Here is a 55542-nt window from a genome sequence, read left to right as displayed (position 1 = left end):
TCGGTGCACCCGTATCCGCTTCGGAGGCATTGCCCGACGCACCGCTGTCCGGCTGGTCAGGTTCACCCGCGGCACGCGCGCGACGCTCGGAGGCGACACCTGCGGCACCGGCGGCGAAGCGGGCGATCAGCCCGGCAAGTGCGGCGCTCGGACCGGTATGTGCACCAGAACCCCGGGCACCGGGCGCGGCGGAATCCGCATCGGAGGCCTCGGTCGACAAAGGATCATCGGGTGCGGCCTGGCCCTCGGAAGTATCGGCGCGCCCGGCGTGGGCACCGGAGAAATCGCCGTGGCCGAACGAATCATGAAGCCAAGCTTGGTATTCCGGCGACTCCGGATCGAGATCCGGCGGCAGCACGGGTTCGACGGGGACACCGGCGAGAGCCTCGCGCAGCACGGTCACAATGGCGGTGCCGTGGTCGGCAATGGCCGCGACCACATCATGGTGCTCACCGCGAACCACCGCCGCGGCAGCGCACACCGGGCACCAGGCGCAGCTGGACCACTGGGTCCGGCCGTCGGCGGCGGTGCGGCGCAATACCGGTTCGACACGCTCGAGCACCGCTTCGGCCAGCAACCGCAACTCCTCGGCGAATTCGCTGAAGTTATCGTCCGGATGGCCGGCGCGCGGATGATCGTGCGGGGCGGTCATTTCGGCCAGACCTGCGGGTCGGGCCGGAATCGGATCACCAATTGGTCGCCGTCGAGTTCGGCGGCATCGACCGTGCACCGCCGCAATACCGGCGCCAGTCGCAATCGGCGCCTGACCCCGTCCGCTCCCACGATCAAATCGTCCTCCACTCGTCCCAGCTGCAGGGTCGACGGATCGACCACGGGTAGATGCATACGCATGGCGAACACCGAATGCACGCCCGCGCCCGCCTCGAGCCGCACCACAGGTCCGGCTGAGACGGCCGGCACACCATCCACATCTGAGCCAAGCATAGGGACAGGACCCGATCCGACCCAGTTACCACTCGCATCGACCGCATAGGACAGTGCCGTCAGCGAGCCCAGCCCCACCGGTTCGGCTCCGGCGTGCGCCACTACCTGCACCTGGACGCCGCCCATGCGCTCGCGAAGATCGGCCACCACATCCGTTTGCTCACCACGGCGGTTGAGATACCACTGCACGGCGGGATGAATCGGACCACCGTAGTCGGGCGGCGGAACCTCGGGCAGGACCTTGTTCACGAGCACCGCGTCGAGGCGCAGGCCGAGCAGCGCCGCCGCCGAACGGACCCGGGCGGATTCGGCCACCGCAACCTGCTCCGGCGCGGTGACCAGGCGCGCACCGGTGCGGGCGCGATCGGCGATGAGGTCGCGGGCGGCGGTGACCGAGGCAACGATCTGCTCGACCGTCACCGCGAGCACCGCGCGGCGCAGGTCGCCGCCCACCACGGTCAGGGTGCGGGAATGCGCGGGCCAGACCCGCTCGAGATAACCGAGCAAGGTGTCCGGGGCAGTGAGGATGCGGAGCATATCGGCCGACGGCGGGCAGTCGAGAATGATCACGTCCCACCGCGCGGTCTTGGCGAATTCGGTGATCTCCAGCAGGGCCAGCAGTTCCTGGACGCCGGGCAGACCCGTCAGCTCGGAAGGATCGAGTGCGCCGAGATCGACTCCGTGATCGTGACCGGCGCCGGACACCATGAGCAGCACCGTGCGGAACCGATCTTCCAGCAGCGCAAGGGAATCCACCTCGATCACATCGAGGCCGGGCTGCACCGCCGCCACCCCGGGCACCGTGCCGGGCTGATGCTGGAATCTGAATCCCAGTGCGTCACCGAGAGAATGCGCCTGATCGAGTGAAGCCAGCAGCACCCGCTGCCCGGACCGCGCGTAGGCCAGCGCGGTCGCGCACGCCAGCGTCGTCTTGCCTACCCCACCCTTGCCGACGAACAGTTCCACACGGGTGGGTCGTTCGGACCTGCTCGCGGTCAGCCTTCGACCCGTTTCTTGAGTTCTTTCAAGGCGGTGTCGGTGATGACCTTCTCCGCCTTGCGTTTGAACATGCCGATCATCGGGATGTTCAGGTCGACCGTCAACTCGTACACCACTTCGGTGGTGCCGTCGGGCTGCGCGATCAGCTCGTAGGTGCCGTCCTGCGCCTTCTGCAATTCACCGCTGGCCAGGGTCCAGCTGACGGCGCGGCCGTCGGGACGCCAGGTATAGGACAGGGTGTAGGTGTCCTTGACAACGCCGGCGTCGAGCACGAAGCGTGCGGTGCGGGCCCGGCCGTCGGGGAACTTGTCGAGAACCTCGACCGAGCGGGCCGCGGCGACCCATTCCGGATACGACTCCAGGTCGGCGATGATGGCCATCACGCGATCCGAGGGGGCGTCGATCACGATCGACCGTTGAGTTCGATCGGCCATGGGTGACAACGCTTCCTTTCGAAGGGCTGAATACGTCTACTGCGGAGCGAACGATGGCTACTGCGCGGCGGCAGGCGCGACCCCGGCCTTGCGACCGGCTTCCAAACGGGCCTTGACCTCGAAGGCCATCTTCTTTCCGGCGACCCGGTGGGTGCGATTGACGGCCAGCAGATCACGCGCGGACAGGCCTTCGATGCGGCGGGGTTCGGCGTGCATGAAGTAGTGCAGGATCACGCCGTCCAGCATGGGCTCCAGCCAGACCTCCATGGTGCCGGTCGCCGCGCCGCTGACCGTCCAGCGAATCCCCTTGTCGCCCCGGTCTTCCCGCACCTGCAATTGCAGATCCGGCCACCAGCGGCGCCAGCGGGCACGATCTGCCAGCACCTCGCCCACGGCCACGCCGGGCGCGGCGACAAAGGTCTGGTCGGCAACCTGGATACTGCTCACGCGCTGAGCCTAACCCAGAGGATGCGCACGTTCGCTTTCGGCGGGGAGTACCGGACGCCTCGGCATTGCGGTAACTCAGTTCAGACCGGCGGCGGGCCTCGAATGCACTGGTGGATCCAGCAATTCGCGCAGGCGCGCGCCCATTCGATCCCAGCGCCACTGCTGCTGCACCCAGGCGCGGCCGGCCGCGCCCATCCGGGCGGCGGCATCGGGATCGGAGAGGATCTCGACAATGGCGTCGGCAATGGAGTCGGTGGAGCGGCCGTCGACCACGCGGCCGGTCTCGCCCTCGCGCACGGTCTCCGGCGCACCGCCCGAATTGCCCGCCACCACCGGAACGCCGGTGGCCGAGGCCTCCAGGAACACAATGCCGAGGCCCTCCACATCCAGACCGAGCCCGCGGGTGCGGCACGGCATGGCGAAGACATCGGCAATGGTGTGGTGCGCGGCCAGTTCCGCGGCCGGGACGCGGCCGGTGAACACCACATCGTCCGAGACCCCCAGGCCTTCGGCCAGGGCGTGCAGCTTCTCCTCATACGGGCCGCCACCCGCGATGACCAGCACCGCACCGTCGACCCGGTCGCGAATGTTCTTCATGGCCACGATGAGTGCGTCCTGCCCCTTGCGGGGAACCAGCCGCGACAGGCACAGAATGGTGGGGCGCTCTCCCAGGCCGTAGCGGGCGCGCAATTGCGCGCGGGCTGCCGGATCGGGCTTGAACACCTCGGAGTCGACCGCGGGCGGCAGATATTCGAGCGCGGCCCGCGGCCCGAACGCCGCGGAGAACCGGCGGCGCGTGTACTTGCTGACATAGGTGATGACATCGGTGTTCTCACCGATGGCCCGTAGCGCCTGCCGCGCACCGGGCAGCATGGACCAGCCGACCTCGTGCCCGTGCGTGGAAGCCACAATGCGCTCGGCGCCCGCCCGGCGGAGCACCGGTGACATGAGCGCCAGCGGCGCCGCCGCCCCGAACCACACCCGATCGCACTGTTCATCGCGCATGAGCTTGGACGCGCGGCGGGCCACCAGCGGGGTGGGCAGCATCAGAGTGGTGGGATGACGCACCACCTGAAAAGGCTGTTCCGCATCGAACTTCCAGTGACTGTCGCCCTTCCAGCGCGGGGCGTAGACGACCAGTTCATCGGGGGGCAGCTGCATGGCCAGCGAATGCACGTAGGACTGGATACCTCCCGGTCGTGGCGGGAAATCATTGGTAACCAGCAGCGTTCGCCCCATGCCCTCAACCTACTGCACCGGTGTGCGGCGCTCCCCCCAGCCCGAAACCTCGCACCCCGTGGCGTCCGCGCGTGTTTCAGGCGCCTTCGGTGGCGCGCGTGGAGATCCAGGAGTGCCAGCGCGCGAGGAAGTCCGGGTAGGCGGTGGCGAGAGTGCCCCGGAAGATCGCGTCCACGGCGGCCGGGTCCTTCGGTCCACTCGCCAATTGCCGGTAGAGCGAGATCAATTGGGGTTCACCGTAGTGATCGGCGATGAAAGCGCAGGCGGACCAAGCCTGTTCGTAAGCGACAGCGGCATCACCATTGGCGGGCGCGAAGCTGGCATCGGAGGGCAGGTCCGCGGGGATATTGCCGGAGCGGGCGCGCGCGGTGAGCGTGGGCGCGATCTCGGCGACGGGCGTGTGCATCCCGCGGTGCGCGGAGTATTCGGCGAAACCTTCGAGCATCCACAGCGGGGAGCCGTCGACCGTCACCGCGCGGGTGGCCACATGCGTGAGTTCGTGCCGCAGCACCGAGCGCAGACCGTCTGCCCCGAGGCGGGCGGCGGCTTCGGGGCCGAAAACCACGCGCTGACCGGTAGGTGCGGTACCGGGACGGAAGACATCGGAAACCGTGGAGGCGGCAACGGAGGCCGGAACATCACCGGTGGCATGGGTGAGAGCCGCGAATTCGGCTGGGCTGGAGGCGACTACGACCACGGGGGCCTGTGACCAGTCCGAACCCCAGAACGCACTGACCGCGACCGTCGCCGCGGCGAGCTCGCCCGAGAGCACAGCCATATCGGTGCTGTGCGCCGGATGACCGAGCACCACCCCGACCTTGCCGGATCCGGTTGTCACCGGTTCGGCGACCACGTCGCCGTAGGAGTCCATGATCCGCTTCACCCCCGGCACCTGCGGGTCCGACGCCACCAGGGCATCGGCTCCCGGCACCACCGCGCGCAGCTTGGGCAGTACCGAATTCGGCAGCATGAGCAGGGCGCCACAGGCGGCGGTCAGCCCGGTCACCATGACCAGGGTGAGGCAGAACTGGAAGCGGCGCTTGGCCGACAGCCATCCGCGAACCTGTCGCAGTGCGCTCATAACCACCTCAGGGTGTGTGTCAGAACCGGCGCGCGGAATGGAATGGCGAGGATCCCATCGGCGCCACCGCTACCGGGACACCGAATGTGGAGGCGTGCAGCATCAGGCCGTTGCCCGCGTAGATGCCGACATGCGAGATATCAGAGTAGAAGAAGACGACGTCTCCCGGCTGCAGGTCCTTCTCATCGACGGGCGTGCCGTACGTGGACTGCTGCTGGCTGGTGCGCGGGACGTCCTTGCCGACCTGATGGAACGCCCACTGCACGAGTCCCGAGCAGTCGAACTGCTCAGGACCGGTGGCGCCCCATACATAAGGAAAGCCGATTCGGGTGAGCCCGGCGGCGAGCGCACTGGTGCCGCTGCCGGGAACGAGCCCGTGCAGCAAGGTATCCCGATCGAATCCGGGCGGGAACGCGGATCCGGCGAGCGCCGAACGATCACTGGCCGAGAGCTGACCCCAGGCGGCGATGACGCCTGCCATGGAACCCTGCAGCGAGGACCGTTTGGCCTCGAGATCATTGCGCACCGCATCGGCCTGCGCGCTGGCGGCCTGCGCGATGTCGGCGGCGCTGCGGGCGGCGGTTTCGGCGACCTTGGCCGCGTCACTGACCTTCTGGAATTGGCCCAGTTGATCATTCGTGCGCGCGCCGACCAGATCCACGATGGACATCTGGTCCAGGAGTTGCTGAGGCGAGCTGCTGACCAGCATTGCGGTCAGCCGGTTGGTGCGGCTGCCGAGCAGAGCCGAACTGGCGGCGCGGTCGATCACCGGCTGATAGCCCTGGATCTCGATACGCGCGGCGTTCAGTGCGCCGGCGGCGACATCAGCCTTGGCATCGGCGTCACCGGCGGCCGCGATCTTGGCGTCGAGATCGGACTGCGCGTTGAGCGCCTGCTGATTGAGCTGTTCGGATTGCCGCGACAGGTCGATCAGTCGCTGCACTGCTTCCCCGGCTGTCGCCGGTGCAGCGACCGGATCGGCCGTCGCGGGTCCGATGCCGCAGGTACAGACCAGGAGTGCGCCCGCTGTGAGAGTTGCACCCACCAGTTGCTTTGTTCTGAGAATCGTCGTGCTCTGATTCCGCTGCTGCGCTGCCACCGTCGGCCGTTTCCCGTTCTCTTACCCCGAGCTGGAAAGGAAGGTCTCGATAAGGTTACGAAACGGCGACCGCTCGTGTCCAGCAGGCCACGAATTCATTACGGTCGCCGTCTCGCGCGCAGGTCGGTGACCTGCGGTTGTATCGCTCAGATCCGTTTCAGATTCGTCGGGCGCCCGCGAACGGCATCGAGGAGATCGGCGCGACCTTGACCGGCTGGCCGGCGGTGGAGGCGTGCACGACATTGCCGTCGCCGACGTAGATGCCGGAGTGGCTGCCGCCGTAGAACGACACCACATCGCCGGGCTCGAGGTCGCCCTCCGAGATCGGGGCGCCGGTATTGAGCTGCTCGTAGCTGGTGCGCGGCACGTCGATTCCGGCCTGCGCGTACGACCACTGCACCAGACCGGAGCAGTCGAAGGCGTTCGGGCCGGCGGCGCCGTACACGTACGGATCGCCGAGGCGGCTCATGGCGGCGTCCACGACCTGCTGACGCGGGCTGGCCTGCGGGGCGGCGGGCACACCCGGGAGCACGATGCCGGGCATGGGCGGCAGCTGCACCGGGATGGACTCCGGAAGGCCGGGAATGCCGGCGGGGAGCTGGATCTGGTCCGGCACGTCGAAGTTGCCGATGCCGGGGATGGATACCGGCTGGGCCGAGGCGGGAGTGGCGGGCAGCAGCAGCGCACTCAGCGTGGCAGCGCCGACGGCACCGGCCGTGAGGGCCCGCTTGACGGTCTTGGTCGCCATGGTGAGGTACTTCCAATCTGCCCCGCGACGCCGCACCGGTTTGGTGGGTCGGACTCCGCGAGGTCTCAGGAAGATTACGAGCCGATAACGGTGCTTTGTAAAGTCCGGCCCAACGGCAGGTGGCTCGAAATTGTTACGCGTCACTATTTCGCTGCGACAAATGTCACAGCAATCACGAAACGATAACAGCGCTGTTTTTGTCGGGAGCGTCCCAACCGCTACCCACCGGTAGGGAGAGATCGAAAACAGCCCCCTCTTGCAGGGGCGATTCGATATAACACCAGGTCAGAAGTGCCTCACTCGACCAGGCCCTGACCGGCGGACTTGCATTCGGCCGCAAGGTGACCCTTACTGCGGCAGCATGCCCGAGGTGCCGACCCGAGATGATCTTGACCGTCGTCCGAATTGATTCGGTTTATGAATCAATGTGACCCTGACCACATTTCTGCATATTCGTGCAATTCGGGGATTTCATCTCGGGTATCTCGATCAGATATCGAGACATTCTTCCTCGAACCGCGGCGCTGCCCGGTGCGCGACACGCCGCCGATCCGCTTCGCCGCCCCGGAGCGGCTCAATCTGTCGGACCCACGCCCTACGCTGCGGATCGTGTCCGGACAGCTGGCCTTCGATGAGCTCGAAACACCGCTCTATGACACGACGTTCGTGGTGGTGGATCTGGAAACGACCGGAACCAGCCCCGAGGGCGACGCGATCACCGAGATCGGGGCGGTGAAGATTCGCGGTGGCGAGGTACTGGGCGAGTTCGCCACGCTCGTGAACCCGGGCTACGCGATTCCGCCGCAGATCGTGCAGATCACCGGGATCACCACCGCGATGGTGGTGGATGCGCCGCGCATCGAATCGGTGCTGCCCGGATTCCTGGAGTTCGCGCGCGGGACTGTGCTGGTCGCGCACAATGCCCGCTTCGATACCGGGTTCCTGCGCGCGGCGGCGGCCCGTCACGAAATCCCCTGGCCTGCCTTCCAAGTGCTGTGCACGGTGCAGCTGGCCCGGCGCGTGCTCGGACGTGATGAAGCGCCGTCGGTCCGGCTGTCGCTGCTCGCGGAACTGCTCGGGGCACAGACCCGGCCGACCCACCGCGCCCTGGACGATGCCCGCGCCACGGTGGACGTGCTGCACGCGCTCATCGCCCGGGTCGGCAATCAGGGCGTGCACAGTCTCACCGAGCTGCTCGACTATCTGCCGGAGGTGACTCGCCGCCAACGCTCCAAACGGACACTCGCCACGGATCTTCCGGCCACCCCCGGCGTGTATCTCTTCCGCGGTCCGTCGGATGAAGTCCTCTATATAGGAACCGCGGTGAATCTTCGCCGCCGTGTCCGTAACTACTTCACCGGTTCCGACACCCGTCCGCGCATGCGCGAGATGGTCCAGTTGGCCACGCGGGTCGATCATGTCGAGTGCGCGCACGGCCTGGAGGCGGGTGTGCGCGAGCTGCGCCTGCTGCTCGCGCATACCCCGCCCTACAACCGCCGGTCCAAATTCCCGCAGCGCGCCTGGTGGCTCACGCTGACCGAGGAAGCCTTCCCCCGTTTCGCCGTCTCCCGCACCCCCACCCGGGACGCGCTGGGCCCGTTCACCTCCCGCGCCGATGCGGTCGAGGTCGGCATCACCGTCGCGGAGAATTCCGGCCTGCGCACCTGCACCACCCGCATCCCGCGCACCGGCCACCACGATTGCCCGCCCGCCGTCGTCGGCGGCTGCCCCGCAACCGCCGAAAACAGACCCCTATATATAGAGGAATACGCGCAAGCCCCGCAGACGGTCCGCGCCCTCTTCTCCGGACGCAGCGACGACATCCTGCACGCGATCCAGTCGAAGATCGAAACCCACTCCGCTGCAGAACATTTCGAAGCCGCCGCCCGCCTCCGCGACCGCACCGCCACGGTGGTTCGAGCCCTCCGCCGCACCCAGCGCCTCTCCGCCCTCACCCGCATCCCAGAACTGACGGCCGCCCACCCCGACGGCGCCGGCGGCTGGCACTTCGCGGTCATCCGCCACGGCCGCCTCGCCTCCGCCGGCAACGCCCCCCGCGGCGTCTCCCCCATGCTCACCGTCGACCACCTGACCGCCGGCGCCGAGACGGTCATCCCACCCCGCCTGAATCCCCCACCCCGAACCCCCACCCGCACTCCAACTCCCGGCACCCCGCAGTCGGCCGGGCCGGACGCCGAAGCGACCACCACGCCGGCCGTCTCCGACGAGCCCGCCTATCCCCCGCTGCACGGCGCCCTCCCCGAGGAAGTCGGCCTCCTGGTCCGCTGGCTCGAACAACCCGGCACCCGCATAGTCCGCACCACCGACGGCTACCACGAACCCCGCCTCGGCGCCGGCGCCTGGCTCACCTGGCTCGAACGCGCCGAGGCCGCCGCGCTCGCGACTGCCGAAGAATGATCGCGAGATTCACCCAGTCGAGTGCGCGGGCATAGGCGATCAGGCATCGCCGGCCGGCCGACTCGAAAGCACCCGCCCACCGGCGCGCCCCATGCCTGTGCTCAACCACTGGCAGCGGCGGGATGCGCGGCCGACCCCACGGTGTCGAGCGTCGGTCGAGTGCCATGTCGCGGCGGCGGCGGAATGCCGTTGGGGTTCAGGGGCGGTGGCTGGGTGGGTGGCCGCGCCAGCGGCGGTAGGCGTGGGTGAAGGCGGCGGTGTCGGAGTAGCCGAGGTGGCGGGCTACGGATTCGACGGTGAGGCCCTCGGTGAGGAGTTCGGTGGCGAGGGCTTCGCGGACCTGGCCGACGAGGGTGCGGAAGGTGGTGTGGGAGTCGGCCAGTCGGCGGTGCAGGGTTCGTTCGGAGAGGCCCAGTTCGCGGGCGGCCGCGGCGAGGGTCGGCATGGCGGCGGGGTTGCGCAGGAGCAGGTGGCGAACCTGCGCCGCGGCGCCGGTGAAGCGACGGCGCTGATCCAGGAGTTGTTCGCACTGTTCGATGCAGAGGGCGGCGGTCTGCGGGGCGGGTGCGGGGGTCGGGCGGTCGAGTATTCCGGACGGGATGGTGAAGGCATTGCGGTGCGCCCCGAATCGGATGTCCAGGGTGACACCGAACGGAGCGACCAGGCCCCGGGCGTATTCCCCGTAGCGAGTGGATATTTCGTCGCGCACCTCCAGCCGGACGGGATGGTCCAGCGCGGCGATCATCGTCAGCGCTTCGGGTGTGAGCAGCAGGGTGGCCATGCGGAAGCCCGCCACCAGATCGCGGGTGAGCAGGAAGGCGCGCGTATCGGCGGGAACATCGCCGTTGCCGATCTCCACCAGCATGCCCGCGGCGGTCTCGACGAACAGCACGTCGAAGAAGGCGGAGGTCAGGGTGGCGAAGCGGGCCAGTATCGAGATCGCCTCGCGCACTGTGGGGCTCGACAGCAGCGCATAACCGAGAATCCCGGTGCTGGTGAGCGAATAGCGCAGCCCGGCATCGAGCCCGAGTTCGAGCGGATCACCGCCGCCGGCGAGGAGATTGCGGATGACGCGCATCTCCTGTTCGGGCAGCACCACCGCCCGCGGATCGTCGAGATCGCTTGCCCGTAGCCCGGTTCCGTCCAGGCAGGCCGTTTCGGAGAGACCGTGGGCGCAGGCGGTATCGAGTAGAAAGCGCGTCGACACCGCGGGGCGGGCTATCTGCCATCGGCTTGACCGGACCGGGTCCGTCATGTGGCGGAACCTAACAAATGCCGGTCCGGAAGTCACCTGTCCGCTCGAATCCGCCTTTCCTACTGTCGAATCGAGGACTTCGACAAGAGGGGACCAGGGTGACACCATCGACGATTCCATACGATGCGGGCCGCGCACTGCGCATCGAGACGGCCTACGGGAGGTTGCCCGCGCATGTCGTCGACCGCGTGGTCGAGGGCATGTTCCGCACCGACACCGTGATCGATACCGCGGTAGCGGATTTCGCGATCATGAACCGCGGCACGGGCTGGCGGCTGCTGGGCGACGCCCTGCGCACTCGCGACCCGAACCTGCCCGGCTGCCCGGACTCCCTGCGCGATCTCCTGACGCCCCTGCTGAATCCACCGGACTGGTTCGACCCGGACCAGGTGACCCGTGGCGCGCAGCTGTGGTGGCGATTCGCTCCCGCGGTGATCATCGGCATGAGCGGAGCGCTCATGAACGGCTACGCGTTCGGCGATCTCAACAAACCGCAGGCGATGAACTCGCGCTCGGAGACCATGGCGGCGCGGCGCTACGAGGAGACCGCCCGCTGGCTGGTGGCCGCCACCGCACCCGGGGCGCTCACACCGGGCGCCGCCGGTTTCGACGCCACCCTCCGAATCCGCTTCGTACACGCCATGGTTCGCCGCCACCTGCGCGAGTGCGGGAGGTGGCAGCGCACCGAGTGGGGTGAACCCATACACACCACCGGCATGGCGCTGACCGTCTACGGTTTCCTGCTGATGCCGCTGGCTCTGTTCGAACTGCTCGATATGCCGGTCAGCGATGACGAACGCGAGTCCATCCGCCAGCTGTGGTTCTGGATCGGATTCCTCATGGGCGTCCCCGATGATCTACTGCCCCACAGCATCGAGGGCGCGACAGACCTCAGCCGCGCCGCGACCATTGTCTTCGCTCCGCCCGACGCGGATACCGAGATCCTGACCAGGGCCCTACTCCGCGGCGGTCTCCGCGCCGAACGCATACTGCCGCGACGATTGTGGCCGATCACCGCCCCGGTGCTGCGCCCGGCCGTATCGACCCTGATCTGGGGCGGCACCGCCCGAATCGTCAGCGCCTATACCGCTCTCGAGGCCGACCCGCCCCGGAATCATCCGGCGATCTTCACCCTGCGCCAGGTGGCGAGGGTCCACGAATTGCTGCGCCGCACCGGGCGATTGGGCACCGACCAGGACATCGCCACCCGCCAGCACGGATTGCTCGAGAAAGCCCTCGACGCCATGAAAGCGGTCCCGGCCCCGGTGGATCCGCGCGATGCCGTCACCCACTGAAACGGGGAAGGCCCCGAGTCGAATTCGACTCGGGGCCTTCCCTTTCGGCAGTTGTCTCAGTGGCTGTCGTGCGCGCCGCTGTCGACGTTCTCCTGATGGCTCAGGAGAGCCTTCAGCATGTCGTGCTCTTCCTTGTGCGCGTTCTCGACATTGTCCAGCTGCTGCTGGGCCGGGTCGGCGAACAGGAAGGAGCCGGTGCCGGGCTTGCCGGCGGAGCCGAGCTTGACCATCTTCTTGGGCACCGTGGCGCCCTGGTACTCCAGCGGAATGGCGTGGCCGTGCGAATCGACCGGTCCGAGCGGCTGGTGCACCTCGATGTACTCACCGTGCGGAAGACGCTTGATGACACCGGTTTCGATGCCGTGCTCGAGCACGTCGCGGTCGCTGCGCTGCAGGCCGAGGCACAGGCGGTAGGCCGCGAAGTACGCCAGCGGCGGCGCCACCAGCAGGCCGATACGGAAGATCCACGTCGTCGCGTTCAGCGAGATATTGAACTTCAGCGCGATGATGTCGTTGACACACGCCAGGGTCAGCACCAGGTAGAAGGCGATGGACATGGCGCCGATGGCGGTACGGACCGGCACATCGCGCGGACGCTGCAGCAGGTTGTGGCGCACGGTGTCGCCGGTGAGCCGCTTCTCGATCCACGGGTACATGACCAGAACCCCGAAGACCAGGCCCATGATGAGCGCGACCCAGAACGCGGCCGGCACGGTGTGGCCCCAGAAGTAGAGCTCCCACGGCGGCATGAGGCGCGCCATGCCGTCGGTCCACATCATGTAGAAGTCAGGCTGCGAACCCGCGGAGACCTGAGACGGGTTGTACGGCCCCAGGTTCCAGATCGGGTTGATCTGGAAGATGCCCGCCATGATCGCGACGATGCCGAGGGTGAAGGCGAAGAACGCGCCCTGGTCCGCGGCGAACACCGGCACGATGCGCGCGCCGACGACATTGGTTTCCTTGCGGCCCGGTCCGGGGAACTGGGTGTGCTTCTGGTACCAGACCAGCGCGACGTGAGCCGCGATGAGCGCCAGCAGAATGCCCGGAATCAGCAGCACGTGCGCGATGTACAGGCGCGGAATGATGATGTCGCCGGGGAAGTCGCCGCCGAAGATCAGCCAGTGCATCCAGGTGCCGATGACCGGAACACCCATGGTGATGCCACCGAACGCCGCGCGCAGACCGGTTCCGGAGAGCAGATCGTCGGGCAGCGAGTAGCCGAAGAAGCCTTCGAACATGGCCAGGATGAGCAGTAGCGAGCCGATGACCCAGTTGGCCTCACGCGGCTTGCGGAAAGCGCCGGTGAAGAAGATGCGGAACAGGTGGATGATGATCGACGCCGCGAACAGCAGCGCCGCCCAGTGGTGCACCTGGCGCACGAACAGACCGCCGCGCACCTCGAAGGAGATGTTCAGCGCGGTCTCGTAGGCCCGCGACATGGAGACGCCGCGCAACGGCTGGTAAGAGCCGTTGTAGACGGTCTCGCTCATGGACGGGTCGAAGTACAGCGTCAGGTAGATACCCGACAGCAGCAGGATGATGAACGCGTAGAGCGCGATCTCACCGAGCAGGAACGACCAGTGGGTCGGGAAGACCTTGTTGATCGATCGCTTTACGAATGCGGCACCGCGGTACCGCTCGTCGAGTTCATCCACCTGGCTCATGAAGAACGCTCCCAGTAGGCCGGTCCGAGGGGCTCGATGAAGTCGTGTGCGGCGACCAGGTAGCCCTCGGAGTTGACGGTGATCGCCAGCTGCGGCAGCGCGCGGGCGGCGGGACCGAAGATCGGCTTACCCCATTCGACCGCAGAGAACTGCGACTGGTGGCAGGGGCACAGGATCTTGTTGTCCTGCTGCTCGAAAAGCGAGGTGGGGCAACCGAGGTGGGTGCAGATCTTCGAGTAGGCCCAGTAGTCGCCGTAGTTGAAGCTCTCCTGGCCCTTGCGCTTGATGGCGGACTCGGAGTCCTTGGTGCGCAGGCGAATCAGCATGACCGCGTTGCGGATTCCACGCAGCGACTGCAGCGTCTCCTCCTCGTCGCCACGCCATTCTTCCTTCCAGGGGAAGACGGTTTCCATGGCGCCGGCATCGAGATCTTCCGGCTTCACCAGCACGATGTCGTTCGGGCGGCCGGTGTCGCGACGCAGGTAGACGGTCTGGCCCGCGTAGTCCGGGGTCCAGCCCGAGACCCACAGCGGCGACTTGTCGCCCTTGGCCCACGGGTTCTTGATCATGCCGCCGGCGAAGACGAACAGCGCGCCGATGCCGAGCAGGCCCGCGCCCGCACCCGCGGTGCGGGTGATGAGCTTGCGGCGGCCGAGCGTGGAGGTCTCCACCGCGTCGGACAGCTGCGCGCCCAGGGTGCGGCGGTTGACCTCGGAGGAGCGGCCGTCGTGGCGGTCCTGGATCGAGATCTCGGCCGGGATGAACTTCTTGCGAATGAGCACCACGGCCACGCCGATGGCCAGCACCGAGATGCCCAGGGTGAGGCCGTACAGCGGGGTGGTCAGCGTGTAGGCGGCATTGCCGTCTTCGCCGCGGCCCTTGTACTGCCAGGGCCAGAAGAGGAATACGCCGATGAGCGCGGCCGCCGCGATACCGGAGATGGCGAACCACAGCGCCACCTGGCGCTCGGCGCGCTTCTCGGCGCGAGTGCCGGGGACGGGCCAGCGCGGTGCGCGGTAGGCGACGTCGACGCCGTCGAGCTTGGTACCGAGTTCGACGAGCTCGTCACGCGACATCGCGTCGAGCTGCTCGTCCGTCGGTTCCCCGGTGGGGTTGTCCCCCATGCTGTTTCGCTCCTGTTCACTCATGACTGAGTCCTTGCGGCCATGTGCCCGGGCTCTACGTGGTTACGCTTCGCTGCCGCCTCCGAGCCTGACGGGCTCATGACCGAGATCCGATCCACATCGCCGATCCCACCAGCGCCACGATGCCGACGATCCACATGACCAGACCTTCGGTCGCGGGACCGAAGCCGCCGAGGCCGTATCCGGCCTCCGACGGGGTCCGCATGCGATCGGTGATGTACCCGACGATGTCCTTCTTCTCCTCCGGCGTCAGCTGCCGGTCGGAGAACTTGGGCATATTCTGCGGGCCGGTGAGCATGGCCAGGTAGATCTGCTGGTTGCTCGCCTTGTCCAGCGGCGGGGCGAACTTACCGGAGGACAGCGCGCCGCCCTTGCCGGTGAAGTTGTGGCAGGAGGCGCAGTTCATGCGGAAGAGCTCGCCACCGCGGCCGAGATCGGCTCCGGCGGTGAGGGAGTCCTGCGCGATCTCGCCGTTCGCGTCGCGCACCACGGTCGGACCGCCGCCATTGGCCTGGATGTAGGCGCCGAGGGCATCGGTCTGGTGTGCGTCGAACTTCTCGGGCTTGCGCACGATCTGCGCTTCGTTGCGGGCCGCGGGCATACGTCCGGAGGAGACCTGGAAGTACACCGCTGCTTCGCCGACGCCGATCAGGGCGGGGCCGCGATCCTGGACACCCTGCAGATTGGCACCGTGACAGGTGACGCAGGAGGTGTCGTAGATCTGCTTGCCCTCGCGGATCAGCGCGGACTGGTCCTCGTTCGCCGTGGCGACCTGAGCCGTCGGCGTCAGGGCCGATGCCGCGAAGCCGGCTCCGACGAGGCCCATCAGAAGAACCAGACCGCCGGCGATACGCCGGCGCACGCGGCGCTGCTTACGCGTCTTGGTGGCCTCGCCCGAACCCGATGCGAGGCTCGGATCTGGCGCTGACGGGGGAGATGAACTCATCTGTGTCCCTTTGGAGTAGACGGAACCGACTTGTACAGAAGTTTCTTGCCTACGGCGGGCAGGCCCTGGGAGGTGGAGGCCCGGCCGTGGAGCTCATCCGCTCTAGCGGATGAAGTAGATCGTGGCGAAGAGGCCGATCCAGACGATGTCGACGAAGTGCCAGTAGTACGAGACAACGATCGCTGCCGTCGCCTGCGCCGGGGTGAACTTACTCAGCGAGGTACGGATCAGCAGGAAGACGAAGGCGATGAGACCGCCGATGACGTGCAGGCCGTGGAAGCCGGTCGTGATGTAGAAGACCGAGCCGTAGACGGTGCTGGAGATGGTGGTGCCCTCTTGGACCAGGTGGTAGTACTCGGTCCCCTGACCGGCGACGAACATCGCGCCCATGATCAGGGTGACGGTGTACCAGCGGCGCAGGCCGAACACGTCGCCGCGCTCAGCCGCGAAGACGCCCATCTGGCAGGTGAAGGACGAGGCGACCAGGACCGCGGTCACCGGCACGGCGAGCCCGAGGTTCAGCTCGGTCGGCTCCATCGGCCACTTACCGTGTGCCTGCGCGCGAGCGACAAAGTACATAGCGAACAGGCCGGCGAAGAACATCAACTCGCTCGACAGCCAGATGATGGTACCGACGCTGACCATGTTGGGCCGGTTCAGCGAATGCACTCGCTGGGTTATGGCCGATCCTGGGGTCCCTACTGCGGTCGTCACGCCGGTAAGTATGACTTGTCGTAGTACGACAGGAGTAGCGGGGTACGAAACTTCGTCGTACGTGTCGGAAACCGCAGGGCGAGCGACCCTCTCGACAGGGGCTCGGCGTGTCATGGAGCAGCCTAGATTGTGCAGGTAAGAGGAAGCTGAGCCCCTTTTGGAAGGCGAAATGAACGCGAAGTCACGGTGGCTGCGGCGCTTTCGGCGCGCCGGGGCAACAGAACTCGATACCGGGCGCGGCGACCTGGTGGTGGTGGCGTCGAGTTTCGATGACGCGGAAGCATGTTCGACTGTTTTGGGCCGTGCGGAGAACTGGACTGCCGACCAACCTGCGGTTTTGCGGCACCACCTGCGGGTTCCCGCGGAGCAGGTGAATGCGGTGCAAATCATTGCCGAGCAGGAAGGCTATGAAACCGTTTCGCCGGACGCTGCCGACACGCTGATCCTGCAGCGGGTGCGCGTGCTCGATGCCATGCACTGCGCCCAGGACCACTCCCGCATGGTCGCTCTCGCGCACCGCCACGACGGCCAGGCGCTGGGCTGGGACGCCCTGCAGCCCGCGGCGCGGCAACCGGGAGAAAAGAAATAGCCCCCGCGCACTAGGCTTGTCAGCCATGAGCGCGCGCAGCTGGCGAGAAATCCTCGGCATCCTCACCGACGGCAATGATCTCTCCGCCGAGGAGGCCACCTGGGCGCTGAACGAGATCTTCACCGATAGCGCCACCTCCGCACAGATCGCGGCTTTCGGCGTGGCCCTGAAGATGAAGGGCCCCACCTCCGCCGAGCTGGGCGGGCTGGCGGCGGGCATGCTCGCGCACGCACGCCGGGTGCCGTTCGAGGGCAAGGCCGTCGATATCGTCGGCACCGGCGGTGACCGCTCCGGCACCGTGAATATCTCGACCATGTCCTCGATTGTGGTGGCGGCCACCGGGATTCCCGTGGTGAAGCACGGCAATCGCGCGGCCTCGTCCAAGAGCGGCGGCGCGGATGTGCTGGAGGCGCTGGGCGTGAAGATCGCCCTGGGTCCGGCCTCGGTCGCGGCCTCGGTGCGCGAGGTCGGCATCGGCTTCTGCTTCGCGCCGGTCTTCCATCCGGCGCTGCGGTATGCCAGCCAGGCGCGCGGTGAGATCGGCATTCCGACGGTCTTCAATATCCTGGGCCCGCTGACCAATCCGGCACAGCCGACGGCCGGCCTCATCGGCTGCGCGTTCGCGGATCTGCTGCCGGTCATCGCGGGCGTGTTCGCCGATCGCGGCGCCTCGGCGCTGGTGGTGCGCGGCAATGACGGCCTGGACGAGATCACCACGGCCGACACCACCGATGTGTGGGTGGTATCGGGCGGTCAGCGGTACGAAACCACCATCGACCCAACCAAACTCGGCCTCGAGCGAGTCGACCCGGCCGCCCTCAAGGGTGGTGACGCGACCATGAACGCGGTGATCGCCCGCAATATGTTCGCCGGTGATCTCGGCCCGGTTCGTGATGCGGTGCTGGTGAATTCGGCCGCCGCGGTGGTCGCGTACGAGCTCACGCCGGAGACCGCTACCGAGGATCTGCACGCGCAGCTGGCCGTTGCGCTGGAGCGGGTCTCCGCCGCCGTCGACAGCGGTGCCGCCTCGACGCTGCTCGATCGCTGGGCGGCCGTGACGAACGAGCTCGGTTCCGACTGATCGCGGCCGGACGAACCGACGGCATTCGGCCGGAGCACCGGAAAAAGACCGAATTGTCGCTTTCCACACGAGTTCGCAAGCGCCAAGGTGTGTTGTTTGCTGGTGATGCACCAGCGGCGGCGTTACAGTTTCGGCGTTGAGCAGGCGGTTCTCCGCTGGGGTGCGGGCGATCGCCGTACGGACCTAGTGAGGATGTGCGGCATGAAGCGGTACGGATATGCGATATCCGGGCTCTCGGCTGCGGTGCTCGTGAAGGCCGCAGCGGCGGGTGCCGTCTCGGCGAGATCGCCGAAAAACCTCCCCTGCCCCTCGATCCCGGCACCGTGATGGCGGGCCCGGTGCGGCACGGAATCTCTTGGCGGCGAGGCGTTCTCGCGGTCGCGGCCGCCGCGATCGGCGGCGCGCTACTCGTCGGCGTGCCGGTGAGCGCCGCGCATCCGGTCACACCGATCACCCGGACCACAGCCCAGGGCATGCTGACCGTGGACGACCACGACTATGGCGACCTGACCGGCTGCCTAACCATTCGCAAGGTGCCCCGCCGACTGGCGGTCACCAACAACACCGACCAGACGGTCCGCGTGTATCTGCTGCCCGGTTGCCGGGGCGGCGTCACCAGGGTGATCGAACCCGGCCGCCACGCCTCCCCCCTCGGCGCCGCAGTCCTCGCGAACTGACCGCGCACGCCCCGGACCGAACGCTATTCGCCGATGGAGAAGCCCTGCTCCACGTCCGCGCGCGAGTAGGACTTGAAGGCAATGTGGGTGGTGGTGCGTTCCACGCCGGCCGTCTTGTTGATCCGCCCGGTCACCACCTCGGCGATCTGCTCATGGTCGCGCACCCGCACCACCGCGATCAGGTCCACATCACCGGCGCACGAATACACCTCCGCAACGCCGTCGATATCGGCCAGTTCCTGCGCGGTCTCCGGAATCCGATCGGACTCGGCGAAGATCAGCACGATCGCGGTAATCATGCGCCCAACTCTAGGTGATCACCCTCCAGAAAACCCCGACCCCTGGCCCTGACGGTCAGTCCGAGAGGGTGGTGTGGTCGACGGGCGTGCCGAGGAGGTCGGCGGCGGTGTGGTGGATTTTGGCGAGGGCGGACATGAGGTGTTTGCGTTCGGTGGGGGTCAGGGCGGCGGTGACCTTGTCCTCCAGGGCTTTCCGGTCGGCCTCGACCGGTTTCTGGAGTTCGCGGCCCTTGTCGGTGAGCCAGAGGCGGACGAGGCGGTTGTCGCGGTCGTCGGGGCGGCGGACGAGGAGTCCGGCGGCGGTCATGCGGGTGGCGGCTTTGACGACGGTGGGGGTGCTGACGTTCAGGGCGGCGGCCATCTCGCCCGGTGTGCGCCCGTCCCGCTCCCAGAGTGCGGCCAGCACATGGTTCTGCCCGAGGTGCAGCCCGAGCCGGCGCATATCGCGATCGGCCAAGGCTCGCAGGACTTTCGAGGTGCTGCCATGGAGATCGAGGAAGTCGGACATCAGGCCTCCGGGGTCGGCGGACAACTATTGACCAGAGATCGTTAGCCGTCTAACGTTATTCGATAGACGGCTAACGACTTGGAGCGTTCATGATACTTCTGACAGGTGCGACCGGAAACATCGGCCGCGAACTCAACCGCGAACTCGCCACCGCCGGAGTCGAATACCGGATGCTGGTCCGCGATCCGGCCCGCGCGAGCGACCCTCCGGCACCAGCTCAGCGATACCTCGGCGATCTCGACGATCCGGCCGCCCTCACCGGGGCCCTCGACGGCGTCACCGCCCTGTTCCTCCTGGTCCCCGGCGTCGGCATCGACCACACCCGCCACGCGGTGAAATCCGCACAGCAGGCCGGCGTCGGCCGCATAGTGCTGCTGTCCTCCTTCCACGCCGCCGGCGATCCCGTTCCCCCCATGGGCCGCTGGCACCGCGAACGCGAGGAACTCGTGCTGGCCAGTGGCATTCCGGCAACCATCGTGCGACCGGGCGGCCTCATGAGCAATGCCCTCGAATGGGCCCCCGCCATCCGTGCGGGCGAGCCGATTCTCGATCCCACCGGACCGGGCCGCTTCGCCCCGATCGACCCGGCCGATATTGCCGCGGTGGCCGCCCGCGCCCTGACCGAGCCGGACCACCTGCCCGCCACCCATGCGCTGACCGGCGCCGAATCCCTCACCTGCGCTGAGCAGGTCGCGATCCTGGCGCGAATCCTCGGCCGCACACTCGAGATTCGCGGCACCAGCACCCCGGAGGAGGCTGTCCGGGCGCGCTTCCCGAACGGAGCCCCACCGGCCCTCGCCGCCGCCATTCTCGAGTCCTTCACCCAAATGCGTTCCGACACAGTCGGACTGCGTACCGATAGCGTCACCGAACTGCTCGGCCGCCCGCCCCGCACCTTCGCACAGTGGTGTGAGGCACACCGCGACGCCTTCGTCTAGCCGCAACGATCAGGTCCTTGCAGGTCGCGGGCATTCGGATCTTGATTTCCCCAAATCGTGTACCGGACAGGCATTTCAGGGTGATCATGGATCGAAAATGTGAACCGACTAGTAGCCGCTAGTGTGGCTACCCAGGGGGTTTCCGATGTTCGATCTGCTACCGGCTGTTCCGGTTCTCCGCCACCTCTCCCGAAATACCGCGCGCCTCGCCGTGCGCACCCTGCTCGCGGGTGCCACGGTCGTCGCGGTTGCCGCCGCTGTCGCCACAGCGCACGCCGAACCCGCCACCACGCCGGTGGATCCGGTGGCGTCCATCTCGGAGGGCGCGCTCTCCGTTCTCCATTCGGTCACCACGATGATGCCCGGCCTGGACCTGCCGGGTCTCGAATTGCCCGCCATGTTCAGTCCGGCCACCGCCATCGTGGTGCTCGGTTACGGTCTGCTGCCGGATGGTTCGATGCGGCCGGAGCTGGTGAACCGCCTCTACGCCGGGTACGTGTCGGCGCTGCTGTCCCCCGATGCCCCGGTGATCGTCACCGGCGGCAATCCACAGAACGGCGTCACCGAGGCGCAGGCCATGGCGGACTGGCTGGTGCAGCGCGGCATCACCCCGCAACGCATTCACAGTGAGACCCATGCGAATTCGACCGTGCAGAACGCGGCGTTCTCGGCCCAGCTCATGCAGGCGATCGGCGCACACGCGGCGATCCTGATCACCTCGGCCGACCATATTGCCCGGGCCCTCAACAACTTCCAGTCCGCGGGCATCGCGGTGGTCGCGACCATGACCCCGGACGATTCACCGCTGTCCGCACAGCCGTTCGGGCTGGGTAAGTAGATTCGAGCTCGAAAGGTGAAGGCCCGTCCCGATGCCGGGGACGGGCCTTCTTCATCGTGCCGTCACGCCAGGTAGCGGGCGATGCTTTCCGCTACGCAGGCGGGTTTGGGCTCGCCGTCGATCTCGATGGTGACCGCGCGTTCGGCCTGGACGCCGCCCGGGATATCGGTGAGGGAGTTCAGGGTGAAGCGGCCGCGGATGCGACTGCCCACCGGTACCGGGGTGATGAAGCGAACCTTGTTGAGCCCGTAGTTGATTGCCAGGCGGGCGAAGCCGACCTGCATCACCTGGGCGGTCATGGGGACGACCAGCGACAGGGTCAGGAAGCCGTGCGCGATGGTGTGCCCGTAGGGCCCAGCGGTGGCCCGCTCCGGATCGACATGGATCCACTGGTGATCGCCGGTGGCTTCGGCGAACCGGTCGATGCGTTCCTGGTCGATGAGAATCCAGTCACTGACACCGATTTCGGTGCCGACGGCCGCGCGTAACTCGTCGAACGAGGTGAAGTCGATCATGCTGTGCCCGCTCTCGCATAAGCGGGGCTCTCCGTGGTTACGCTCCGCTGCCGCCTCGGAGCCTGACCGCTCATGCGAAGCGCTCCTTGAGTTCTCGCTTCAAAATCTTGTGGGTAGGACCGAGCGGTAGCTCGGTGAGGAATTCGACCCGCCGCGGATACTTGTAGCGGGCCACGTGTTCACGGGCGAACTCGATGATTTCGTCGGCGGTGACGGGCTCCGAAGGGACCACCACCGCGAGGATCTCTTCGCCGTAATTGTCGTCCGGCACACCGATCACCGCGACCTGCGCGATCTTGGGATGCCGCAGCAGCGCGGCCTCGACCTCGGTCGGATACACATTGAACCCGCCGCGAATGATCATCTCTTTGATGCGATCCACGATGCGCAGGTAGTCGCCCTCGTCCTTGGTGCCGAGGTCCCCGGTGCGGAACCAGCCGTCCACCATGACCTCCGCGGTGGCTTCGGGCCGCCCGGTGTATCCGCTGAACACATTGTGGCCGCGGACCACGACCTCACCGACGCTGCCGGTCGGCAGGAGTTCGATGCGATCGCGCACGGCCGGGTCGGCGATCTCGACATCCACACCCCACACCGCATGTCCGACGGTGCCGGCGACGGGTCCGAGCAGCGGCTGGTTGACGGTGGCGGTCGGCGAAGTCTCCGAAAGCCCGTAGCCCTCGAGCACCTGCGCGCCGTACACGCGCTCGAAGTCCTCGAGTACGGACGGCGGCATGGCCGCGCCGCCGCTGATACAGAGCCGCAGTTTCGGCAGCCGTTCGGCGTCGCGTGCGGCTTCCAGCAGGCCGACGTACATGGTCGGCACACCGTGGAAGGTATTGATGTTCTCGGCGTTCATGAGCCGAATCGCTTCGGCCGCATCGAATCTCGGCAGCAGTACCAGGGTCGCGCCGAGCCGCCAATGCGAATTCATGGATACCGTCTGCCCGAACACGTGGAACAGCGGGAGCGCACCGAGGGCGATGTCCTCGCGCTTGACCTCATTGGCGTCGAAGGCATTCACCGTGGCGCACATGACCATATTGAGGTGGCTGAGCTCCGCGCCCTTCGGCTGGCCGGTGGTCCCACTGGTGTAGAACACCACCGCGATATCGAGCGGACTGCGCGAGACGAACGTCGGAATCGGTTCTGCGGCCAGCTCTTTCGGGTTCACACAGGGAATCCCCGCACGCTCTGCGGCCGCTTTGCCGACCGGGGCCACGATGTCGTGACAGATGAGCAGCGAGGCTTTACTGTCTCGCAGCACGTATTCGGCCTCGTCGGCGGTGAGCAGCAGATGCACCGGCACCACCGTCGCGCCCGCCGCCAGAATGGCGTAGTAGGCGCGCGGGAAGTCGGCGGTATTGGGCCCCATGAGCGCGACTCGATCCCCGGGCCGCACACCGAGTTCGATGAGCGCGGCGGCCTGTTCGCGGGCCTGCCGCCACAGGTCGGCGAAGGTGATCCGTTGCGCGCCTTCGATGAGGGCGAGGTGATCGGGCCGCCGCCGCGCCGGTTCGGCGAGAATGCTGGCCAGGGAGAGCGTCGCGTTCATGGGGGACCTCTTGCTGTTCGTAGCGTGTGGCCTACAGGCCCATATCCTTGGCGATGATCATCTTCATGACTTCGCTGGTGCCGCCGTAGATCCGGTTGACACGGTTGTCGGCGTAGAGCCGCGCGATCGGGTACTCGTTGATGAATCCGTAGCCGCCGTGCAACTGCAGGCAGCGGTCGATGACGCGGGCCGCGACCTCGGTGCAGAACAGCTTGGCGGAGGCGGCATCCGCCGGGGTCAGCGTCCCGGCGTCGAGCGCCTCGAGCCCGCGGTCCACCACGGCTTCGGCAGCATCCACTTCGGCCTGACAGGCGGCCAGCTCGAATTTGGTGTTCTGGAAGCTGGCGACCGGCTGCCCGAAGACATTGCGCTGCTGCGTGTATTCCTTGGCGAACTGCACGGCCGCCCGCGCCTGCGCGTACGCGCCGACGGCGATGGAGAGCCGTTCCTGCGGCAGGTTGAGCCCGAGGTAGGAGAAGCCCTTGTTCTCCTCGCCGAGCAGATCCGCCTCGGGCACTTCGACATTCGTGAAGCTGAGTTCGGCGGTGTCGGAGACCTTCAGGCCGAGCTTGTCCAGCTTGCGGCCGACGGTGTAGCCCGGTGATTTGGTGTCCACCATGAACAGCGAGATGCCGTGCCGGCGATCATCGGCGAGGGGTGCGTCGGTGCGGGCGCAGACGATCACCCGGTCGGCGTGCACACCGCCGGTGATGAAGGTCTTGGACCCGTTCAGCACATAGTGCGTGCCGTCCTCGGAAAGCTTTGCGGTGGTCCGCATTCCGGCCAGATCCGACCCGGTGCCGGGCTCGGTCATGGCAATGGCGAACATGGTCTCGCCGCTCACGAAGCCGGGCAGCAGGCGCTCCTTCTGCTCCTGACTGGCCAGCATCTTCAGGTACGGCAGGCACAGGCCCACGTGCACACTGGAGCCACCGAAGGAGACCGCCGCGCGGGCGGCCTCTTCGATGATGACGGCCTGGAACTTGAAGGATTCGATACCGGCGCCACCGAATTCCTCGGGCACCTCGATGCCGAAGATGCCGAGTTCGGCCAGCTGGTAATAGAACTCGCGCGGCGCGATGCCGGCGTCGAACCATTCGTCGTAGACGGGCGCGACTTCGGATTCGATGAAGGCGCGCACCGTCTTGCGGAAGGATTCGTGATCGGCGTCGAAAACTGTTCTCTGCATCGGACTTTCTCTCTAGAGCTTGCGGCCGCCGTCAACATAGATGGTCTGGCCGGTGACGAAGGAGGCGTCCTCGGAGACGAGGAACGAGACCACATTGGCAATGTCCGCGGGCTGCCCGACGCGGCGCAGCGGGGTGACGGCGGCGGCCTGGGTCCGGAATTCCTCGGGATCGACGCCGACCCGGGCCGCGGTGGCATCGGTCATATCGGTGACGATGAAGCCGGGCGCAACGGCATTCACATTGATGCCGTACGGACCGAGTTCGATGGCGAGCGTGCGAGTGAACCCCTGGATGCCCATCTTGGCCGCCGAGTAATTGGCCTGCCCGCGGCTGCCGAGCGCGGACACGCTGGAGGTGTTCACGATCTTGCCGGACTTCTGCTTGACCATGTACCGCTGCGCGGCCCGGCTGCACAGGAACGCGCCGCGCAGGTGCACCGACATGACGGTGTCCCAGTCCTCCACGGACATCTTGAACAGCAGGTTGTCCCGCAGCACGCCGGCATTGTTGATCAGCACGTCGACCGAGCCCAGCTCTGCGGCAACACGTTCGAATGCAGCGTCGACGGAGGCTTCGTCGGTCACATTGCAGGCCACCGCGATTGCCTTGCCGCCGTCGGCGACAATGGCATCGACGGCCGTCTTACAGGCGGCTTCGTCGAGGTCGGCAATGGCGACGGTGAATCCGTCGGCGGCCAGCCGGGCCGCGGTGGCGGCGCCGATCCCGCGGGCGGCGCCGGTGACGAAGGCAACCTTCGAGGTCATGCGAATCTCCTTGTCCGAGAATGTGGTCAGACGATGGCGTTCACGCCGGTGAGGGCGCGGCCGATGAGCAGTTTCTGAATCTGGCTGGTGCCCTCGTACAGCGTGAGCACGCGCGCGTCGCGCAGGTACTTGGCGACCGGGTATTCGTCGATATAGCCGTAGCCACCGAAGACCTGAATGGCATTGTTGGCGGCCTTGACCGCGGCCTCGCTGGCGAACAGCTTGGCCACGGACGCTTCGGTGCCGAACGGCTTGCCGCGCTCCACCAGGTCGGCGACCCGCCAGGCGAGCAGCCGCGCCGCCTCGACCTCGACAGCGATATCGGCGAGCAGCTCCTGCACCAGCTGATACGAGGCGATGGGCTTACCGAACTGCTCGCGCTCCTGAGCGTATTTCACCGAGGCTTCCAGGCAGCCGCGCGCGACGCCGACACAGCCGGCGGCAACACCCATGCGGCCCTTGTCGAGCGCGCCCATGGCGATCTTGAAGCCCTGGTCTTCGTCGCCGAGCCGGGCCGAATCGGGCACCCGCACCTGGTCGAGCACCAGTTCGGCGGTGGCCTGCCCGCGCAGGCCCAGCTTGCCCTTGATCTCTTTCCGGGTGAATCCCGGCGCATCGGTAGGCACCAGGAAGGCGGTGACGCCCCGGGGTCCCGGCCCGCCGGTCCGCGCGAAGAAGATGGCGACATCGGCCCAGGTGCCATTGGTGATGAACATCTTGGTGCCCGACAGCAGCCAATCATCGCCGTCCTGAACGGCTTTGCTGATCAGACTGCCCGCATCCGATCCGGTGCCGGGCTCGGTGAGTGCGAAGCAGCCCAGCGCCTGCCCGGAGCACAAGCGCGGCAACCATTCTCGCCGCTGCGCCTGCGTGCCGTAGGTCTTGATCGATTTGCCGACCAGGCCGAGCGATACCGAGACGATGCCGCGCACCGAACTGTCCCCGCGCCCGAGTTCCTCGAGCAGCAGGCAGTAATCCAATGCGGTGCCGCCGTATCCGCCGTACTCCTCGGGAATCTCGATGCCGAGGAATCCCATATCGCCGAGCTTGCCGACAATGGCGAGGTCCACCGATTCGGCGCGGTCCCAGGCGGCGGCGTAGGGGACAACTTCCTTGTCCACCCAGGCACGGGCCACCTCGCGCAGTGCGCGCTGCGGTTCGTCGAGCTCGAAGTCCATCTGTAATAGCTCCTAACCAAACGTTGTTAGGTTAATGACTCCGAAGTTATCCTAACGGTGTTCGGTTTTTCAAGGATGAAGTGATAACTTCGAGGTCAGCGGGGTGATCCCCGGGGGTCGACAGCAGGGAGGTGTGTCGAATGGCGAGACCGAGGGTGCCGCTATTGAGCCGGGAGCGCATTCGTGACGCCGCCCTGACCCTCATCGACCGCGACGGCCTCGCCGAGCTGTCCATGCGCAAACTCGCCGCCGAACTGGGCGTCCAAGCCGCGTCCCTCTACGGGCACTACCCCACCAAGGACGATGTGCTCGACGACATCGCCGGCGGCATCATGGCCCGCGTGGACACCTCCGCCTTCGACCACGGCGACTGGCAGCACGGCCTCATGTCCTGGGCGCGCTCCTACCGCCACGAGTTGGTCGCCCACCCCAATTTCGTCCCCTACCTCGCCGCCGGCCCCGGCAAACGCGAAGAAAACCTCCGCCACGCCGACGCCGTCCACGGTGGCCTGGTAGGCGCGGGCTGGCCCCCGCGCGACGCCACCATGATCGGCGCCGCCACCCGCTACCTCGTCATGGGCGCCACCATTGGCTCCTTCTCCCGAGGCTTCGTCGACGACGTCCAGGTCTATCGGGACCGCTACCCCCACCTCGAACAGGCCCACCTGCTCCGCGCCCGAGCCGACGAAATCGACTCCGAGAGCTTCGAATTGGCCCTGACCGCCTTCGTCGACGGACTCACCGCCCGCTTTCCGGCTCACAACGCGGAGTAACGACTCCCAGCCCTCTGGCCGCCTAATCGACAGCGGCACAGCCATATCCGGCGCCCACATGCCGATCCCCGATGCGCCACAGCGAATCGGGGATCGGTCTTGCCGTCAAAGTTGCGGTGCGAGTGAGTTTCCCGGCGCGATGGCGCCGCAGCTGGTCGGTGCCGGTTCCCCCGCGAATCGGGCGGTGAGCCAGGCGAGCGCCGTCGGCGTCCACGGAACCATGGAGGGGACATGGCTGAGCAGGTCGTACTGCTGGTACTGGATCGCCGGGTTGCCGGTTGCGCAGTACTGGTTGGCGAGGGCGCGGACGTCACCGGCGAGCATGACGCCGTCACCGTGGCCGATGCCGGGTTTGCTGCCGTCGCTGCCCTCCAGCTCGCCATTGGCGCCCTGGCCGATGAACATGGGGGTGGTCGGCGTGGGTGCGAGACCGAGGTCGATCTTGCGCACCGCCTCCACGAACGGCGGCACGCTGTTGGGATCGGCGTACTCCGGCTTTGCCAGCTGCTGCCAGGTCAATCCGGGGTATTGGAACAGCACATTGGCGATCGAGGCGTTCGACAGTCTGTCGATGATCTGTGCGCCGTAGCTGTTCAGATAGGGCGTGAAGTCGATGTCATAGGAGCGCGCGATGCCGATGATCGCCATGGCCGCGACACCCGACCATCCGATACTGCCGCTGATGTAGGAGAGGTTGCGGGCCGGGTTGACCAGCACACCGCCCTCGGCAGCGCCGACCAGCCGGGCGTCGACATCCGGCGCGTAGCTGGGGGCCAGGGCCGCAGCCCAATTGGTGGCGATCGCTCCACCCGAATATCCGATCAATCCGATCCGGGCGTCCGCGTTCAGGCCGGTCGCCGGCGAGTGGGTCGCCGCGCGGATCGAGTCGAGGGTATTCATGCCGTATTCGGGTCCGGCGGCGAAATCCGCGTGCTCGCCTTCGGTGTCGTCGACGATGACGGCGAACCCCTGCGCGAGGAGCGGGGCGATCAGGGTGGCTTCCATGCTGTTGACCAGGCCGCCGAAGCTCACGTCACCGGCAATGGACCGGGACGGGCTGTCCTCGGGGTTGAGCGAGTCGTAGAAGGACTGGTACGCAACCGCTTTGGCGGGGTCGCCGCCGGGCGGCACCAGGATCGAGGTGACTCCGACGGCCGGCCGGTGTTGCGCGTCGGTCGTGCGGTACAGCAGCTGCACCGCGGTGAGCGGAGTCGCGAACCCGCTCACGTGGTAGGGCAGCGTCCTGGTATCGAGAATGGCGCCCGGCTCGAACGAGGACAGCGGCGTCTCGCCGGTGTACTCGTAGAACGCATCGGACGCCGCATTGGCGTGCGGCGCGAACTCTGCCGTCGAACCGACCGCCAGCGCCAGAGCCGCCACCGCCAGCGCAACAGGAACGCGTCCCAGTATTCTTCTCAACTCCGAGAATCCTCTCAACTGCGGGCACCATGAAAGCGCTGGTCATAGACGGCCGCTCTAACCAGACCCCAAGGTCTGGTTACCCACGGGTAGTTTGAACGTGTTCCCCTTTGTTCGTCAAGATCACCTCGCTGGCCGGTGCCGGTTCCGGACTGGTCCGTCGACTTTCGTAGGATTCATAGGACGAAAGCCGAGGATCGAAGTGACACAGCACAATCAGGTACGCCGCCGCACCCTGTTCACCGGCGCAGCGGCGGTGGCCGCGACAGGATGGCTGGGCGCCCGGACCTTCGCCGACGCCGCCCCGGCCGAGGGAACCGATTGTCACGGTGGCCTTTTCACCGCAGTGCGGCAGCCCGACCAGACCGGAAAACCTGCAGCGGTGCGATTCCGCGTGGCGGGTGCGTGGACCGATCCGGTCTCGGTGCGTCGGACGGCGCACGGCCGCGACGATCGCCCCGGCAAGCTATCGGAGATCATCCCCATTCCGGCGGGCGCCGACAAACTCGATGTCATCTCCGAAAAGGCTTTGGCTCCCAGTGTTTTCGCACCGGTGACCGCCCAACCGTTCCGCAGCGCGGTATCGACCTCGTACGCCTGGGGTTTCCCAGCGGTCACCCGCTCCGGCTGGGGAGCCGATGAATCCCTCATGACCTGGGGCGAACCGGAATACGCACCCGCACAGGTGATCACGGTCCACCACACCCAGATACCCACCGGCCAGGAGTACGACGACTACCGCGACGCGGTCACCGGCGTCTACCGTTTCCACGCCCTTCCCGACCCCGACGGCCAAGGCTGGGGCGACGTCGGCTACCACCTCATGATCGACCCGAACGGCGTGATCTACTCCGCCCGCCACACCGGCGCCGACGACTCCCCCATCTTCAAACCGGGCTCCGACCTGCGCCCCGGCGCCGAAATCATCACCGCCGGCCACGTCCGCGGCGCGAATTCCGGCAATATCGGCATCTGCCTGATCGGCGACTTCACCAGCACCCTCCCCAGCAAACCCGCCCTGCACAGCCTCGACACCGTCCTGACCCGCCTCTGCTCCGCCCTGTCCCTCAACCCCTTCGCCCAGGTGAACTACACCAACCCCACCAGCGGCCTGACCACCACAATCCCGGCTGTCTCCGGCCACCGCGACTGGCAATCGGTCTGCGGCGAAACCACCTGCCCCGGCGACTTCCTACACACCATCCTCCCCCTACTCACCGCCCTCTCCCAGCTCGGCTGACCCCCCAGGCAGGCATTTCAGTTGCGGTGGACGGCCTTTCGGACGTACAGCTGCTGCCGAGCGCGGGCAATCAGGTCGCCGTTCGAGTCGACAATTTCCGCCTCGTGCTCGGTGATCGATTTGGCTCCATCCGCAGTTGCGCGGCGGATGTCGTTCACGAGCGCGCGGGGCATCAGCATCGTCGACCGAACCCTGCCACGGCCCGGAGCGAGGAACTCGATCTCAGCGGTGGTGTTCCACACCCGGTATCCGCTGCCGAGCTGCCCGTAGGCCATCATCCCGAAGAACGGATCGGTCATGGCGAACAGTGACCAACCCGGCGCTGCGCCATTGTGATTGGAGTTCCATCGGCGCACGCGCAAACTCACCCGCGCCGAGGTCCAGTCGTCGGCAAATTGCTCCACCCGTACGCCGAGGAACAGCAGTGGCGGAGCAATATTCATCACCGTCCGCAGTCGGTGTGGTGTCACCAGGCGAGGCGGAAGAGTGCGCCCTGCGAATCCCCTTGATTTGAATCGCATCTCGGCACCGTACCCATCTCGCGGCGGTCGGCCAAGGGACCGGTGTGACCTATTCCGAGGCCGGCGTGGCCTTTTTCAGCCAGGGCGCGCGGTGCGGCGATGCCGCTGCCCCGGTGGCTGGTCCGCGCCTCACGTCCGGCAATCGGCTTCATCTAGTCAATTGTCCACCAGGGCAACGGAAGCGCGCATACCATCGGGAGTTCTTGCACGTGGGAGGGGAAATATGTACCGCTCGACGGTATTCACCGTGTCGCTGCTTGCTGTCGCCGGAGTTACCCTGGCGCCGACGCACGCGGCCGCCGCAGAGGTGAGCACTGCGACGTGCTTCATCGCGGGAAATGAGACGGCGCTACCACCGGGGATCAGCATGGTTCCGTCGCAGCAACACATCCAGGACCGAGGCATGTCGATTACTTGCACCGGCCGATTGGGTGATCGATTGCTCGATCCGAGCAAGGCCGGGGTATGGGATGTCGATGTCACCACCGGCACTCGTCCCGCACTCGGCAGGGCGGGGGGAGACTGCCTCACCGACCGTGGCGACGGCCACGTCACCGTGCACCTTCCGACTGCGGACGGCGGGATGCTGCCGCTCGATGGGCCCGTCACGTATCTCGGTGTCGGTCCGGCGGCCGTCCTCGAAGGTAGCCTCGGGCAGTACCATTTTCGCTCGGTGTCGATGTCGATTCTCGATCCGAGCCATCTCGACGGGAACTGTTTCACCGCGCCGCTTCAGCATTGGATGAGCGCAGGGCCGCTTGTGCTCTTCCAAGGTGACTGAAGTTCGAATTACTCAGCGGCGCAGGGTGGTTTCCTGCTCCATGCGGGACAGCTTGGCGGGGTTGCGGACGGAGTAGAGGCCGGTGATCAAGCCGTCGTCTATGCGGAGGGCCATGACGGTGTCGAGTTCTCCATTGAGGCGGAGGATCAGGGCCGGGTAGCCGTTGACCTGGGTCGGCTCGAAGGATGCCTCGGCAGCGAACCTGCTCCAACCGGCGGACAGCACGCGGGCCACCCGGTCGGCTCCCACGACGGGCTTCGGGAGGGCCTGTTTGACGCCGCCGCCGTCGCCCAGGGCGACAACATCCGGTGCGAGGAGGTCGAGAAGGCTTTGCAGGTCGCCTGTTTCGACCGCCTGCCGGAACGCATCGAGCACACCGCGGGTCTCGGCTTGGGAGACCACTCCGCGCGGGCGGCGTGCGGCGACATGTGCCCTTGCGCGGTGGGCGATTTGGCGGACCGCGGCCGGGCTCTTGTCGACGGCTTCGGCGATCTCGTTGTAATCCAGATCGAACACCTCGCGCAGGACGAACACCGCCCGCTCGGTCGGGGCGAGCGTCTCCAGCACCAAAAGCATTGCCATCGAGACGCTTTCGGCGAGTTCGACATCGTCCGCCACATCGGGTGCGGTCAGCAGCGGTTCGGGCAGCCACTGACCGACGTAGGACTCCCTGCGGCGCCCGAGGGTTCGCAGCCGGGTGAGCGCCTGCCGGGTGGTGATCCGCACCAGATACGCCCGCTGATCCTGCACGATGGCGAGATCGACGCCCGCCCACCGCAGCCACGCCTCCTGTAGCACGTCCTCGGCGTCGGCGGCCGAGCCGAGCATTTCGTAGGCCACGGTGAAGAGCAGATTGCGGTGCGCGACAAATGCTTCGGTAGCCGGGTCCGGCCGGTCCTCACTCATGACCGCGCTCCCGGCATCCGGAATGTGCTGCCCATGAGTGGCTCCTGTCCTCGATTTCGACTACGTCCCACACAAGACGCCGATCCCCCACATTCTGTGACACCAGCCCCGTGTGACGGTCGTCACCCCGCCGAGCTGTCACAGCAGTCAGTCCACCGGCATCTCATGGACAACCCCATCACGTACAAGGAGCAACCCCATGAACCTCACCCTGTGGATCGTCACCGGACTACTGGCCACCGTCTCCCTGGTAGGCGGAATCAGCAAAGCCTTCGTCCCCAAGGAAAAACTCGCCGCAACCCCCGGCGGCGGCTGGACCGAAACCGCCAGCCCCTCCTTCATCAAATCCCTGGGCGTCCTGGAACTCCTCGCCGCCGCCGGCCTGATCCTCCCCGCCGCCCTCGACATCGCCCCGGTCATGGTCCCCATAACCGCCACCTGCTGGGTCCTGCTGATGGTCGGCGCAATAATCACCCATCTCCGCAACGGCGAAGCCAAGTTCACCGCCCTGAACCTCATCTACCTGGCCCTGGCCGCCTTCGTAGCCTGGGGCCGCTTCGGCCCCCACCACTTCTGACCCGACCGGATGCCGAATTCAATCGACACGAATCACGATGACGCTGGCGTTGTCGCTTCCACCCGCCCTATGGCAGGCAGCCAGCAGCTCGCCGACCACGGACTGTGGCTTGGTATCGCGACCGAGGAAAGTCCGCAGCTCGTTGTAGCCGATCTGATCGGATACGCCGTCGGTGCACATCAGGTATCGGTCGCCCGGTCTCATCGTCACGCTGAGCACATCCGGTTCCGGTGCGCCCCCATGCCCGACGTACCGGGTCAATTGATACCGCGCCGCCCCGGCCTCCGCCGAGTCGAACGGATACCAGCCGTGCACGGCCCCCAGCCACGCCATTGTATGGTCGGTCGTCAACAGCTCGAGCAACCCGCCCCGTAACCGGTATACCCGAGAGTCACCGATCTGCACCAGCCAAAAGCCCTGCGGCGCAGCGACTATGGCAGTCAGCGTGCACCCGGCCAGAATCCGCAATTCGTGTCCGATCCGAATCACCCGGTCCTGAGCCGCCGCCACGGCAGCACGCAGCACCTCCGGCCCGACTTCCGGCGCACGCACCACACAGTCGACAAAGATATCCACCGCGTTCCGCCCCGCGGCCGCACTACCCGCACCATCTCCCATACCGTCGGCCAGCACCGCCAGCAGCGGCCGCTCCCGCAGATAGGTGACATCGAAGTTCGCCGAATAGTGTTTACCGACATCGCTACCCACCGCGACGTCGATCAGGTGACTGCCCACCGGCGAATTCTGGCATACCGACTCAGCCAGATAACCCTCAGACCCAAACCCGACCGTGGTTCGGCATTTTCGGGTATCGATTACTCGGATTTACGTTTCCTTTTCGCATTTCGGCGCCTTCAATACGAAAGTCATACGGAATAGGCCCATTCGGAAAAATAAGTCATCCCATCGCATGATGAATCGCTTTACTTGGACCATCGGATGGCCTTACTGTCATATTGCTGTGAATGACAGCCCGGCCCGCGAGCAGTGCTCGTCCGATGCCGCCGGTATGCGATGAAAGCGCTTGTGGCGCACCAGCTCAGCACCTATGGGCCACTTTGCCGTGGCTGGAACAGGAGAAATTCGGTGAATGGGAAGATTCTCGACTGCGCGGTTGTCGCGGCGGTCGTGGTCACCTTCTTTGCTTTCGCGATCTTCCACCCCGGAGTCGGGAACCTACTCGTGGGCTGGCTCGGCGCTGTCGCCCTCGGCTACTACAGCGTGTACGTACGCCACGACCCCGAACTCGTGAACGCGACCAGAGGCGGAGAACGCGCCCTGGATCATTCGACCACTCTGCGTCCAGCCTGGCGCTGACCCGCACGGCTCGAACCGCCGTGTCGTGCGCACGTTTTCGCCGGGCGCACATCGATTCGCCGGCGATTTCGTGCGCGGCAGACCAGCTTGTGCGCGGCAACTCAGGGCTGACACGAAGGCCCCGAGCCGGAATCGACTCGGGGCCTTCGTCATACGGGGGATTACTTCAAGCGGAGCGTGCCGAACAAGCCGTCGGTCTCGTCCTTCGGCCCAGCGGTGAAGTACAGCGCGTCGGTGTCGCCGAGGCTTTCACCATTGCCGAAGAGCAGGCCCCAGAGGCCGTCGATGGCGATGGGCTTGCCGTCGGCATCACGGGCGTAGTCCTGGAACTTGCCCGTGGAATCGTCGAAGGCGAGCAGGTGGCCGGCGCCGCCGAAGTTGCCTACCAGCAGCTTGCCGGAGAGGGGGCCGAAGCCCTGGGGCGCGAGGGTGACGCCCCAGGGGGCGTTGAAGCGGCCGCCGTCGTCGAGGGTGCGGACGAGCTTGCCGCTCGCGTCGAACTCGGCAACCTTGCCCTTTTCGGGCTTGCCCTTGGCAGAGGCTTCCTGATCCTTGTCGAGCTTGTTCTCTTCGCCCTTGTAGATCTTGGTGGCATCCTTCTCGTCGGCCTGCGTGATGGCGTAGGTGACGAAGATGCGGTTGCCGATGGTGGCGACATTGAACGGCGCGGGATCGCCGATCTTGACCTTCTTGCCCTTGCTCGCGTCGGCCGCGTCGACGGCGTCACCGGTGGCGAAGGGATTGGCGAAACCGGTGGTGGACACCAGCTTCCAGTCCTTGTCGAAGGTGCGAACCTGCGGGTCGGAGCCGAAGTCGGCGGCGATCAGCTTGGTGCCGTCGGGGCTCAGGGAAATGCCCTTGAAGCTCATTCCCTGTGCGGTGCCGTCGAATTCGAGTACGGCCGGGCCGTCGTGCCGCACGACCGCGCCGGGCGTGGCGCCCTGTTCGGTCCAGCCGGAGATCTTGCCGGAGTCGGTGGCGAAGATGAATCGCGCCGAGCCGGTGAGCTTTTCGTCCTTGCCGTCGTAACTGACCGGTTGATCGTGCACGGCGAAGATATCGGAGGTGATGGGCGCCGGATTGAAGATGACGCCGGTGGTCTTGCCCTCACTGTCGTCGTCATCGCCGACCACGGCATCCGCGCCCGGAATCGTGACGACCTTCAGCGGATCCTGGAACATCTTCTGGTACTTGGCATCCGGCGACTTGGTGACGTCACCGACGAACTGGAAGGACTTGCCGCCCGCGCCGACCCAGAAGTGGCCGCCCGCGCCCTTGGGCCGATCGGCAATGCCCCAGGCATTCACCATGTCCGGGTAGGTGAACTGCGCCTTGTAGGAGTCCTTGTTGGCAGCCAGATTGATCTGTGTGTAGTGGTTGCCGTCCAGCGACTTCACATCTGTCGCGTCCGGCTCCGACTTCGAGCAAGCGGCAGCGAGCAGCAGCGCCGCACCGACTGCGGTGATGCGCATCAGGTTCTTGCGCATCGGTGCGGCGTGACGGGTGCGCGTGTGCGCAGAGCCGTCCCAGCGTCCGTTCATTTCCCTCGTCCTTCCAGTCCACACCACGTGGTTCCGCAGTTAGGCGACGCTAACCATAGACCGTTTAGGTGATGCTAACCATATCTGGAAGGACTCCGGCGATCCGTCAGGCTTCGAATGCGGCCCTGACCTGGTCTTCGGTCAGCCCGTAATCGGCCAGCGAGTAGCGGTGCACCGGCTTGCGGTCACCGCTCTTGCTCTCCTCGTCGAGCGAATCCATCGAGGCGCGCGCCGGATCGGAGAACTCCAGCCCGAAGGAGGTGTAGATCTTCTCCACGGTCCCCATCGGATCGGCCCGCAGCTCGTCGAATTCGATATCGATGAACTGCTTCGGGTTGTAGCGCGCCCGCGCGGCGGTGAACTCGCGCAGCCCGCGCGACCACAGCTCCAGCTGCGTCTCACCGATCTTGTCGCCGACGAAGGTGGTGGACCAGCCCGCCGCCGCCTGATCGGAGAGGCTGCACGACGAGCCGACAATCGTCACCGGATCACGATGGGTCTGGATGATGAGCGCATCCGGGTACACGGCCATGAGCGCGTCCAGCGCGAACAGATGGCTCGGATTCTTGAGCACCCAGCGCCGGCTGTCACCGAGCCCGATGAGCTGCAGGTTCTTCTTGTGCCGCGTGTAGGAGTCGGTCCAGTCCTGCTTGCGCAGCCACTGCGAATAGGTCGGCAGATAGGCCAGCGACTCGTAGGCGATGGATTTGCCCGTCTGCCGCAGCAGCTGCCAGCACTCCTCCACATCGGCGGCGCTCATGTAGTGCACGCCCATGAATTCCGGATTCTCGATGCGATGCTGCGCGAATCCGGCGTCGATGCGCTGGTAGATGGGATTGTCGGCCCAGGTGTCGCGCGGCGGCCGCGGCTGCGGGAAGTCCGCCAGCCACATCTCCAGCGCCTGATGCCCCGGATCGGCGGCCAGCAGCCGATGCAGTGCGGTGGTGCCGGTGCGCGGCAGCCCGGTCACGAAAATCGGCCTGGCGACCGGGGTTTCGGCATAACCGGGATTGGCCTTCCAGGAGGCCTCGCTCAGTGCCCGGGCGACGAGTGCCCCGCGCAGGAAGTAGCGGCTCATCTTGGAGCCGAGCTCGGTGAGCCCGGCATCGCGCTGGTACGACTCCAACAGGACGCTCAGGCCCTCCAGGTAGTCGTCCGAGCCGAAATCTTCGAGGCCGCAGACCCGGGTGGCCGAGGCGTGCAGATCCTCGACGGTGCCGACGGAGGTGCGTGCGCTCATAGGTAGAACTCCTTCTGGAGCCGGGAGCCCCTGTCGCGCAGGGACTCCCGGTCGTTCGTATTCAGACGTGGTACTCGCCGCAGTTGACATCGAGGGTCTGGCCGGTAATGGCATTGGCCCACGGCGAGGCAAGGAAGACGACGGCCTGGGCGATCTCATCGGGCAGCGGCAGCCGCTTGAGATCGGACTTGGAGGCGGTCTGCTGGTACACCTGTTCCTGCGTGATCCCGTACTTCTTGGCGATCTCGCCGAAGTACCACTTCAGCTGTTCGGTCCAAATGTAGCCGGGGGCAACGGTATTGACGCGAATACCCTTCTCCCCCAGCTCGGTCGCCAGCGTCTGCGACATGGCCAGCAGCGCCGATTTGGCGACCTTGTAGCTGCCGTAGCGGGGCTCGGAGTGCCGCAGCACCGCCGAATTGATCATGACGACATTGCCCTTGGTCTCGGTGAGGACCTCGGTGAACGCCTGCGTCATCCGCAGCCCGCCGAGCACCGTGAGTTCGATGCTGTCGCGAATCTGCTGGAAGTCGGTGCGCGCCAACGGCTTCATGGACGGCACCGAGAAGGCGTTGTTCACCAGCACATCAACCTTGCCGAAGGTGTCCACACTGCGGGCGAGCAGGTTCTGCACCTGCTCGTCATCGGTGATATCGGTCGGCACGCAGAGCGCCTCACCGCCCTCGGCCTCGATCTCGGCCGCGACTTCCTTCAGCTTGGATTCGGTGCGCGCCGCGAGGACCACCTTCGCGCCGGCCGCAGCGGCCTCCAGGCAGATGGACCGGCCGAGGCCCGGTCCGACGCCGCTCATCACGACGACCTTGTCGTCGAGCAGTCCTGTCTTCAGTCGGCTCATCCCAGCATCCTCTCTGCGAAAGCCCGCTGACGAGTGGCGATTCGATCACGCCAGCCCGCCTCGTCGATCTGATTGTGCGCGAAGTGCGGCAGTTGTTCGGCCACCTTGTCGAAGGGCACCAGTTCGATGGTGGGGCCCTGCTCCGGAGTGATCGGCCCCGAGACCCGCTGCCAGCGGAACTGCAGAATGCCGAGCCGACGGCCCGTGGTCTCGATCCAGTTGGCGACCCCGGGATTGCGCGCGGAGACCACCATCCGGATCAAGCCGTCCGGATCGACCTGCGCCTGAGCATGATTGAGGCTGGTCTGGTGGTTGGAGTAGTCCAGCGAGATGTACCAGCGGCTGCCGAGCTGGAAACCCTGGTACGGCGCATCGGATTTCGGCACGGTGATGATGAGCGCCTGATCGTCCTCGAGCTCGTAGTGCCCCACCGAGGAGTACTGCGTGCTCAAACCACCTGGCGTGAGCCGGGGTTCGGTCAAGGTATTGACCGGCAGGTTCAGGTAGAACCACTTGGGGAAGTTGAACCAGGTGTTCACCCGGGTCAGCAGCATGCGGCCCGCCGCGCGATACCGCTTGCGCAATGCCGTCACATCGGCTTCGGCGGGCGCGGTGCCGATGGTATCGACGCGCTCGATCCGAATGCTGCCCTTGCGCTCATTCGCCCAGTCGCTGTAGACCTCTCGCACCGCGAGCATGGACGCGCCCTCGCCGAGCACGAAGTAGTTCGGCCCCGGATTCTCCTTGGGCGGCCCGAACCGTAGCTGATAGCTGCCGTCCTCGGCGATCTCGAGCCGCCGGTCGTCGAAGGCATCGTCACCATTGGGCACATCGGTGGCGGTGTAATCACCCTTGAGCACCTGAAAACTCAGGTCGGCTGTATTGCCACGCACACCGGTGAGCAGGTATTCGCCGTCCGACTCGACGGTGGCGTGGTAGTACAGCGTGTCCGGATTATCCAGGCCCATCTTGGTATACGGCCCGGTGGAGGTCACGAAGTACGGGTGCGATTTGCCGTGTGCCCGCGAAAGCTGCAGTACCGCGGCAATACTGCCCTGCAGATAGTCGTAGCCCTCGGCGAGATCGTGCTCGTCACGGATGAATTCCGCTGCTGCGATGAGCTTCTCGGCCTCCGCGACCGCAGCCAGGAAAGGCTCGGTCAGCGGTAGTTCGGCCTGGTCGTTAGTGGGTTCCATCAGGCGTCAGCACTTCTTTCTAAGAGATAAAGCCGAGTTCGGTACGGATGCGGAGAGCAACGTCGGTCGGGGTGCCCTGATCGGGCGTTATGACCAGTTCGGCATACTCGGGCCGCTCATAGGGCGAGGAGATGCCGGTGAATTCGGGCAGCTCCCCCGAGCGGGCACGCTTGTAGAGGCCCTTGGGATCGCGCAGCTCGCACTCCTCGAGCGGGGTGTCCACGAAGATCTCGTGGAACGGCAAATGCTTGCCGGCGTGCAGCTTTCGCGCATCCCGCCGCTGCTCGCGGAACGGACTGATGAGCGAGACGATGGCGATGGTGCCCGCATCCGCGAACAATGCGGCGGTTTCGGAGACGCGGCGGATGTTCTCGCGGCGGTCCTCATCGGTGAACCCGAGATTGCTGGTGAGCCCGTGCCGCAGATTATCGCCGTCGAGCAGATAGGCGGGTCGCCCGGAGGCGATCAGCTGCCGCTCCAATTCCACTGCGATGGACGACTTTCCGGATCCGGAGAGCCCGGTCAGCCAGATTGTCGCGCCTTCGCTGAGACGCTGGGTGCGCTCGACCGCGGAGTTGTGCCACACCACATTCGCACGCGGCCGCCGGCCCGTGGCGCGATGGCCACGATCACTGGTCGCCTCGGTGAGGCCGGGGGTCCGCGCGGTGATCATGCCCGCTGCCACAGTCTGATTCGTGGTCTCGTCGACCAGAATGAAACTGCCGGTGGCGCGATTGTCCCGGTACGGGTCGAACATGATCGGCTGCCGGGTATGCAGGGTGACGCGCCCGATGTCATTGAGCGCCAGCTCATCCGCCTCCGTCTGTCGATGCAGAGTGTTCACATCGAGCCGGTAGTCCAGCTCGGTGACCCGCACCTTCGAGTTCTGGGTGGCGGTGCGAATGCTGTAATCGTTCCCGGCCCGCAGCTGCGCGGCATCGGAGAACCAGCACACCATGGCGTCGATTTCACGATCCTGATGCGGCTGATTGCCGGGCCGGGCGAGCATATCCCCACGGCCGATATCGATTTCGTCGTCGAGGGTGAGCGAGACCGCCATACCGGCGAAGGCTTCGTCGATCTTGCTGCCGCCCGGTCCCCAGATCTCCGTCACGTGACTGGTGCGGCCCGAAGGCAGCGCCACCACCTCATCGCCAGGCTTGAAGATGCCGCCCGCGATGGTGCCCGCATAACTGCGCTGGCTCTCGCCGTGCGGGCGAATCACGTACTGCACAGGCAGTCTCGTATCGATGAGATTGCGGTCGGAGGCGATGTGCACCTCTTCGAGATGCCGCAGCAGTGTCGGCCCCGGGTACCACGGTGTGTGCTCGGACATGTCGACCACATTGTCGCCGTGCAGCGCCGAGAGCGGAAGGAAACTGAGGTCGCCGACATCGAGCTTGGTCGCGAAATCCGCGAATTCCGAACGGATTTCCTCGAAGCGCTGCTCGGACCAGTCGACCAGATCCATCTTGTTCACGCACAGCACCAGGTGGCCGACACCCAGCAGCGAGGACAGGAAGGCGTGCCGCCGCGTCTGCTCGGAAACACCTTTGCGGGCATCCACCAGAATGAGCGCCAGATCCGCGGTGGACGCACCGGTGACCATGTTCCGGGTGTACTGCACATGCCCCGGAGTGTCCGCGATGATGAATTTCCTACGCGGGGTGGTGAAGTAGCGGTACGCGACATCGATGGTGATGCCCTGCTCCCGCTCGGCCCGCAGCCCGTCGGTGACCAGCGCCAGATCCGGCTGACCGCTACCGCGCGCCAGGCTGACCCGTTCGAGGGCGTCGAGCTGATCGGTGAACAGCGATTTGGAGTCGAACAGCAAGCGCCCGATGAGGGTTGATTTGCCGTCGTCGACACTGCCCGCGGTGGCCAGTCGTAAAAGGTTGCGGCGCATCAGAAGTAGCCCTCTCGCTTGCGATCTTCCATGCCGGAGTCGGAGATTCGGTCGTCGGCGCGGGTGGCGCCGCGCTCGGTGAGCCGGGTGACCGCGGTTTCGGCGATCACCTCGGTGGCATTGGCCGCGTCGGATTCGACGCATCCGGTGCAGTCGGCATCGCCCAGGGTGCGGAAGCGCACGGTGGTTTCGAAAACCTTCTCACCGGGCTGCGCGGTCAGGAACTTATTGTCGGCCAGCAGCATTCCGTCGCGCTCGATCACCTGGCGGCGGTGTGCGTAGTACAGCGACGGCAGCGCCACCTCGGCGCGATCGATGTACTCCCAGATATCGAGCTCGGTCCAGTTCGAGAGCGGGAAGACGCGAATATGCTCACCCTTGCGGTGGGCGCCGTTGTAGAGGCTCCACACCTCGGGCCGCTGCGCCCGCGGATCCCACGCGCCGAACTCGTCGCGGAAGCTGAACACCCGCTCCTTGGCTCGCGCCTTCTCCTCATCACGCCGGGCCCCGCCGAAGACCGCGTCGAACCGCTCCTCGCGGATACTGCGCAGCAGTGTGGCGGTCTGCAGCCGATTGCGGGTCTCGCCCGCGACCTCGGTGACCCGGCCGGCGTCGATATCGTCCTGCACCCGGCCCACCAGCAGCTGCGCTCCCAGCCGCTCGGCCGTGCGATCCCGGAAGTCGATGACCTCGTCGAAATTGCGGCCCGTATCGATGTGCATCAGCGGAAAGGGCAGCGGTGCGGGCCAGAAGGCTCGCCGCGCCAGTTCCAGCATGACCGCCGAGTCCTTACCGCCGGAGAACAGCAGCACCGGCCGTTCGAAGGTGGCGGCAACCTCTCGAATAATGTGCACCGATTCCGCCTCCAGGGCGTCCAGGTGCGACAACTCGTATCCCGCGCGCATTCGCTTCACTCACTCGCCGCGTCTTCCGTCAACGTGCCTGTCCGGTTGGTGTCCGTCCAAGGCTTGCGTTGTCGAATATTCGACGCTATTGTTCGATTATGTGACACCGACGATAGGTCGCTAGCCTGTGACGGTCAATACCCCGCGCCGAATTGGTACGTCACATACCGGCGTCCACCCGCCGGAAGCCGCAGCAAGCACGAGCAGCAGAGGTCACAGTGTCTGAAATCAGCTCCGCCACCGCGCTCTCCGAGACCGCTCCCACCAGCGAGTCGGGCGCGGTCTCCCCGCCCACGCGGCGCGTGGTGCAGACCATCGAACTGCTGTCCCGGCATCCGGCCGAACATCTCTCGCTCGCGCGCATCATTCGCGGCACCGGCATGTCCCGCGCCACCGCGCACGCCGTGCTGACCCAGCTCACCGGCGAGGGCTGGACCATTCGCGACGAGGACGGCAATTACTGCCTGGGCCTGGGTTTGATGACCGTCGCCCGGCGCGCCGAGGCCGCCTTCCCCATCCGCAGCCTGGCCGCCGACGCCATGCGCGAACTGGCGCAGGCACACCAGGTTCCGGCCTTCCTGGCCGAACGCGAGCAGAACTCGATCCTCATCACCGAGATGATCGGCACCCCGTCCGTGCATTGGATGCGCGCCGGCCGCCGCATGCCCTTCGCCCCGCCGGTCTGCCGCGAATTCATCGCCTGGGCCCCCGAGCCCGCCCGCCGGCAGTGGCTGGCCGGCGCCGAACCCGCGCACCGTCCGCGCCTCAACGCGGTCCTCGACGCCATTCGCACCCGCGGCTATGCGGTCGAGCGCCTAGCCGACGATTCCACTCCCATGCTGGAAGCCCTGGCGGCACTGCGACATTCACCCGTCACCGATCCGCTGCGGCACCGCCTCAGCGCCATGATCACCGAACTCATCACTATCGACTATCTCCCCGACGAACTCGGCGAAGACAACGCCGTCGTCTCGGTCTCGGCCCCCGTCTTCTCCCCCGACGGCACCGTGATCGCCTCGATCGTCGCCTGCCCCGACACCCACCTCCCCGCAGCCCGCCTCCGCGACCTGGCCGCCGCCACCGTCACCGCCGCCTCCACAGTCGGAACCGCCCTGCGCCGCTGACAGCGCGGCGATACTCGGGGAGGATCACGGGATGGACGTCCTCACTTCCCGCGAGATCTACTCCAACCAGTGGATAACAGTCCGCGAGGACATCATTCGCCGCCCCGACGGCGAACAGGGCCTCTACGCGGTAGTCGAGAAATCCGATTTCGCCATTATCGTGCCGCAGGACGGCGACCGTTTCCACCTGGTCGAGCAGTTCAGACATCCACTGCGCCAACGCTTTTGGGAATTTCCGGGCGGCTCCGTCGCCGACAGGACCCTCGACCCGATCGAGGTGGCACGGCAGGAGCTCCGCGAGGAGACGGGCCTGCGCGCCGAGCAGCTGACCTACCTCGGCAGGGTCGCGCCCGCGCCCGCCACCAGCACCCAGTACGGCAGCATCTACCTGGCGACGGTGCTGACGGAGGGACCGCACGAGCGGGAACCCTCCGAACAGGACATGCGGGCGGCGTGGTTCTCCCGTGCCGAATTGGAAGCGCTGATCACCGAGGGCGTGATGGTCGACGCGCAATCGGTCGCCGCCTACGGGCTCCTGCTACTGCACGAGCGCAATCAGCGCTGAGCTACTGGGACGCGCCCGCGTGCTTGATGAGTCCGGCGACCACATCCGGGAAGTCGGCGGTGATCTGGGCGCCGATTTCCGGGCCGGCGGCATCGGCGGAGGGACCGGTGATCTCGGTGCGGTAGGTGACCATGGTGCGGCCGGGGGCGAGTAGTTGCAGGCGGTGGTCGGTGCGGATCTCGAAGCCTTCGCCGGTGAAAACGTCGGCCCAGAGCCGGCCCTCGATGATCTCGACGAAGCGCAGTTCGACAGTGTCGCCCTCCGGCGAGGTCATCCGGAATGTGGTTCCGACCGCGAAAGGTCCGTCCAGCTCGAAGCTTTCGATGCCCGGATTCCATTCGGGCCACCGGTCCGGATCGGACCAGCTGCGCCACAGCGCCTCCGGATCGACATCGGTCTCGGCGCTGTATTCGTACTCCCACATGAAGCGTCAGTCTTCCACTTCCGCGCTGTACACGCCGGTTACCAATGGTGGCAATACTCCGGAATCGCCGTTTGTGCCCCCTAAGATGCAGTGATAGTTCCTATGCATGACCAAGAGGTGGTCCCCACCACCGGCGCGCACTGCTGCGCCCCTGGATGAGCGAGGTTGGAACGTCATGAGTGGCAATCATTTCCGTAATCGCACGGCCTGTACCGCGGTACTCACCGGCATGGCGGCGGCGGCCCTCGCCATGGCGGGCACCGCCCAGGCCGATCCGCTATGGCCCGGTGGCCCCGATGTCCCCGGCGTACCGTCCATCATTCAGCCGTCGGCGCCCGCGCCGGTCACGGCCCCCTGCACGTCCGAAGGGGCCCGAGTCTGCATGAGCCTCTCCGACAATGAGGCCTGGCTCATGGAGAACGGCAAGGTCACCTACGGTCCCACCCCCATCTCGCACGGACGGCCCGGGTTCGAAACACCCCCCGGCGTCTTCCACGTGGCCTCCAAGAAGGAGTACCACTGGAGCACCATGCACAATGCCGAGATGAAGTGGGCCGTGTTCTTCAACGGTGATATCGCGACCCATATCGGCCCGATCGAGGAGAAGTCGCACGGCTGCATCCGCATGACTCCCGAGGGTGCCGAAACCCTCTACCGCTGGGTCAGCCCGGGCGATGTGATCGAGGTCGTCCGCTAGATCCGCACCAGGCACACAAGCGCCCCGCCGAGAACTTCGGCGGGGCGTTTGCGGGTGGTGGGCCCGCAATCACCAAGGGAGCGGACCGTATTCGACGTCGCCGCCCATGTGATAGCCCCAGAGCTGGCCGGAGGGGCCGTCGGCAGGCAGGGTGGCGAGGTGTACCGACGGCTCGGCACCCTGGGCCGGGGTACGGAAGCCGGCGTTGCCATTGAAGTCTGTGGCCGTGTAGCCGGGATTGGCCGCGTTCACCTTGATGGGAGCGTCCCAGAATTCCTTGGCGTACATGGCCGTGATCATGTTGAGGGCGGTCTTCGCGGACGGATAGGGGATTGCCGCCATCGGCCACATGGGGCTGTCGGGGTCGGTCATCATGGCGATGGAGCCGACTTCGCTGGAGACATTGACGATTCGGGCGGCCGCGGCGCGGCGCAGTAGAGGGAGGACGGCGTTGGTGACAGCGACTACGCCGAAGACGTTGGTCTCGTAGACCCTCCGGAGGGTGGCGAGAGTGGTGGACGAGGGATTGTTGTCGCCGTCGACGAAACCCCCGATGGCAGCATTGTTGACGAGGATGTCGAGTACGCCGTACTCGGTCCCGATCCAGTCCGCCGCCCGGGCAATGGATTGCTCGTCGGTCACGTCGAGTTGCACGAAGATCGCGTCTGCGCCTTCGGCCTTCAGCTTGTCGGCGGCGGTGCGACCCAGGTCGGCATCGCGTGCTCCGATAAGAACGGTGATGCCGCGAGCGGCGAGTTGGCGGGCAGTTTCGTAGCCGATGCCCTTATTGGCTCCGGTGATGAGTGCTGTAGTCATGTCATTCAGCATCGCGCCCGAAATCGGCGCTGGGGAGGACCAGGTTGTACCACCCATCCGGCGCGGAACTGGCCGACACTGGAGGCATGGCGGATCGAAGCGAACTGGCGGACTTCCTGCGCACCAGGCGGAACCGATTGCGTCCGAGTGATGTCGGGCTGCCGGACGGAATCAACCGGCGCGCACCGGGATTGCGGCGGCAGGAGGTCGCGCAACTGGCCGGGATCTCGGTCGACTACTACATCCGAATGGAGCAGGCGCGCGGGGCGAAGCCGTCGCGGCAGGTGCTGGCGGCGCTGGCGCGGGCAATGGTCCTCACGGTGGACGAGCGGGACTACCTCTTCCGCATGGGCGGGGAGAATCCGCCGACCGTCGCCGGACCCAATCGAACTGTGCCCCAGTCGGTTCGAACAATTCTCGATGCGCTCGGCACGCCTGCCTACGTCGTCGACGCCACCTACGAAATCCTCGCCTGGAACGACTCTGCCATCCCCTTCATCGGCGATCTCGACGCTTTTCCCGATCACGAACGCAATATGGTGCGCTGGATGTTCCTGAGCGCCGCCGACCATCCGCAGTGGTCGAACAGCGAGACGCGCAATTTCGCCCGCACCACGGTCGCCGATCTGCGTGCCGCCTACGCCCGCTATCCGGGCAATCCCGCACTGGCCCGATTGGTCACCGAATTGCTCGGCACCGCACCACGTTTCGCCGAAATGTGGAACTCACACGATGTGGAGGTCCGCCGCGGCCACAACAAACACATCGACCACCCGGACCTCGGCCTGCTCGAATTCGAATGCCAGGTGCTGCACATCTCCGACACCGACCAGCGCATGATCGTCTACTGCGCGACGCCCGGCTCCCGTGCCGACACGGTATTCCGATCCCTGGTCGCCGCCCGGCCGACCACGCGCTGAGCGCGAGCACCCGAGATGTAACCGAGCGTCCTATCTCTTACCGACAGCCGCGCCACACGGGCACTTCACGTGAAGTCGTCACAGGCGCAGGGTTTCTCGCTGACGGGTGCATCCATGACCAAAACTCTCACGCTGCTCGCCTCGCTCGCGGTAGCGGCAAGCAGCTTCGGCCTCACCGCCGCCGACACCGGTACGGAAGCCGGTCCCGCCTGCCTCTGGGCGGGCGCCGCCTACCCACAGGGGGCACAGGTGAGCGCGGGCGGCTCCGACTACACCTGCGGATCGCAGGGTCCGGCCCCCTACTGGACTCGCGGCCGAGCAGCAGCGGTCAGTACAGTCCCCAACCCGGGCGCGGACTCCAACCCGGCAGGCAGATTCAGCGCCGGCGCACGCCAACCCGGCACCGAATACGAGGACACCTGCGTCGGCGACCAATTCATCCCGGGCCCCGACGACGTGTACCAGGCCGTCTCCGACGGACGCGGCGGCCTGCTGTGGAAATTCGCCGGCCCGATCTCCCAGTGGACCTTCGACCCCGGCGCGGTACGCCCGCGAACCACCCGATCCTCCGGCCTCTGCATCGACGGCGTCCTGACCTGACGCACTCCGAAACCGATTGCGCCCCAGCAATGGCGCTGGGCCGTGGATGACCAACGGCGTTCATCCCGCGCACCGACCGAGACGGCAGTGACGAGCTTCGCGCCGTGAAGTCATCGCCCGCCCTCGTCATTCCGGCGTGCGTATGGCCGGATCCACCGAGACATGTTGCAGCGCCGCAGGTGTGGATCCCGGCCAAAAGCGTGCCGGGATGACGAGGGCGACGTTGCACCCGGATCTCGGTGCCGGTGACGATATGGCCGGACCGGGCCGAGGCGGCATATCGCAGCCCCGGATCAGGCCGCGGGGGCTGACACCAGGTAGCGCTGGATGGTCGGGCCGATCTCGGCGATCAGCTGGTCGGGGGTGAGAGCCACCACGGGGGGAATGCGGAGGACGTAGCGGCACAGGGCGATTCCCAGCATTTGGGTGACGATCAGCGCGGCGCGGCGGGGGGCGTCGGCGGGGTCGCCGACGCTCAGCACGGAGGGCATCACCTGTTCGGCGAAGATTTGGCGAACGCGGTCGGTGGCGATGTCGTCGGTGACCGCGGAGCGCATCAGGGTCAGGATGATGTCGTTGCCGGGTGCCGCCTCCCAGAGTTCGAGGAAGCGGCGCACCAGCAGTTCGCCGAGCGAATCGGACTGCGCGGCATTAAGATCCGGCAGGTCCAGGCGGATATCCACGGCGGCGGCGAACAGGCCGTCTTTATTGCCGTAGTAGCGCATGACCATCGACGGGTCGATTCCGGCATCGGCCGCGATGGCGCGAATGGTCGCCTTGCGGAACCCATCCTCGGCGAATCTCCGGCGCGCGGCGTCGAGGATCGCGGCGCGGGTGGCGTCGGATCGGCGCGGGGTGCTCTCGGCTGTCATGCCAACGACTGTAGGCCAACAAGTGTTGACACACCCGCGATGGGGTCCTAATGTCTAAGTCAACAGATGTTGGCCAACAGATGTTGGCAAAGCTTTAGGAGTCGATATGGACACCATTCCCGCCACCACCACCGTCGCTATCGTCGGCGCGGGCCCCGCTGGTCTGACCGCAGGCATCGCTCTCGCCGACGCGGGCATCGACGTAGTACTGCTCGACCGCCTGGCCGAGGGCGCGAACACCTCACGAGCCGTCGTGGTGCACGCCCGCACCCTGGAGGTGCTGGCCGACTACGGGATTGCCGATCAGCTCATCGAACACGGCATCCAGACACCGAACTTCGTCATGCGGGACGGCGAGCGCGCACTGGCCCGGGTCTCGTTCGCCGAGCTCCCCACCCCGTACCCGTACGCCCTGATGATCGGGCAGGAGTCCACCGAGGCCATCCTGCTGGCCCGGCTGGAGAAGGCGGGCGCACAGGTGCACCGCCTCTACGAGGTCACCGGCCTCACCCAGGACGACACCGGCGTCACCCTCGAATACACCGGCCCGGATGGCACGGGCTCGCTGCGCGCGGACTACGTGATCGGCGCAGACGGCATGCACAGCAAGGTCCGCGAGGCCGCCGGTATCGGTTTCACCGGTTCCACCTATGCCGAATCCTTCGTACTGGCCGACATCCACATGTCCTGGCCCGACCCGCGCAACGAGGTCTCACTGAGCCTGTCCCCCGAGGGCGTCACCGTCGTCGCGGCGCTGCCCGATGCGACAAACACCCGCTACCGCGTGGTCGCGACCATCGCCGAGGCCCCGGAGAAGCCGAGCCTCGAGGATGTACAGGCGATCCTGGACCAGCGCCGCCCCGACTCGAATGTGAAAGTCCATGACGTGCTGTGGAGCTCACGCTTCCGCGTCCACCACCGCCTCGCCGACCACTACCGCGCCGACCGCATCTTCCTCGCAGGCGACGCCGCCCACGTCCACAGCCCCGCCGGCGGCCAGGGCATGAACACCGGAATCCAGGACGCCGCCCTCCTGGGCACCCTCCTGGCCCGCACCCTCCACGGCGCCCCCGACCTCCTCGACACCTACGAAAAGACCCGCCGCCCAGTAGCAGCCGGCGTAGTGAAGTTCACCGACCGCATGACCCGCATGGCCACCCTCCGCCCCCGCCCCGCCCGCCTCATCCGAAACCTCTTGATCACCACCGCCACCCGCATCCCCGCAGTCCGCAATGCCCTCGCCTACCAACTAGCCGAACTAGCCAACCGCTGACCCAACCACCACCAATGCATCCGCCCCGCAGCAGCCGGGACGGATGTCGCTGCCCGCCAAGGACACCGGCCACGATCTTCCTGGCGATCATGAAAGCCCGCCGCCCTCGGGTTCCCGCCCAACTGAAGTCCGATCCGCCCCCGACTGAACAACCGATCACCAGGAACTAGTGGTGGCATCGCCTCAGCACCGAACAGGCCTGACAACGTCTGTTCCATCCGGAAGCGCGCTGTTCCGTCCCGGGAACCGCTGTTCGATCGGTTCGGGTGCGTGCGGCTGGCCTGGTCAGCTCACTGAGACGAGGGCGTCGCGGGCTTCCATGAGGGCGAAGCCCAGGAGGTTTTCGCCGCGCCATTGGGAGGGGTCGGCGGCGGACGGGTGTTCGGCGCCGAGGCCGATGCCCCAGATGGTGTCGCGGGGAGCGGCTTCCACGAGGATTTTGCCGTGGGTGGCGAGGAGGAAGTCGCGTAGGGCGTCGTGCTGGCCGAATTTGGCGATACTGCCGCGCATGACGATGTCGAAGCGGTGCGCCACCCAGGTGCCGGTATCGAAGCCGCGCACCTCGCGGCCGAGCCGTTTGGCGTCGGCGGGGGTGGCGCTGGCGAGCACTCGGTCGCGGACCTGCTCGTCACCGAAGAGGCGGGCCTTCTCGCCCATCATGAAATGCTCTGCGCTGCGGTAGGTCTGGCCGTCGACGGTGAATTCCACCGGCCACCACTGGCTCAGTACCCACTTGCCCACCTCGTGCCCCGGAGTGCGGGTATGCCCCCAGAAATAGAGGAATTCCGGTGTTGTCCCCTCCGCCATTTCGGCGGTCAATTGTGCCCTGTCCACAAATCCCGACCCTAGTCGACCGTTGTGACAGGCTCCGACCCAATATTCGCCACACCGCCGGACCCGCCGCCGAAACCCGGATCAACCGGACGATTCGCGTCAGACTTCGCACCCCAACACACCATTGGGTCACCAACCGTGTGGATCCTGGCCAAAAGCATGCCGGGATGACGGAGGGCTACCCCGGGATAACGGGGCTAACCGCTCGAACAGGCTCAGTAGCCCGGCAGTGCGCGCAGGCAGGACATGATCTCGGCGGACGGGTGGTCCCTCACCCGATAGCGCGGCGGGTCGTATCCGTCCACGGGCGTCAGATCGATATGCGCGGCAACGTCTTCCCACGCGACCCGGACCACCTCACCGCCACTGGTCACCAGGCAGAGGAAGTGCGCTCGCGGCAGCAGCGTGGGAACACCGTCCGTCCAGGGCGCCATGGTGTGCGAAGTCCCATCGGACGCGCGCACATGCATGAGTTCACTGACCGCCTCCTCCCGGAACCGGTCGGCGCGTAGGTGTTCGGTCTGCGTGCGGTAGGTACTGGAAGCCAGCCCCACCTCGAGTCGCCGCAGCGCATGCCAGGCCGGATGTTCCTCCGGCAGCTGCAGCGGCACCAACTCCCCCTCCTCGTCCACCGTGTACGGCAGCGGTGAGAGCGGCCGTAGCGCCTCGCTGTATTTCTCCTCCGCCATCTCCAGGAAGATCGGCAACTGCTCCTCCGCCGCCCCCAGCACCACGAACATGCCGAGATGCCCGGGTAGCAACACCATCGGGCGCACACCTGTCCGCGCCCGGACACCGGCCAGCCACCCACCGAGCAGCGGTAGCGACCCGACATAACTCTCGCCGTTATCATCGGCGAATTCGAGAACCCTGATACCCGTGCAGGGTTCGAATGCCTCCAGCGTATTCATCGCCAGCCCCGCCATATTCATATGCGCGGACCGGAACACACGCTCCGCGTCCACACCCCACCGCCGCAGATCAACGGTGGTGACGAAATGAATCGTGCTCGGATTGTCGATCACGATCATCTCGATCAGATAGGGCAGCGCCGGCCGCCACACCATTACCTGCCGGCTGTCGAAACCCTCGAAATCCAAGTGAATACGCCCGGACCCGCGCAACACCGGACGTAGTCGCCCCACCACCGAATCCCAGGTGTCCGGCTCACCTTCCGACAAAAACGCCTGCAGCAGATCGGCGACGCGACGCAGGCGCTCCTGATCCGGTTGCCCCTGACACCGTTCGAACAGCGTGTGCAGCACTAGCTTCCCGTGCCCGGTATCCCGGAACCGGAATGCGACCTCGAACGCCTCGGCATCGAATTCCGCCGAATTGATCCCTTCGTACTGCTGTACCTGCGCAAGCACCTTGTTGCCGAACCGATTTCGCTCCAACCTCAAATCCCCGCCCGAAGAACTCATGGCGCGGACTATACGTATATCCACCGACAGTTCGGGCCGCTTCACACCCCGCACCCGAGCCCCGCGAATTCATAGCGAACCCGACCGCCGCGACCGGAAACACGCTGTTCACACCATGTCTCACCCCCGCTCACCGGGACGGCGGTCCAAGCACGAGCACAACCGGCGCGACTATGGTTAGCTGTAGCGCCATGAGCACGTCCCTCTCCACCCTCCCCGCAGAATTCCTCCCCCGCGATACCGCGGATGTGGTTCGCACCGTGCGGGATTCGCGCACGTCCACGAAACCGCTGATCATCCGCGGTGGGGAGCGGCCGGACGAGGAGCTTTCCCTCCCGGACCAGGGCAGCGTGCTGTCCATGCGCAGGATGAACCGCGTACAGGTCGTCGACGCGGACGCACGCACCGTGCGGGTGCAGGCGGGGGCGCGGCTGTCCGATATCGACCGCACCCTCGGCGCGCACGGCCTGGGTCTGCCCATTGTCGGCGATCATCGGGATATCACCGCGGGCGGTTTCGCGGCGGTCGGCGGGCTCAGCGCCGCCTCGCACCGCTTCGGCATGTTCAGCGACAATGTGGTGGAACTCGAATACGTCGATCAGGACGGACGTTTCGGCACCTGCGGGCGCAATCATCACACCGAGCGATTCCGCCGGATCCTGGGCGGCGGCGGGCGCACCGGCATCATTACCGCGCTCACGCTAGAGGTGACCGATGTGGACAAGGACCGCACCTGGCTCACCACCGACGCCCACCGCTTCCTGGACTTCGACACCTTCGTGGAGCAGTCCTACAAGGAGATTCAGTCCCCCGGCGGCGCCATGCTGCAGGTGGGCCGCTGGGTGGACACCGCACCGCTGAAGGTCGCCCGCCCGGTCGGCACCGGCACCGTGCAGCTCGGCACCGTCCGCTTCGGCCAGTGGTCCAGCCTGCACCCCACCGCGCCCAATCTGTCGCTGCGGGCCCGCCGCGAGGTCGGCGCCCGCGCCCGGAAGTCGCTGGGCGCCATTGCCGCCTCGGCCGGCGGCCGCGCCGGTATGCCCGTCCGCAATGCCGCCGCCGGTGCGCTCATGTTCGCTCCGAAGGTGCTGACGCTGCGCGATGCGGAGTACTTGGCCGATACCGTTATCAGTTCCTCGGAACGCGGAGCGGCCTACCGCATCTCGGTTTTCGCGCCGATGTCCACCTATCCGCGGGTCTTCCACCGCCTGCACGATCTCTTCTCCGGCCACCGCGAGAGCACCGGCTGCTTCACCGTCATCTCCGCCCTCACCTATGGCGTGCGGTCCACCTACCTGCATGAACTCGACGAAGAGGACCACGGCTTCATCACCTTCACCTGCCGCCTGCGCCCGGCCGCGCTGCCCTCGGAACTGTTGCGGGACATCGTTTCCTCGATCGACGAGATCTGCCTCACCGAACGCGCCCGGCGTTATGACCCGACCGATTAGAATGTGTTCCGCCGCACCGCCAGCAACCGGTTAGCAGCCGCTGCAGGTGGTGCGGACGGTATCGGTACTGTCGGCGGGGCACCGGTACATGGTTCAGCTCAGTTCATTCTTGACTGAAGGTTGCCTGTCCCATGGTCGAATTCCGTGCTGCCCGCCGCCCCCGTCCCGCCGTGAATACCATTGCGGGTAAACGCATTGTCATCACCGATGCCTGCTCCGATATCGGCCGGACCACCGCCCGATTACTCGCCTCCCACGGCGCAGAGGTCCTCCTCGTCGCGCGCCGCGGGAGCCAACTCGTCGAAGACTGCGCTGCCATAGTCGATTCCGGCGGCCGCGCCCATTGGAACCGCTGCGATATCTCCGCCCTGGGCGATGTCGATCAGCTCGTCGAATGGCTACTCACCGAATTCGACAGCATCGATGTTCTCGTCAACAATGCCGGCCGCCCGACGCGTCGCCCCGTCCTGGAATCCCTGGATCGCTTCAGGGATTACCAGCGCACGATGGCCGTCAACTATTTCGGGCCGCTGCGACTGACTCTCGGCCTACTACCCGCGATGCTGGCAGGCGGCTCGGGTCATGTGGTGAATGTCGGCCCGTGGAGCCCCACCACCGGCGCCGCACCGAATTTCGGGGCCTACGCCAGTTCCCAGGCGGCCTGGACCACCTTCGGCCAATGCGCCGACGCCGAATTGGCCCCACGCGGTATTCATGTCACCGCGGTGCACTATCCGGCCTTCCGCATGGACTCCGCCGCGCCGACGTACTACACCGAACAGCCGATCCTGAACTCCGCGCAGGCGGCCGGTTGGATCGAGACGGCAATTCGCACCCGCCCCACCCAGATTCAGCCCCGCTTCCCCCGCGCCCTGCTCGGCCTCGCCGGTATGGCCCCGCGCACCACCCGCCTGAAACAGGCGCTCGGCATCTGAGGACCGGTTCCATCCGATGAGGGGAGGCGGGGTGCCCGGCAAAGGTCACCCCCCCTTTCGGATCTTCTGCCCCTCAAACCGGCATGCGTTTGGCCGGGATCCGCCGCTGACCGCATACAGCAAAGCGCCCCACCGAATTCCGGTGGGGCGCTTGCTTATCGACTCAGTGCTTCTCAGGTCCGATGTGGTACTCGAACACCAGCCCGCCGGCGGCGAACAGGATGCAGACCACGCCGACCGCGATCAGCCAGTACTGGAAGAAAGCGAAGCCGAGAGCGGCAATGGAACCCGAGGCGGCCAGCAGGATGGGCCAGAACGAACCGGGCGAGAAGAAGCCCAGGTCGCCGGCGCCGTCCACGATCTCCGCCTCTTCGAAGTCTTCCGGACGCAGGTCCAGTCGACGGGCGACGAAGCGGAAATAGGTCCCGACGATGATCGCCAGGCCAGCCGTCAGCACGATGGCGGTGGTACCCGCCCATTCGACGCCGGTACGCGACTGGCTGGTGAAGTAGCCGTATATGACTCCCACGATCGCGAAGAAGACCGCGAGCAGTTCGAAGATGCGAGCTTCGACCTTCATATCAGTTCATCCCTCACTTGACTTCGGAGGCAAGTTCATTGCCACGCGCATCGCGCTTGGTATTGAACGGCTGAGTGGTTACGGCCAGCGGTGCCTCGCCGATATCCCGCAGCGCTGCGGCATTCGTCTCGCCTGCCTTGCGCGCATCCATGTACTTCGTGAAGTTCTCCGGCGTCACCGCGCGAACCTCGAAGTTCATCATCGAGTGGAACGTGCCGCACATTTCCGCGCAGCGGCCGACGAACGCGCCGGTCTTCTCGATCTTGGTGATCTGGAAGATATTGTCCGAGTGGTTCTGCTTCGGGTTCGGCATGACGTCGCGCTTGAACAGGAACTCCGGCACCCAGAATGAGTGGATGACGTCCGCGGCGGCCAGCTGGAACTCGATGTTCTTACCGGTGGGCAGCACCAGGATCGGAATCTCGTTCGAGGTGCCGACGGTCTCGACCGTGTCGTAGTTCAGGTACGAGATGTCATTGGCGGGCAGACCGTTGTTCGGACCGGGCTGCGGGTGACCGTCGGCCGTCCGCTCCTTGTACTCGTCCTGGATCTGCTTGTTCACATCCTGACGGGCGTGATCCACACCGTCGAGCTGGTAACCGCCGTCCTTGAAGTCGACCTTCTGGTAACCGAACTTCCAGTTCCACTGGAAGGCCGTCACATCGACGACGACATCCGGGTTCGGGACCTTCTCGGCCACGTAGTTCTGCACCACCACGGTGAAGTAGAACAGCACCGCGATGATCACGAACGGAGCAGCCGTGTAGCTCAGCTCCAGCGGAACGTTGTAACCGGTCTGCCGCGGGAACTCCGGGGAGTCCGCCTTCTTACGGTGGAATGCGACCGTCCAGAAGGTCAGACCCCAGACCAGCACGCCCATCACCAGTGCGGCGATGACCGACCATGTCCACAGCTCGCGCATCCGGGTGGCCTGCGGCGTAATGCCCGAGGGCCAACCGAATCGAAGCCACGGGTTGTCGATCGAGCAGCCGGAGACGAGCATCGCGGTGATGCCCAAGGACACCGCCAGCCCGGCCCGTCGAAGGATGCGGCCCCGTCGACCCTGGGCGGGTCGTGCCCCTATCGCTTCGCTCGCCTTGTGCGCCACGCTCAACGCCTTCCTGGTCGTCTATTCGACTGGCGTCGCCCGGGCTCCCTTCCGCCGGGCGACACAACTACAGCACGCTGGGAACTCTGGAACCAGCCCCGCGCAACGCACGACCGGCCCCGGGAGTTCCCGAGTACTACGCAGCGTAGACCAAACCGGGCACCGCATTGTGGTGGGGTC

General features: G+C 66.3%; 57 protein-coding genes (1 of these 57 only partly in view). 20 read left to right on the top strand and 37 right to left on the bottom strand.

All coding sequences use genetic code 11. The features are described from left to right. The 8 genes from JWN03_RS02525 to JWN03_RS02490 form a co-directional block, all read right to left on the bottom strand. A protein-coding gene (locus JWN03_RS02525; protein WP_297609053.1) for a hypothetical protein crosses the window boundary here: on the bottom strand, positions 1 to 652 show its 5' portion. Its footprint begins 338 nt before the window's first position; only the first 652 of its 990 coding nucleotides appear in the window; the start codon lies at positions 650 to 652; its stop codon lies off the left edge, out of view. Then, positions 649 to 1911 carry an ArsA family ATPase gene (locus tag JWN03_RS02520; protein WP_297609051.1) on the bottom strand — a complete coding sequence of 421 codons (1263 nt, stop codon included), beginning with the start codon at positions 1909 to 1911 and terminating at the stop codon, positions 649 to 651. Before JWN03_RS02520 ends, JWN03_RS02525 begins: the two co-directional genes overlap by 4 nt. A gap of 29 nt (positions 1912 to 1940) precedes the next feature. Then, entirely contained in the window at positions 1941 to 2378 is a 438-nt protein-coding gene (locus JWN03_RS02515; RefSeq protein ID WP_297609048.1) for an SRPBCC family protein, read from the bottom strand. Between the two features lie 57 nt (positions 2379 to 2435). Continuing rightward, complete coding sequence (locus JWN03_RS02510) at positions 2436 to 2825, bottom strand: polyketide cyclase / dehydrase and lipid transport (protein WP_297609046.1); 390 nt, start codon at positions 2823 to 2825, stop codon at positions 2436 to 2438. Positions 2826 to 2900: 75 nt separating this feature from the next. Continuing rightward, entirely contained in the window at positions 2901 to 4064 is a 1164-nt protein-coding gene (locus JWN03_RS02505; protein WP_297609044.1) for a glycosyltransferase family 4 protein, read from the bottom strand. Positions 4065 to 4140: 76 nt separating this feature from the next. Next, complete coding sequence (locus JWN03_RS02500) at positions 4141 to 5145, bottom strand: hypothetical protein (protein ID WP_297609041.1); 1005 nt, start codon at positions 5143 to 5145, stop codon at positions 4141 to 4143. Positions 5146 to 5164: 19 nt separating this feature from the next. Continuing rightward, positions 5165 to 6190, bottom strand: a complete 1026-nt coding sequence (locus JWN03_RS02495) for an NlpC/P60 family protein (protein ID WP_297609038.1) — start codon at positions 6188 to 6190, stop codon at positions 5165 to 5167. Positions 6191 to 6401: 211 nt separating this feature from the next. Continuing rightward, positions 6402 to 6992, bottom strand: coding sequence for a C40 family peptidase (locus JWN03_RS02490; RefSeq protein ID WP_297609036.1), 591 nt, complete (start codon positions 6990 to 6992; stop codon positions 6402 to 6404). A 609-nt stretch (positions 6993 to 7601) separates the two neighbouring features. On the opposite strand from JWN03_RS02490, the gene JWN03_RS02485 reads away from it, so the two are divergent. Next, positions 7602 to 9410, top strand: coding sequence for a DEDD exonuclease domain-containing protein (locus JWN03_RS02485; protein WP_297609033.1), 1809 nt, complete (start codon positions 7602 to 7604; stop codon positions 9408 to 9410). A gap of 196 nt (positions 9411 to 9606) precedes the next feature. On the opposite strand, the gene JWN03_RS02480 is transcribed toward JWN03_RS02485, so the two are convergent. After that, the gene (locus JWN03_RS02480; RefSeq protein ID WP_297609030.1) at positions 9607 to 10665 is read right to left on the bottom strand and encodes an AraC family transcriptional regulator; all 1059 of its coding nucleotides are present in this window, start codon (positions 10663 to 10665) and stop codon (positions 9607 to 9609) included. Between the two features lie 98 nt (positions 10666 to 10763). Here JWN03_RS02480 and JWN03_RS02475 point away from each other — a divergent pair, with 98 nt between their 5' ends. Continuing rightward, positions 10764 to 11960: an oxygenase MpaB family protein gene (locus JWN03_RS02475; RefSeq protein WP_297609028.1), complete on the top strand. Its 1197-nt coding sequence runs from the start codon at positions 10764 to 10766 to the stop codon at positions 11958 to 11960. A 56-nt stretch (positions 11961 to 12016) separates the two neighbouring features. Here the strand turns inward: JWN03_RS02475 and qcrB are convergent, their stop codons facing one another. From qcrB to ctaE, 4 genes are all read right to left on the bottom strand, one after another. Continuing rightward, a complete protein-coding gene (gene qcrB, locus JWN03_RS02470; protein ID WP_297609025.1) occupies positions 12017 to 13624 on the bottom strand; it encodes a cytochrome bc1 complex cytochrome b subunit in 1608 nt (535 codons plus the stop codon). Next, complete coding sequence (qcrA, locus tag JWN03_RS02465; protein WP_297609022.1) at positions 13621 to 14772, bottom strand: cytochrome bc1 complex Rieske iron-sulfur subunit; 1152 nt, start codon at positions 14770 to 14772, stop codon at positions 13621 to 13623. Before qcrA ends, qcrB begins: the two co-directional genes overlap by 4 nt. A 73-nt stretch (positions 14773 to 14845) precedes the next feature. Further along, entirely contained in the window at positions 14846 to 15715 is an 870-nt protein-coding gene (gene qcrC, locus JWN03_RS02460; RefSeq protein WP_297609019.1) for a cytochrome bc1 complex diheme cytochrome c subunit, read from the bottom strand. A 102-nt stretch (positions 15716 to 15817) separates the two neighbouring features. Further along, positions 15818 to 16429 (bottom strand): aa3-type cytochrome oxidase subunit III, encoded by a 612-nt coding sequence (gene ctaE / locus JWN03_RS02455; RefSeq protein WP_297609016.1) that lies wholly within the window; start codon positions 16427 to 16429, stop codon positions 15818 to 15820. 169 nt (positions 16430 to 16598) lie between these two features. Between ctaE and JWN03_RS02450 the strand changes: the two genes are divergently transcribed. The 3 genes from JWN03_RS02450 (at position 16599) to JWN03_RS02440 (ending at position 18776) form a co-directional block, all read left to right on the top strand. Then, a complete protein-coding gene (locus JWN03_RS02450; protein WP_297609013.1) occupies positions 16599 to 17018 on the top strand; it encodes a hypothetical protein in 420 nt (139 codons plus the stop codon). Between the two features lie 25 nt (positions 17019 to 17043). Continuing rightward, positions 17044 to 18099 (top strand): anthranilate phosphoribosyltransferase, encoded by a 1056-nt coding sequence (trpD, locus tag JWN03_RS02445; protein ID WP_297609010.1) that lies wholly within the window; start codon positions 17044 to 17046, stop codon positions 18097 to 18099. Positions 18100 to 18293: 194 nt separating this feature from the next. Next, a complete protein-coding gene (locus JWN03_RS02440; RefSeq protein WP_297609007.1) occupies positions 18294 to 18776 on the top strand; it encodes a hypothetical protein in 483 nt (160 codons plus the stop codon). 23 nt (positions 18777 to 18799) lie between these two features. On the opposite strand, the gene JWN03_RS02435 is transcribed toward JWN03_RS02440, so the two are convergent. Further along, the gene (locus tag JWN03_RS02435) at positions 18800 to 19075 is read right to left on the bottom strand and encodes an Lrp/AsnC family transcriptional regulator (protein ID WP_297609004.1); all 276 of its coding nucleotides are present in this window, start codon (positions 19073 to 19075) and stop codon (positions 18800 to 18802) included. 55 nt (positions 19076 to 19130) lie between these two features. Continuing rightward, positions 19131 to 19583: a MarR family winged helix-turn-helix transcriptional regulator gene (locus JWN03_RS02430; RefSeq protein ID WP_297609001.1), complete on the bottom strand. Its 453-nt coding sequence runs from the start codon at positions 19581 to 19583 to the stop codon at positions 19131 to 19133. Positions 19584 to 19672: 89 nt separating this feature from the next. On the opposite strand from JWN03_RS02430, the gene JWN03_RS02425 reads away from it, so the two are divergent. Together JWN03_RS02425 and JWN03_RS02420 are read left to right on the top strand one after the other, a co-directional pair. Beyond that, positions 19673 to 20521: an NAD(P)H-binding protein gene (locus JWN03_RS02425; protein ID WP_297608998.1), complete on the top strand. Its 849-nt coding sequence runs from the start codon at positions 19673 to 19675 to the stop codon at positions 20519 to 20521. 145 nt (positions 20522 to 20666) lie between these two features. Next, on the top strand, positions 20667 to 21359 hold the full coding sequence (locus JWN03_RS02420) for a YdcF family protein (protein WP_297608995.1): 693 nt from the start codon (positions 20667 to 20669) through the stop codon (positions 21357 to 21359). 62 nt (positions 21360 to 21421) lie between these two features. On the opposite strand, the gene JWN03_RS02415 is transcribed toward JWN03_RS02420, so the two are convergent. From JWN03_RS02415 to JWN03_RS02395, 5 genes are all read right to left on the bottom strand, one after another. Then, a complete protein-coding gene (locus JWN03_RS02415) occupies positions 21422 to 21874 on the bottom strand; it encodes a MaoC family dehydratase (RefSeq protein WP_297608992.1) in 453 nt (150 codons plus the stop codon). Positions 21875 to 21944: 70 nt separating this feature from the next. After that, positions 21945 to 23429, bottom strand: coding sequence for a long-chain-fatty-acid--CoA ligase (locus JWN03_RS02410; protein ID WP_297608989.1), 1485 nt, complete (start codon positions 23427 to 23429; stop codon positions 21945 to 21947). A gap of 31 nt (positions 23430 to 23460) precedes the next feature. Continuing rightward, on the bottom strand, positions 23461 to 24618 hold the full coding sequence (locus tag JWN03_RS02405; protein ID WP_297608986.1) for an acyl-CoA dehydrogenase family protein: 1158 nt from the start codon (positions 24616 to 24618) through the stop codon (positions 23461 to 23463). Between the two features lie 12 nt (positions 24619 to 24630). Further along, a complete protein-coding gene (gene fabG / locus JWN03_RS02400) occupies positions 24631 to 25383 on the bottom strand; it encodes a 3-oxoacyl-ACP reductase FabG (RefSeq protein WP_297608983.1) in 753 nt (250 codons plus the stop codon). 26 nt (positions 25384 to 25409) lie between these two features. Continuing rightward, the gene (locus JWN03_RS02395) at positions 25410 to 26561 is read right to left on the bottom strand and encodes an acyl-CoA dehydrogenase family protein (RefSeq protein WP_297608980.1); all 1152 of its coding nucleotides are present in this window, start codon (positions 26559 to 26561) and stop codon (positions 25410 to 25412) included. A 140-nt stretch (positions 26562 to 26701) separates the two neighbouring features. On the opposite strand from JWN03_RS02395, the gene JWN03_RS02390 reads away from it, so the two are divergent. Continuing rightward, the gene (locus JWN03_RS02390; RefSeq protein WP_297608977.1) at positions 26702 to 27334 is read left to right on the top strand and encodes a TetR/AcrR family transcriptional regulator; all 633 of its coding nucleotides are present in this window, start codon (positions 26702 to 26704) and stop codon (positions 27332 to 27334) included. Between the two features lie 105 nt (positions 27335 to 27439). Here JWN03_RS02390 and JWN03_RS02385 read toward each other — a convergent pair whose 3' ends face one another. After that, complete coding sequence (locus JWN03_RS02385; RefSeq protein WP_441342924.1) at positions 27440 to 28753, bottom strand: lipase family protein; 1314 nt, start codon at positions 28751 to 28753, stop codon at positions 27440 to 27442. 202 nt (positions 28754 to 28955) lie between these two features. On the opposite strand from JWN03_RS02385, the gene JWN03_RS02380 reads away from it, so the two are divergent. Beyond that, the gene (locus JWN03_RS02380) at positions 28956 to 29993 is read left to right on the top strand and encodes a peptidoglycan recognition protein family protein (RefSeq protein ID WP_297608974.1); all 1038 of its coding nucleotides are present in this window, start codon (positions 28956 to 28958) and stop codon (positions 29991 to 29993) included. A 17-nt stretch (positions 29994 to 30010) separates the two neighbouring features. Here the strand turns inward: JWN03_RS02380 and JWN03_RS02375 are convergent, their stop codons facing one another. Next, complete coding sequence (locus tag JWN03_RS02375; protein ID WP_297608971.1) at positions 30011 to 30436, bottom strand: DUF4442 domain-containing protein; 426 nt, start codon at positions 30434 to 30436, stop codon at positions 30011 to 30013. 301 nt (positions 30437 to 30737) lie between these two features. Between JWN03_RS02375 and JWN03_RS02370 the strand changes: the two genes are divergently transcribed. After that, complete coding sequence (locus tag JWN03_RS02370; protein WP_297608969.1) at positions 30738 to 31295, top strand: hypothetical protein; 558 nt, start codon at positions 30738 to 30740, stop codon at positions 31293 to 31295. 12 nt (positions 31296 to 31307) lie between these two features. Here the strand turns inward: JWN03_RS02370 and JWN03_RS02365 are convergent, their stop codons facing one another. Further along, positions 31308 to 32201 carry an RNA polymerase sigma-70 factor gene (locus tag JWN03_RS02365; protein ID WP_297608966.1) on the bottom strand — a complete coding sequence of 298 codons (894 nt, stop codon included), beginning with the start codon at positions 32199 to 32201 and terminating at the stop codon, positions 31308 to 31310. Between the two features lie 199 nt (positions 32202 to 32400). Between JWN03_RS02365 and JWN03_RS02360 the strand changes: the two genes are divergently transcribed. Further along, positions 32401 to 32778: a DoxX family protein gene (locus JWN03_RS02360; RefSeq protein WP_297608963.1), complete on the top strand. Its 378-nt coding sequence runs from the start codon at positions 32401 to 32403 to the stop codon at positions 32776 to 32778. An 18-nt stretch (positions 32779 to 32796) separates the two neighbouring features. Here JWN03_RS02360 and JWN03_RS02355 read toward each other — a convergent pair whose 3' ends face one another. Then, entirely contained in the window at positions 32797 to 33513 is a 717-nt protein-coding gene (locus JWN03_RS02355; RefSeq protein WP_297608961.1) for a PP2C family protein-serine/threonine phosphatase, read from the bottom strand. A gap of 351 nt (positions 33514 to 33864) precedes the next feature. Here JWN03_RS02355 and JWN03_RS02350 point away from each other — a divergent pair, with 351 nt between their 5' ends. Then, positions 33865 to 34095 (top strand): hypothetical protein, encoded by a 231-nt coding sequence (locus JWN03_RS02350; protein WP_297608958.1) that lies wholly within the window; start codon positions 33865 to 33867, stop codon positions 34093 to 34095. Between the two features lie 161 nt (positions 34096 to 34256). On the opposite strand, the gene JWN03_RS02345 is transcribed toward JWN03_RS02350, so the two are convergent. The 6 genes from JWN03_RS02345 to cysD all read right to left on the bottom strand — a co-directional run bounded on the left by JWN03_RS02345 (position 34257) and on the right by cysD (position 41739). Continuing rightward, positions 34257 to 35636, bottom strand: a complete 1380-nt coding sequence (locus JWN03_RS02345; protein ID WP_366914358.1) for a TIGR03118 family protein — start codon at positions 35634 to 35636, stop codon at positions 34257 to 34259. Positions 35637 to 35742: 106 nt separating this feature from the next. After that, a complete protein-coding gene (locus tag JWN03_RS02340) occupies positions 35743 to 36876 on the bottom strand; it encodes a sulfotransferase family protein (RefSeq protein WP_297608955.1) in 1134 nt (377 codons plus the stop codon). A 61-nt stretch (positions 36877 to 36937) separates the two neighbouring features. Beyond that, complete coding sequence (locus JWN03_RS02335; protein WP_297608952.1) at positions 36938 to 37732, bottom strand: SDR family oxidoreductase; 795 nt, start codon at positions 37730 to 37732, stop codon at positions 36938 to 36940. Beyond that, positions 37729 to 38928, bottom strand: a complete 1200-nt coding sequence (locus JWN03_RS02330) for a hypothetical protein (RefSeq protein WP_297608950.1) — start codon at positions 38926 to 38928, stop codon at positions 37729 to 37731. The genes JWN03_RS02335 and JWN03_RS02330 overlap by 4 nt, the downstream gene beginning before the upstream one ends. A 19-nt stretch (positions 38929 to 38947) precedes the next feature. Continuing rightward, a complete protein-coding gene (cysC, locus tag JWN03_RS02325) occupies positions 38948 to 40834 on the bottom strand; it encodes an adenylyl-sulfate kinase (protein WP_297608947.1) in 1887 nt (628 codons plus the stop codon). Then, positions 40834 to 41739, bottom strand: a complete 906-nt coding sequence (gene cysD, locus JWN03_RS02320; RefSeq protein ID WP_297608945.1) for a sulfate adenylyltransferase subunit CysD — start codon at positions 41737 to 41739, stop codon at positions 40834 to 40836. The genes cysC and cysD overlap by 1 nt, the downstream gene beginning before the upstream one ends. Before the next feature lie 218 nt (positions 41740 to 41957). Here cysD and JWN03_RS02315 point away from each other — a divergent pair, with 218 nt between their 5' ends. Then, positions 41958 to 42863, top strand: a complete 906-nt coding sequence (locus JWN03_RS02315) for a helix-turn-helix domain-containing protein (protein WP_297608943.1) — start codon at positions 41958 to 41960, stop codon at positions 42861 to 42863. A 31-nt stretch (positions 42864 to 42894) separates the two neighbouring features. Next, a complete protein-coding gene (locus JWN03_RS02310; protein WP_297608940.1) occupies positions 42895 to 43428 on the top strand; it encodes an NUDIX domain-containing protein in 534 nt (177 codons plus the stop codon). 1 nt (position 43429) lies between these two features. Here JWN03_RS02310 and JWN03_RS02305 read toward each other — a convergent pair whose 3' ends face one another. Next, positions 43430 to 43852: an SRPBCC family protein gene (locus JWN03_RS02305; protein WP_297608937.1), complete on the bottom strand. Its 423-nt coding sequence runs from the start codon at positions 43850 to 43852 to the stop codon at positions 43430 to 43432. A gap of 175 nt (positions 43853 to 44027) precedes the next feature. On the opposite strand from JWN03_RS02305, the gene JWN03_RS02300 reads away from it, so the two are divergent. Then, on the top strand, positions 44028 to 44549 hold the full coding sequence (locus JWN03_RS02300) for a L,D-transpeptidase (protein WP_297608935.1): 522 nt from the start codon (positions 44028 to 44030) through the stop codon (positions 44547 to 44549). Positions 44550 to 44618: 69 nt separating this feature from the next. On the opposite strand, the gene JWN03_RS02295 is transcribed toward JWN03_RS02300, so the two are convergent. Then, positions 44619 to 45365, bottom strand: a complete 747-nt coding sequence (locus tag JWN03_RS02295) for an SDR family oxidoreductase (protein WP_297608933.1) — start codon at positions 45363 to 45365, stop codon at positions 44619 to 44621. Between the two features lie 86 nt (positions 45366 to 45451). Between JWN03_RS02295 and JWN03_RS02290 the strand changes: the two genes are divergently transcribed. Beyond that, on the top strand, positions 45452 to 46285 hold the full coding sequence (locus JWN03_RS02290) for a helix-turn-helix transcriptional regulator (RefSeq protein ID WP_297608930.1): 834 nt from the start codon (positions 45452 to 45454) through the stop codon (positions 46283 to 46285). A 114-nt stretch (positions 46286 to 46399) separates the two neighbouring features. Then, positions 46400 to 46885, top strand: coding sequence for a hypothetical protein (locus JWN03_RS02285; protein ID WP_297608927.1), 486 nt, complete (start codon positions 46400 to 46402; stop codon positions 46883 to 46885). A 293-nt stretch (positions 46886 to 47178) separates the two neighbouring features. Here the strand turns inward: JWN03_RS02285 and JWN03_RS02280 are convergent, their stop codons facing one another. Then, positions 47179 to 47757 (bottom strand): TetR/AcrR family transcriptional regulator, encoded by a 579-nt coding sequence (locus JWN03_RS02280; RefSeq protein ID WP_297608924.1) that lies wholly within the window; start codon positions 47755 to 47757, stop codon positions 47179 to 47181. A gap of 106 nt (positions 47758 to 47863) precedes the next feature. Between JWN03_RS02280 and JWN03_RS02275 the strand changes: the two genes are divergently transcribed. Continuing rightward, positions 47864 to 49030, top strand: coding sequence for an FAD-dependent monooxygenase (locus JWN03_RS02275; RefSeq protein WP_297608921.1), 1167 nt, complete (start codon positions 47864 to 47866; stop codon positions 49028 to 49030). Between the two features lie 285 nt (positions 49031 to 49315). Here JWN03_RS02275 and JWN03_RS02270 read toward each other — a convergent pair whose 3' ends face one another. After that, entirely contained in the window at positions 49316 to 49864 is a 549-nt protein-coding gene (locus JWN03_RS02270; protein ID WP_297608919.1) for an NADAR family protein, read from the bottom strand. Between the two features lie 215 nt (positions 49865 to 50079). Continuing rightward, the gene (locus JWN03_RS02265) at positions 50080 to 51288 is read right to left on the bottom strand and encodes a hypothetical protein (protein ID WP_297608917.1); all 1209 of its coding nucleotides are present in this window, start codon (positions 51286 to 51288) and stop codon (positions 50080 to 50082) included. Positions 51289 to 51479: 191 nt separating this feature from the next. On the opposite strand from JWN03_RS02265, the gene JWN03_RS02260 reads away from it, so the two are divergent. Both JWN03_RS02260 and JWN03_RS02255 read left to right on the top strand, forming a co-directional pair. Continuing rightward, on the top strand, positions 51480 to 52739 hold the full coding sequence (locus JWN03_RS02260) for an FAD-binding oxidoreductase (RefSeq protein ID WP_297608915.1): 1260 nt from the start codon (positions 51480 to 51482) through the stop codon (positions 52737 to 52739). A 131-nt stretch (positions 52740 to 52870) separates the two neighbouring features. Continuing rightward, positions 52871 to 53674, top strand: a complete 804-nt coding sequence (locus JWN03_RS02255; RefSeq protein ID WP_297608912.1) for an SDR family NAD(P)-dependent oxidoreductase — start codon at positions 52871 to 52873, stop codon at positions 53672 to 53674. Positions 53675 to 53837: 163 nt separating this feature from the next. On the opposite strand, the gene JWN03_RS02250 is transcribed toward JWN03_RS02255, so the two are convergent. Beyond that, complete coding sequence (locus JWN03_RS02250) at positions 53838 to 54254, bottom strand: cytochrome c oxidase subunit 4 (RefSeq protein ID WP_297608910.1); 417 nt, start codon at positions 54252 to 54254, stop codon at positions 53838 to 53840. 13 nt (positions 54255 to 54267) lie between these two features. Beyond that, positions 54268 to 55257: an aa3-type cytochrome oxidase subunit II gene (gene ctaC / locus JWN03_RS02245; protein ID WP_297609081.1), complete on the bottom strand. Its 990-nt coding sequence runs from the start codon at positions 55255 to 55257 to the stop codon at positions 54268 to 54270. Positions 55258 to 55542: the final 285 nt, after the last annotated feature.

Origin of the sequence: Nocardia sp., assembly GCF_025465275.1 — a bacterium.
In the GTDB taxonomy this organism is placed as follows: domain Bacteria; phylum Actinomycetota; class Actinomycetes; order Mycobacteriales; family Mycobacteriaceae; genus Nocardia.
Note: the sequence above shows the minus strand (reverse complement) of the source record. Positions and strands in the feature narration are given on the sequence as shown.

What these genes read in the sequence shown, in the direction of transcription:
- JWN03_RS02515 (WP_297609048.1), bottom strand. Translation starts at nt 2,378, where the DNA reads ATGGCCGATCGAACTCAACGGTCGATCGTGATCGACGCCCCCTCGGAT.
- JWN03_RS02505 (WP_297609044.1), bottom strand. Translation starts at nt 4,064, where the DNA reads ATGGGGCGAACGCTGCTGGTTACCAATGATTTCCCGCCACGACCGGGA.
- JWN03_RS02500 (WP_297609041.1), bottom strand. Translation starts at nt 5,145, where the DNA reads ATGAGCGCACTGCGACAGGTTCGCGGATGGCTGTCGGCCAAGCGCCGC.
- JWN03_RS02490 (WP_297609036.1), bottom strand. Translation starts at nt 6,992, where the DNA reads ATGGCGACCAAGACCGTCAAGCGGGCCCTCACGGCCGGTGCCGTCGGC.
- JWN03_RS02480 (WP_297609030.1), bottom strand. Translation starts at nt 10,665, where the DNA reads ATGACGGACCCGGTCCGGTCAAGCCGATGGCAGATAGCCCGCCCCGCG.
- qcrB (WP_297609025.1), bottom strand. Translation starts at nt 13,624, where the DNA reads ATGAGCCAGGTGGATGAACTCGACGAGCGGTACCGCGGTGCCGCATTC.
- qcrA (WP_297609022.1), bottom strand. Translation starts at nt 14,772, where the DNA reads ATGAGTGAACAGGAGCGAAACAGCATGGGGGACAACCCCACCGGGGAA.
- qcrC (WP_297609019.1), bottom strand. Translation starts at nt 15,715, where the DNA reads ATGAGTTCATCTCCCCCGTCAGCGCCAGATCCGAGCCTCGCATCGGGT.
- JWN03_RS02450 (WP_297609013.1), top strand. Translation starts at nt 16,599, where the DNA reads ATGAACGCGAAGTCACGGTGGCTGCGGCGCTTTCGGCGCGCCGGGGCA.
- trpD (WP_297609010.1), top strand. Translation starts at nt 17,044, where the DNA reads ATGAGCGCGCGCAGCTGGCGAGAAATCCTCGGCATCCTCACCGACGGC.
- JWN03_RS02435 (WP_297609004.1), bottom strand. Translation starts at nt 19,075, where the DNA reads ATGATTACCGCGATCGTGCTGATCTTCGCCGAGTCCGATCGGATTCCG.
- JWN03_RS02430 (WP_297609001.1), bottom strand. Translation starts at nt 19,583, where the DNA reads ATGTCCGACTTCCTCGATCTCCATGGCAGCACCTCGAAAGTCCTGCGA.
- JWN03_RS02425 (WP_297608998.1), top strand. Translation starts at nt 19,673, where the DNA reads ATGATACTTCTGACAGGTGCGACCGGAAACATCGGCCGCGAACTCAAC.
- JWN03_RS02420 (WP_297608995.1), top strand. Translation starts at nt 20,667, where the DNA reads ATGTTCGATCTGCTACCGGCTGTTCCGGTTCTCCGCCACCTCTCCCGA.
- JWN03_RS02415 (WP_297608992.1), bottom strand. Translation starts at nt 21,874, where the DNA reads ATGATCGACTTCACCTCGTTCGACGAGTTACGCGCGGCCGTCGGCACC.
- JWN03_RS02410 (WP_297608989.1), bottom strand. Translation starts at nt 23,429, where the DNA reads ATGAACGCGACGCTCTCCCTGGCCAGCATTCTCGCCGAACCGGCGCGG.
- JWN03_RS02405 (WP_297608986.1), bottom strand. Translation starts at nt 24,618, where the DNA reads ATGCAGAGAACAGTTTTCGACGCCGATCACGAATCCTTCCGCAAGACG.
- fabG (WP_297608983.1), bottom strand. Translation starts at nt 25,383, where the DNA reads ATGACCTCGAAGGTTGCCTTCGTCACCGGCGCCGCCCGCGGGATCGGC.
- JWN03_RS02395 (WP_297608980.1), bottom strand. Translation starts at nt 26,561, where the DNA reads ATGGACTTCGAGCTCGACGAACCGCAGCGCGCACTGCGCGAGGTGGCC.
- JWN03_RS02390 (WP_297608977.1), top strand. Translation starts at nt 26,702, where the DNA reads ATGGCGAGACCGAGGGTGCCGCTATTGAGCCGGGAGCGCATTCGTGAC.
- JWN03_RS02375 (WP_297608971.1), bottom strand. Translation starts at nt 30,436, where the DNA reads ATGAATATTGCTCCGCCACTGCTGTTCCTCGGCGTACGGGTGGAGCAA.
- JWN03_RS02370 (WP_297608969.1), top strand. Translation starts at nt 30,738, where the DNA reads ATGTACCGCTCGACGGTATTCACCGTGTCGCTGCTTGCTGTCGCCGGA.
- JWN03_RS02365 (WP_297608966.1), bottom strand. Translation starts at nt 32,201, where the DNA reads ATGAGTGAGGACCGGCCGGACCCGGCTACCGAAGCATTTGTCGCGCAC.
- JWN03_RS02360 (WP_297608963.1), top strand. Translation starts at nt 32,401, where the DNA reads ATGAACCTCACCCTGTGGATCGTCACCGGACTACTGGCCACCGTCTCC.
- JWN03_RS02345 (WP_366914358.1), bottom strand. Translation starts at nt 35,636, where the DNA reads ATGAACGGACGCTGGGACGGCTCTGCGCACACGCGCACCCGTCACGCC.
- JWN03_RS02340 (WP_297608955.1), bottom strand. Translation starts at nt 36,876, where the DNA reads ATGAGCGCACGCACCTCCGTCGGCACCGTCGAGGATCTGCACGCCTCG.
- JWN03_RS02335 (WP_297608952.1), bottom strand. Translation starts at nt 37,732, where the DNA reads ATGAGCCGACTGAAGACAGGACTGCTCGACGACAAGGTCGTCGTGATG.
- JWN03_RS02330 (WP_297608950.1), bottom strand. Translation starts at nt 38,928, where the DNA reads ATGGAACCCACTAACGACCAGGCCGAACTACCGCTGACCGAGCCTTTC.
- cysC (WP_297608947.1), bottom strand. Translation starts at nt 40,834, where the DNA reads ATGCGCCGCAACCTTTTACGACTGGCCACCGCGGGCAGTGTCGACGAC.
- cysD (WP_297608945.1), bottom strand. Translation starts at nt 41,739, where the DNA reads ATGCGCGCGGGATACGAGTTGTCGCACCTGGACGCCCTGGAGGCGGAA.
- JWN03_RS02310 (WP_297608940.1), top strand. Translation starts at nt 42,895, where the DNA reads ATGGACGTCCTCACTTCCCGCGAGATCTACTCCAACCAGTGGATAACA.
- JWN03_RS02305 (WP_297608937.1), bottom strand. Translation starts at nt 43,852, where the DNA reads ATGTGGGAGTACGAATACAGCGCCGAGACCGATGTCGATCCGGAGGCG.
- JWN03_RS02300 (WP_297608935.1), top strand. Translation starts at nt 44,028, where the DNA reads ATGAGTGGCAATCATTTCCGTAATCGCACGGCCTGTACCGCGGTACTC.
- JWN03_RS02295 (WP_297608933.1), bottom strand. Translation starts at nt 45,365, where the DNA reads ATGACTACAGCACTCATCACCGGAGCCAATAAGGGCATCGGCTACGAA.
- JWN03_RS02290 (WP_297608930.1), top strand. Translation starts at nt 45,452, where the DNA reads ATGGCGGATCGAAGCGAACTGGCGGACTTCCTGCGCACCAGGCGGAAC.
- JWN03_RS02285 (WP_297608927.1), top strand. Translation starts at nt 46,400, where the DNA reads ATGACCAAAACTCTCACGCTGCTCGCCTCGCTCGCGGTAGCGGCAAGC.
- JWN03_RS02280 (WP_297608924.1), bottom strand. Translation starts at nt 47,757, where the DNA reads ATGACAGCCGAGAGCACCCCGCGCCGATCCGACGCCACCCGCGCCGCG.
- JWN03_RS02275 (WP_297608921.1), top strand. Translation starts at nt 47,864, where the DNA reads ATGGACACCATTCCCGCCACCACCACCGTCGCTATCGTCGGCGCGGGC.
- JWN03_RS02265 (WP_297608917.1), bottom strand. Translation starts at nt 51,288, where the DNA reads ATGAGTTCTTCGGGCGGGGATTTGAGGTTGGAGCGAAATCGGTTCGGC.
- JWN03_RS02260 (WP_297608915.1), top strand. Translation starts at nt 51,480, where the DNA reads ATGAGCACGTCCCTCTCCACCCTCCCCGCAGAATTCCTCCCCCGCGAT.
- JWN03_RS02255 (WP_297608912.1), top strand. Translation starts at nt 52,871, where the DNA reads ATGGTCGAATTCCGTGCTGCCCGCCGCCCCCGTCCCGCCGTGAATACC.
- JWN03_RS02250 (WP_297608910.1), bottom strand. Translation starts at nt 54,254, where the DNA reads ATGAAGGTCGAAGCTCGCATCTTCGAACTGCTCGCGGTCTTCTTCGCG.
- ctaC (WP_297609081.1), bottom strand. Translation starts at nt 55,257, where the DNA reads ATGCTCGTCTCCGGCTGCTCGATCGACAACCCGTGGCTTCGATTCGGT.